Source organism: Phreatobacter sp. (assembly GCF_052440005.1).
GTDB lineage: Bacteria > Pseudomonadota > Alphaproteobacteria > Rhizobiales > Phreatobacteraceae > Phreatobacter.
This window is the reverse complement of the sequence record NZ_JBQVQL010000031.1, coordinates 1-44,016: the sequence shown is the minus strand read 5'-3', so window position 1 is coordinate 44,016 and position 44,016 is coordinate 1. Positions and strand designations below refer to the sequence as shown.

Annotated in this window: 40 protein-coding genes and 3 pseudogenes; 18 read left to right on the top strand and 25 right to left on the bottom strand. The window is 69.3% G+C overall.

The genetic code is table 11. The annotated features are described in order from the left end of the window. Positions 1–2,615, bottom strand: a pseudogene (locus ACT6XY_RS09990) (translocation/assembly module TamB domain-containing protein); the annotation flags it as partial. Further along, complete coding sequence (locus tag ACT6XY_RS09985) at positions 2,615–4,549, bottom strand: autotransporter assembly complex protein TamA (protein ID WP_444748184.1); 1,935 nt, start codon at positions 4,547–4,549, stop codon at positions 2,615–2,617. The pseudogene ACT6XY_RS09990 and the gene ACT6XY_RS09985, both read right to left, overlap by 1 nt. A 243-nt stretch (positions 4,550–4,792) precedes the next feature. Here ACT6XY_RS09985 and ACT6XY_RS09980 point away from each other — a divergent pair, with 243 nt between their 5' ends. Then, on the top strand, positions 4,793–5,716 hold the full coding sequence (locus tag ACT6XY_RS09980; RefSeq protein WP_444748183.1) for an ABC transporter ATP-binding protein: 924 nt from the start codon (positions 4,793–4,795) through the stop codon (positions 5,714–5,716). Further along, on the top strand, positions 5,713–6,474 hold the full coding sequence (locus ACT6XY_RS09975) for an ABC transporter permease (protein WP_444748182.1): 762 nt from the start codon (positions 5,713–5,715) through the stop codon (positions 6,472–6,474). Before ACT6XY_RS09980 ends, ACT6XY_RS09975 begins: the two co-directional genes overlap by 4 nt. A gap of 12 nt (positions 6,475–6,486) precedes the next feature. Here the strand turns inward: ACT6XY_RS09975 and ACT6XY_RS09970 are convergent, their stop codons facing one another. Next, positions 6,487–7,227, bottom strand: a complete 741-nt coding sequence (locus ACT6XY_RS09970) for a helix-turn-helix domain-containing protein (RefSeq protein ID WP_444748181.1) — start codon at positions 7,225–7,227, stop codon at positions 6,487–6,489. 147 nt (positions 7,228–7,374) lie between these two features. On the opposite strand from ACT6XY_RS09970, the gene ACT6XY_RS09965 reads away from it, so the two are divergent. Then, on the top strand, positions 7,375–7,845 hold the full coding sequence (locus ACT6XY_RS09965) for a hypothetical protein (protein ID WP_444748180.1): 471 nt from the start codon (positions 7,375–7,377) through the stop codon (positions 7,843–7,845). A gap of 17 nt (positions 7,846–7,862) precedes the next feature. On the opposite strand, the pseudogene ccoS reads toward ACT6XY_RS09965, so the two are convergent. From ccoS to ccoN, 8 genes and pseudogenes are all read right to left on the bottom strand, one after another. Next, a pseudogene (gene ccoS / locus ACT6XY_RS09960) lies at positions 7,863–8,015 on the bottom strand (cbb3-type cytochrome oxidase assembly protein CcoS); the annotation flags it as partial. Between the two features lie 11 nt (positions 8,016–8,026). Then, positions 8,027–10,147 (bottom strand): heavy metal translocating P-type ATPase, encoded by a 2,121-nt coding sequence (locus tag ACT6XY_RS09955; RefSeq protein WP_444748186.1) that lies wholly within the window; start codon positions 10,145–10,147, stop codon positions 8,027–8,029. 127 nt (positions 10,148–10,274) lie between these two features. After that, positions 10,275–10,787 carry a FixH family protein gene (locus tag ACT6XY_RS09950; protein ID WP_444748179.1) on the bottom strand — a complete coding sequence of 171 codons (513 nt, stop codon included), beginning with the start codon at positions 10,785–10,787 and terminating at the stop codon, positions 10,275–10,277. Between the two features lie 16 nt (positions 10,788–10,803). Beyond that, positions 10,804–12,294, bottom strand: a complete 1,491-nt coding sequence (ccoG, locus tag ACT6XY_RS09945; protein WP_444748178.1) for a cytochrome c oxidase accessory protein CcoG — start codon at positions 12,292–12,294, stop codon at positions 10,804–10,806. A 166-nt stretch (positions 12,295–12,460) separates the two neighbouring features. Beyond that, entirely contained in the window at positions 12,461–13,336 is an 876-nt protein-coding gene (ccoP, locus tag ACT6XY_RS09940; protein ID WP_444748177.1) for a cytochrome-c oxidase, cbb3-type subunit III, read from the bottom strand. A gap of 3 nt (positions 13,337–13,339) precedes the next feature. Next, positions 13,340–13,492: a cbb3-type cytochrome c oxidase subunit 3 gene (locus ACT6XY_RS09935; protein ID WP_444748176.1), complete on the bottom strand. Its 153-nt coding sequence runs from the start codon at positions 13,490–13,492 to the stop codon at positions 13,340–13,342. Between the two features lie 14 nt (positions 13,493–13,506). Beyond that, the gene (gene ccoO, locus ACT6XY_RS09930) at positions 13,507–14,256 is read right to left on the bottom strand and encodes a cytochrome-c oxidase, cbb3-type subunit II (protein ID WP_444748175.1); all 750 of its coding nucleotides are present in this window, start codon (positions 14,254–14,256) and stop codon (positions 13,507–13,509) included. A gap of 11 nt (positions 14,257–14,267) precedes the next feature. Next, the gene (gene ccoN, locus ACT6XY_RS09925; protein WP_444748174.1) at positions 14,268–15,917 is read right to left on the bottom strand and encodes a cytochrome-c oxidase, cbb3-type subunit I; all 1,650 of its coding nucleotides are present in this window, start codon (positions 15,915–15,917) and stop codon (positions 14,268–14,270) included. Positions 15,918–16,147: 230 nt separating this feature from the next. On the opposite strand from ccoN, the gene hemN reads away from it, so the two are divergent. From hemN to ACT6XY_RS09910, 3 genes are all read left to right on the top strand, one after another. Then, positions 16,148–17,560, top strand: coding sequence for an oxygen-independent coproporphyrinogen III oxidase (gene hemN, locus ACT6XY_RS09920; RefSeq protein WP_444748173.1), 1,413 nt, complete (start codon positions 16,148–16,150; stop codon positions 17,558–17,560). A gap of 14 nt (positions 17,561–17,574) precedes the next feature. Beyond that, entirely contained in the window at positions 17,575–18,282 is a 708-nt protein-coding gene (locus ACT6XY_RS09915) for a sulfite exporter TauE/SafE family protein (RefSeq protein WP_444748172.1), read from the top strand. A 61-nt stretch (positions 18,283–18,343) separates the two neighbouring features. Further along, the gene (locus ACT6XY_RS09910) at positions 18,344–20,131 is read left to right on the top strand and encodes a metallophosphoesterase family protein (protein ID WP_444748171.1); all 1,788 of its coding nucleotides are present in this window, start codon (positions 18,344–18,346) and stop codon (positions 20,129–20,131) included. Between the two features lie 11 nt (positions 20,132–20,142). Here the strand turns inward: ACT6XY_RS09910 and ACT6XY_RS09905 are convergent, their stop codons facing one another. From ACT6XY_RS09905 to ACT6XY_RS09895, 3 genes are read right to left on the bottom strand one after another with little or no spacing between them, the layout of a single operon-like run. Beyond that, positions 20,143–20,925, bottom strand: a complete 783-nt coding sequence (locus tag ACT6XY_RS09905) for a 2-oxo-hepta-3-ene-1,7-dioate hydratase (protein ID WP_444748170.1) — start codon at positions 20,923–20,925, stop codon at positions 20,143–20,145. A gap of 33 nt (positions 20,926–20,958) precedes the next feature. Continuing rightward, entirely contained in the window at positions 20,959–21,348 is a 390-nt protein-coding gene (locus tag ACT6XY_RS09900) for a carboxymuconolactone decarboxylase family protein (RefSeq protein WP_444748169.1), read from the bottom strand. Positions 21,349–21,386: 38 nt separating this feature from the next. Beyond that, positions 21,387–22,355: a Bug family tripartite tricarboxylate transporter substrate binding protein gene (locus ACT6XY_RS09895; RefSeq protein WP_444748168.1), complete on the bottom strand. Its 969-nt coding sequence runs from the start codon at positions 22,353–22,355 to the stop codon at positions 21,387–21,389. A 138-nt stretch (positions 22,356–22,493) separates the two neighbouring features. Between ACT6XY_RS09895 and ACT6XY_RS09890 the strand changes: the two genes are divergently transcribed. Both ACT6XY_RS09890 and ACT6XY_RS09885 read left to right on the top strand, forming a co-directional pair. Beyond that, entirely contained in the window at positions 22,494–23,399 is a 906-nt protein-coding gene (locus ACT6XY_RS09890; RefSeq protein WP_444748167.1) for an amidohydrolase family protein, read from the top strand. A 12-nt stretch (positions 23,400–23,411) separates the two neighbouring features. Beyond that, positions 23,412–24,095, top strand: a complete 684-nt coding sequence (locus ACT6XY_RS09885) for a GntR family transcriptional regulator (RefSeq protein ID WP_444748166.1) — start codon at positions 23,412–23,414, stop codon at positions 24,093–24,095. A 6-nt stretch (positions 24,096–24,101) separates the two neighbouring features. Here ACT6XY_RS09885 and ACT6XY_RS09880 read toward each other — a convergent pair whose 3' ends face one another. The 7 genes from ACT6XY_RS09880 to ACT6XY_RS09850 all read right to left on the bottom strand — a co-directional run bounded on the left by ACT6XY_RS09880 (position 24,102) and on the right by ACT6XY_RS09850 (position 31,888). Then, positions 24,102–24,965 carry a dioxygenase family protein gene (locus tag ACT6XY_RS09880; RefSeq protein ID WP_444748165.1) on the bottom strand — a complete coding sequence of 288 codons (864 nt, stop codon included), beginning with the start codon at positions 24,963–24,965 and terminating at the stop codon, positions 24,102–24,104. Positions 24,966–24,969: 4 nt separating this feature from the next. Then, positions 24,970–26,289 carry a TRAP transporter large permease gene (locus ACT6XY_RS09875; protein WP_444748164.1) on the bottom strand — a complete coding sequence of 440 codons (1,320 nt, stop codon included), beginning with the start codon at positions 26,287–26,289 and terminating at the stop codon, positions 24,970–24,972. A 6-nt stretch (positions 26,290–26,295) separates the two neighbouring features. After that, positions 26,296–26,853 carry a TRAP transporter small permease subunit gene (locus ACT6XY_RS09870; RefSeq protein WP_444748163.1) on the bottom strand — a complete coding sequence of 186 codons (558 nt, stop codon included), beginning with the start codon at positions 26,851–26,853 and terminating at the stop codon, positions 26,296–26,298. A gap of 78 nt (positions 26,854–26,931) precedes the next feature. After that, the gene (locus ACT6XY_RS09865; RefSeq protein ID WP_444748162.1) at positions 26,932–28,011 is read right to left on the bottom strand and encodes a C4-dicarboxylate TRAP transporter substrate-binding protein; all 1,080 of its coding nucleotides are present in this window, start codon (positions 28,009–28,011) and stop codon (positions 26,932–26,934) included. A 117-nt stretch (positions 28,012–28,128) separates the two neighbouring features. Continuing rightward, positions 28,129–30,528 (bottom strand): xanthine dehydrogenase family protein molybdopterin-binding subunit, encoded by a 2,400-nt coding sequence (locus ACT6XY_RS09860; protein ID WP_444748161.1) that lies wholly within the window; start codon positions 30,526–30,528, stop codon positions 28,129–28,131. Further along, positions 30,525–31,016, bottom strand: coding sequence for a (2Fe-2S)-binding protein (locus tag ACT6XY_RS09855; RefSeq protein ID WP_444748160.1), 492 nt, complete (start codon positions 31,014–31,016; stop codon positions 30,525–30,527). The genes ACT6XY_RS09860 and ACT6XY_RS09855 overlap by 4 nt, the downstream gene beginning before the upstream one ends. Next, positions 31,013–31,888, bottom strand: a complete 876-nt coding sequence (locus tag ACT6XY_RS09850) for an FAD binding domain-containing protein (protein ID WP_444748159.1) — start codon at positions 31,886–31,888, stop codon at positions 31,013–31,015. The genes ACT6XY_RS09855 and ACT6XY_RS09850 overlap by 4 nt, the downstream gene beginning before the upstream one ends. A gap of 137 nt (positions 31,889–32,025) precedes the next feature. Here ACT6XY_RS09850 and ACT6XY_RS09845 point away from each other — a divergent pair, with 137 nt between their 5' ends. Next, positions 32,026–32,649 carry a TetR/AcrR family transcriptional regulator gene (locus tag ACT6XY_RS09845; RefSeq protein WP_444748158.1) on the top strand — a complete coding sequence of 208 codons (624 nt, stop codon included), beginning with the start codon at positions 32,026–32,028 and terminating at the stop codon, positions 32,647–32,649. A 13-nt stretch (positions 32,650–32,662) separates the two neighbouring features. After that, positions 32,663–32,956, top strand: a complete 294-nt coding sequence (locus ACT6XY_RS09840) for a YciI family protein (RefSeq protein WP_444748157.1) — start codon at positions 32,663–32,665, stop codon at positions 32,954–32,956. Between the two features lie 13 nt (positions 32,957–32,969). On the opposite strand, the gene ACT6XY_RS09835 is transcribed toward ACT6XY_RS09840, so the two are convergent. Together ACT6XY_RS09835 and ACT6XY_RS09830 are read right to left on the bottom strand one after the other, a co-directional pair. Then, entirely contained in the window at positions 32,970–34,592 is a 1,623-nt protein-coding gene (locus ACT6XY_RS09835) for an alpha-D-glucose phosphate-specific phosphoglucomutase (protein ID WP_444748156.1), read from the bottom strand. Positions 34,593–34,771: 179 nt separating this feature from the next. Further along, a complete protein-coding gene (locus tag ACT6XY_RS09830) occupies positions 34,772–35,491 on the bottom strand; it encodes a spermidine synthase (protein ID WP_444748155.1) in 720 nt (239 codons plus the stop codon). Between the two features lie 155 nt (positions 35,492–35,646). Between ACT6XY_RS09830 and ACT6XY_RS09825 the strand changes: the two genes are divergently transcribed. Beyond that, complete coding sequence (locus ACT6XY_RS09825) at positions 35,647–36,015, top strand: YciI family protein (RefSeq protein WP_444748154.1); 369 nt, start codon at positions 35,647–35,649, stop codon at positions 36,013–36,015. Between the two features lie 44 nt (positions 36,016–36,059). On the opposite strand, the gene ACT6XY_RS09820 is transcribed toward ACT6XY_RS09825, so the two are convergent. Continuing rightward, a complete protein-coding gene (locus ACT6XY_RS09820; protein ID WP_444748153.1) occupies positions 36,060–37,058 on the bottom strand; it encodes a TerC family protein in 999 nt (332 codons plus the stop codon). A gap of 197 nt (positions 37,059–37,255) precedes the next feature. Next, on the bottom strand, positions 37,256–38,116 hold the full coding sequence (locus ACT6XY_RS09815) for a universal stress protein (RefSeq protein ID WP_444748152.1): 861 nt from the start codon (positions 38,114–38,116) through the stop codon (positions 37,256–37,258). A gap of 141 nt (positions 38,117–38,257) precedes the next feature. On the opposite strand from ACT6XY_RS09815, the gene nhaR reads away from it, so the two are divergent. From nhaR to ACT6XY_RS09780, 7 genes and pseudogenes are all read left to right on the top strand, one after another. Then, on the top strand, positions 38,258–39,151 hold the full coding sequence (gene nhaR / locus ACT6XY_RS09810) for a transcriptional activator NhaR (protein ID WP_444748151.1): 894 nt from the start codon (positions 38,258–38,260) through the stop codon (positions 39,149–39,151). A gap of 235 nt (positions 39,152–39,386) precedes the next feature. Beyond that, positions 39,387–40,037, top strand: coding sequence for an RNA polymerase sigma factor (locus tag ACT6XY_RS09805; RefSeq protein ID WP_444748150.1), 651 nt, complete (start codon positions 39,387–39,389; stop codon positions 40,035–40,037). Positions 40,038–40,175: 138 nt separating this feature from the next. Further along, positions 40,176–40,700 (top strand): annotated as a pseudogene (locus ACT6XY_RS09800) (flagellin N-terminal helical domain-containing protein); the annotation flags it as partial. A 93-nt stretch (positions 40,701–40,793) separates the two neighbouring features. Further along, positions 40,794–41,351: a flagellin gene (locus tag ACT6XY_RS09795; protein WP_444748185.1), complete on the top strand. Its 558-nt coding sequence runs from the start codon at positions 40,794–40,796 to the stop codon at positions 41,349–41,351. Between the two features lie 77 nt (positions 41,352–41,428). Further along, positions 41,429–43,180 carry a flagellar filament capping protein FliD gene (gene fliD, locus ACT6XY_RS09790; protein WP_444748149.1) on the top strand — a complete coding sequence of 584 codons (1,752 nt, stop codon included), beginning with the start codon at positions 41,429–41,431 and terminating at the stop codon, positions 43,178–43,180. After that, complete coding sequence (locus ACT6XY_RS09785) at positions 43,180–43,611, top strand: flagellar export chaperone FliS (RefSeq protein ID WP_444748148.1); 432 nt, start codon at positions 43,180–43,182, stop codon at positions 43,609–43,611. Before fliD ends, ACT6XY_RS09785 begins: the two co-directional genes overlap by 1 nt. A gap of 150 nt (positions 43,612–43,761) precedes the next feature. Continuing rightward, positions 43,762–44,016 (top strand): hypothetical protein (locus tag ACT6XY_RS09780; RefSeq protein ID WP_444748147.1); only part of this gene is annotated, 255 nt, incomplete at its 3' end.

Genomic DNA, 44,016 nt, shown 5'->3' with positions numbered 1-44,016 from the left:
ACGGTGAGGCGCTCGGTGCGCACCTGGGCACCCTCGAAGGTCAGCGTCGCCGGACGGGCGAGGGCGATGCGCGCGCCGGCCCGGGTGGCGGTGAAGGAGGCGAGGTCGAGGCGGTTCGGCGGGCCGGGCACGAGGCGGCCGGCGCTGGCGAGCGCGAAGCCACGGGCGCGGGCGGCGAGGGTGATGGCGGTCGCCTCGGGGGAGCCGTCGGCCTTCAGCTCGATGCGCTCGACGGTCTCGCCAGCGGCGACGAGGCGGTCCACCGTCGCTTCGCCGTCAAGCCGCGGCCGGCCGAAGAGATCCTCGGCGCGCAGGTCGGCGCGCAGGATGTTGAGGCTGGCGGCGCCGAAGACCATGCGCTGCCCGTCGCCTTGCACGGTGACCGACTGCCGGCCGCCGGTGGCATCGGCCGTCAGCGTGGCGCGCAGGCTGCCCGAGAGGCGGGTCAGCACCAGGGGCGAGAGGTCGTCGAGATTGCCCGCCGTGACCGCGAGACGGCCGCTGACGAGCCGGTCCTCGGAGAGCCGGCCCTGGCCCTCGGCAGAGACCGAGCCCAGCCGGGCGTTCAGCCGATCGAGAACCCAGGCGCTGCCCTGCTCCCGCGCGACGATGTCGGCGTTCAGCGGCTTGCCGTCGACGTCTCCGCCGGCGGTCACGGTGAAGGCGGGGGCCGAGCCGAGGGTCCGGCCGTCCACCACCAGGCGGAGGTCGCGGACCGGCCGGTTCATGGCGCGGACGCTGGGCGCCGCGACGGTGAGAGCCACCGAGGGGTCGAGCATCTCGCCGCTGACGCGGGCATCGGCGCGGGCTGTGCCGGCGAGCTGCCGGTCGACCTGCGAGAGGTCGGGAAGGGCGAGGGCCGCGCGCAGGTCGATGCGCCCGTCGCCGAGCGTTCCGTCGAGGCCGGCGGTGAGGTGGCGGCCGGAGAGCGTCACGCCTTCGAGCGTCATCACCTCGCGGCGGCGGATGATGGTGCCTGCGAGGGTCGCCTCGCGGCCGATCAGGCGGTCGGCGGTGGGATCGCCGAGGGCGAGGCCGGTCGCCCGGCCGTTCAGCACGGCGCGGGTGAGGGCCTGCGAGGGGTCGCCGGAGAGCGTCGCCGCCACATAGCCCTGGCCCGCGAGCGGGCGGCCGGCAAGGCGCGAGAAGGCGGCGAGCCGCAGGATGTCGCCCTGGATCTGGCCGTCCAGCAGCCGCGCGCCGGTACGGCCGGTGAAGGCGAGGCGCAGGTTCGGCGAGGTGACCGAGAGGTTCGAGACTTCGGTGACGGCCTCCTCGTTGACGATGGCGCGCAGGGTCAGGACGGCGCGTTGACCGATCGCCTCGGAGACGCCCCGGTCGGCGAGGGTGAGGCCGTCCACCTCGCCGTCCATGATGATGCGGTAGCGGGCCGAGCCCGGGCTCTCCGGCTCGGCGGATAGCATGGCGGTGAGGCTGGCGACGGAGGCCGCGGGACCCTCGAGCCCTCTGACGTCCAGCTTGCCCTCGACGCGCGGCGCGTTGAGGGCGCCCATGGCGCTGGCGTCGAAGACGAGGCGGGCGATGCGCGCGCCGCCGCGGGCCGTGGCGCCCTCGGTGTTGGGCAGGGCGCGGGCGCGGGCGGTGACGTTCAGTTCGTTGCGGGCGGTGAGGTAGCCCTGCGCCGTCAGCTCCGCGAGCTGGGAGGCGAGGCGGAAGGCCTCGATGGCGTATCCGCCGTCGTCGCCGAAGACGATGCGGCCCTGGAGGCGCGTGTCGCCGGCGAAGACGGCCGAGACGGCGGCCGGCAGCAGGCTCTCGATCCGTGCGTCAAGGTTGAGGCCGAGGCGGCGGATCTGGTCGTCGCGCGTCAGCACGGCATCGCCGCGGGCGTTGACGTCCGGTCCCGCGTCGAAGCCGATGCGGCCGCGCCAGTTGTCGAGGTGCCCGGCGCCAGCGACGTCGAGCTTGACCGGCGGCAGTCCCGGCAGGTTCGCGAGGCGGGCAGCGATGCCTCCCGCCGGCTCGTCGTGCTGCAGCGAGAGGTCGAGCTGCTGGGTGGCGGGCACGAAGGTGAGCTTCAGGGCCGAGAGGCCCTGGGCGTCCAGCCTGCGGATCTCGAGCGCGGCGTTGAGTCCTTCGGCCGGCGGGCCGAGGGTGGCGTTGCCCGAGGCCGTGAAGCGGGCGGCGACACCGAGCACCGGCTCGCCGAGGCGGAACTCACCGACGGCGAACTTGCCGATCTCGACCTTGAGCGGGAGCTCGGGGAGGAGCGGCCCGTCGGCCGCACGGGGCGCGTTGGGATCGGGGACGGGCCGGCGCAGGAGTTCCACCGTGCCGATCTCGAGGTTCTGGATTTCGAGGCGGCGCGACAGCAGCGCCACGCGCCGCCAGATCAGGCGGATCGTGTCGATCCTGAGATAGACGCCCTGGGCGTCGGCGATGGTGACGTTGCGGATCATCGCGTCGGAGGACAGGGGCCCCTCGACGGCGCCGATGGTGACGGTGGAGCCCGGCGAGGAGAGGGTGCGCGAGATGAAGCCGGCGAGGACGCCCTGGTCCTCCTGGGCCTGCGGCCGGGTCGGGGCCAGCATGACGCCCGCGACGACGAGGATGGCGAGGAGGCAGAAGGCGGCGAGGGTGCGGGCGCGCGTCATCAGAAGGCCTGCCCGATGCTGACGTAGAAGGCATAGGGCCTCTCGCCCTGACGGCGGGCGAGCGGCACGGCGACGTCGAAGCGGATGGGGCCGACGGCGGTGTAGTAGCGCAGCCCGAGGCCGGCGGCATAGCGCATGGGCGCCGAGCCGTCGGGGAAGGAGCCGGCATAGGCCTGGCCCATGTCGAAGAAGGGCACGATGCCGATGGTGTCGGTGAGCTTCACCCGCGCCTCGACCGAGGCCTCGAACAGGCTCATGCCGCCGGTGACGATGCCGCCGACCGTGCGGGGTCCGAGGCTCTTGTATTCGAAGCCGCGCACCGAGCCGCCGCCGCCGGCATAGAAGCGGCGGGAGGCCGGGATGGCGCCGAGCGTCCCGCCGAGGATCGAGCCGAAGGCGACGCGGCCGGCGAGGATGGTGCGGGCGGCATCGTCCAGCGCGTAATAGGTCGAGGCCTGGATGCGGCTGATGACGAAGGCGTCGGGCGCGTCGCCGAAGCCGAGATAGGGCGTCACGGTCGCCGTGACACGCACCCCGCGGGTCGGGTCGAGCGGCTTGTCCGTGGTGTCGTAGGAAGCGGCCAGCGGCACGCCGAGGAGGCCGTAGTCGAAGCGGCCCAGCACGTCCGTCGAGCGGCCGATCTCGCCCTCGACGCCGACGCGGACGTTGAAGCTGTCGGTGAAGCGGTGGCGGATCGCCGCCGTGCCGTTGACGACGTTGCTGGTGTAGAGCTCGGTCAGCTCGCGCTGGACGAAGGCGTCGACGAGCAGGTCGTTGCGCGTGCCCCAGAGCGCCGGCTTGAGGAAGGAGGCGGACAGGCGCCCGCCGATGTCGTCGGTGTTGAAGCCGCTGCGGTTTGAGCCGCCCGGCCAGTTCTGCGGGCCGGTGAAATAGAAGAGGTCGCCGTCGATGCGCAGGCGTTCGGCGCCGCCGAAGAGGTTGCGGTGGGCCCAGTAGGCCTTCAGCGCCGGCCCGTCGATGGTGGAATAGCGCACCGAGCCGCCGATGACGCGCAGCGGGCGCTCGGTGACCTCGACGTCCACGGGCAGCTGGCCGTTGGCGTCGAGGGCCGTGCCCTCGCGCACGCGCACGCCCCCGATCGCCTCGATGCGGGCCACCGAGCGGCGGATGTCGGCCATGGCGCGGCGGGAATAGGGATCGCCGCGCTCGGCATAGATGAAGGATCGCACCACGGCGGGGTCGACCTGCTTCGTGCCGGAGACTCCGATGCCGCCGATGCCGGCGCGGGCGCCGGGATCGACGACGAGGGTCAGGTCGACGGTGCGGGTGCCGTGGTCGATGACCGGCACGCGGCGGCCGACCTTGACGAAGGGGTGGCTCCGGTCGCGGAAATGGTCGGAGAGGGCGGCGGCCGCCTGGAGCACGTCGGCGGTGCGTGCGGGATCGCCGGGGGCGATGGTGACGACGCGCTGCGGCAGCTCGGCCGGGTCGAAGGGCAGGTCGCTGCGCTGGTCGAGCACGGCCACCCGGTCGAAGCGGTAGAGCGGCCCCGGCTCGATCATCACCGCCACGGGGACGAGGGCGCGGCCGCGCAGGCTGTCGATCGTGGCGCGCACGGAGCCGGAGGCCGGCCTGTCGAGGGCGATCACCTGGCCGCCGACGACGATCGAGACGCGAGCGGCGTAGTGACCCGAGCCCCAGAGGGCGTCGACGATGCGCGGGATATCGGCCTCGGCGCGGCGCATCAGTTCGTCGCCGGTCTGCGGGGGCTCCTGGCGGAGGCGATAGAGGATGGAGACGTCGCGGACGGCGGTGAGCACGGCGGCATCGCCGCCCAGCCCCTGGATCTGCAGGTCGTAGGCGACGGCATTGGCCGTGACGGCGGGCTTGTCCTCGCCGAACAGGCCGAAGGGATTGAAGGCGCGCGCAACCGGCGGCTGCGCCACGAGGGCGGCACCGACGAGAAGACCCATACCGATGCGGGATCGCTTCGTCCCGTCAGCCACCATTTCCGACCTTTCGGACGCGATACAAAACGAAATTCCGGAAGAACGAAGGTCAGGTTCCCACCGGCGTTGCGCCCGGAGAGACCTTAACCGGTCCGGGTGGTGCAAGTCGACCTTACGGACATGCCGTCGTGTGCGGTGGAACCGCACGTCGGACTGCTGCCATTCTCCCCCTCCCGCGAGCAGGCGGCAGCCCCTATGTTCCGCGCCATGAATAACATCATCAAGGTTGCCAATCTCTCAAAGCGCTACTCTTCCGGCTTCGAGGCGCTGAAGGGGATCGATCTCACCATCCGCAAGGGCGAGATCTTCGCGCTCCTCGGACCCAACGGCGCCGGCAAGACGACGCTGATCTCCACCATCTGCGGCATCGTCAGGCCGTCGGAGGGGACGGTGACGGTGGGAGGCCACGACATTGCCGCCGACTACCGCGCCGCCCGCAGCATGATCGGCCTGGTGCCGCAGGAACTGACCACCGATTCCTTCGAATCGGTCTGGGCGACCGTCACCTTCTCGCGCGGCCTGTTCGGCAAGCCCGCCGACCCCGGCCTGATCGAGCAGATCCTCCGGGACCTGTCCCTCTGGGAGAAGAAGGACGCGAAGATCATGACGCTCTCCGGCGGCATGAAGCGGCGCGTGATGATCGCCAAGGCGCTGTCGCACGAGCCCGACGTGCTCTTCCTCGACGAGCCGACGGCAGGCGTCGACGTCGAGCTCCTGCGCGACATGTGGCAACTCGTCGGAAGGCTGCGCGAGCGCGGCGCGACCATCATCCTCACCACCCACTACATCGAGGAGGCCGAGGAGATGGCCGACCGGGTCGGCGTCATCTCGAAAGGTCAGATCATCCTGGTCGAGGAGAAGGCCGCGCTGATGGCCAAGCTCGGCAAGAAGCAGCTGACGATCGAGCTGCAAAGCCGGATCGACGACCTTCCCCCGGCTCTCGCGCCCTTCAACCTCGGTCTCGCCGAGGGCGGCAATGCCCTCGTCTACACCTACGACACCCAGGCCGAACGCACCGGCATCACCGCCCTCCTGCAGGCGTTGGCGGAAGCGGGCCTCCGGCTGAAGGACCTCCACACGCGGCAGAGTTCGCTCGAGGAGATCTTCGTCAACCTTGTGAGCGACCGATGAACCTCCATGCGATCAAGGCCATCTACCTGTTCGAGATGGCGCGGACCTGGCGCACGATCTGGCAGAGCATCGTCTCGCCGGTCATCTCGACGTCGCTCTATTTCGTCGTCTTCGGCGCGGCCATCGGCTCGCGCATGCAGGAGATCGACGGCGTCGCCTACGGCGCCTTCATCGTGCCGGGGCTGATCATGCTCTCGCTGCTGACGCAGAGCATCTCCAACGCCTCGTTCGGCATCTACTTCCCGAAATTCACCGGCACGATCTACGAGGTGCTGTCGGCGCCGATCTCCACCTTCGAGATCGTCGCCGGCTATGTCGGCGCGGCGGCGACGAAGTCGGTGATCCTCGGGCTCATCATCCTGGCGACGGCTGCCTTCTTCGTGCCGCTGCGCATCGAGCATCCCCTGTGGATGCTCGCCTTCCTGGTGCTGACCGCGGTGACCTTCAGCCTGTTCGGCTTCATCACCGGCGGCTGGGCCGAGGGCTTCGAGCAGCTGCAGTTCGTGCCGATGCTGGTGGTGACGCCGCTGACCTTCCTCGGCGGGAGCTTCTACTCCATCGACATGCTGCCGCCGCTGTGGCGGACCATCAGCCTGTTCAACCCGGTCGTCTATCTGGTGAGCGGCTTCCGCTGGAGCTTCTTCGGCACGGCCGACGTCCATATCGGCGTCAGCGTGGCGATGACGCTGGTGTTCCTCTTGCTCTGCCTCGCGGGCATCGCCTGGATCTTCAGGACGGGCTACCGGCTCAAGGCCTGACCCCCCGGGGGATCAGGCGCGGGCGATGGCGGCGAGCTTCTTCTCGTCGAGGACCCGCACCGCCTCCGGCACGATCAGGATGATGCCGTCGCGTGCGAGTTTGGTCAGCGTCCGGCTCACCGTCTCGATGGTCAGGCCGAGATAGTCGGCCATGTCGATGCGCTGCATGGGCAGCTGGATGGTCACCGAGGGACCCTTGATCCGGGCCCAGCGCTCGCGCATGGCGACGAGGAAGGCTGCGACGCGCTCCTCGGCCGAGCGGCGGCCGATCAGCGTCATCTGCTCCTGGGCGATCACCAGCTCGTGGGTGGCGAATTCGTGCAGCCGGCGCAGGAAGTGCGGCTTGGCGGTGACGAGGTTGTCGAACTCGCGCCGGTCGAAGCGGCAGAGAGAGACATTGTCCACCGCGTCGGCGGAGAAGCCGTAGCGGTTGTGGAGCGCCAGCCCGAGGAAGTCGCCCGGCATGGCGAAGCCGATGATCTGGCGGCGGCCGTCGGACAGGAGCTTGTAAAGCCTGACGACGCCATCGGTGACGGAGAAGACCGACTCGGCCGTCTCGCCCTGGTGGATGAAGGTGGTCTTCCCGTCGGCATGGGTGTGATGGACGATGTCGTCCAGCTCGCCCAGCTCATCGGCGCCGAGCGCCGCGCAGACGGCGAGAGATCGCACCTTGCAGCTGTCGCAATAGTTGTCGCCGGGCTGACGCCCGCAGGCGTGAACCCGCGGCGGGAGCAGTTCGATCGATTCGGTCATGGCAGTGACCCTATGTGGGGGAACAAAGGCACTATGGCTCTTACATATTCACAAACTCATACACCTGTATTGATCCAGCGCAAGGACGTGATCCCGGGGGCTCGGCATGCTGTCGGATAAGCGTGCATTCTGGGAGCCTGCGCCTCGATGTTCAAAGGCCGCATCATCGACGCGAACGAGGCGATGACCGTCTTTGGCCTGGTGCGCCTGTGCTACCCCGACATCGGGATCGACGCCTGGCGGCAGCATCTGCAAGGGCTGGGCACCGGCAAACGCCGGCGTTCGGGCTGCGTGGTGGTCAACGACCAGCGCGGCTATGTGCACGCCGCCTGCCTCTATCGTGTGGCGCCGGACCCGCGCTCCGGGCGAAGGCTGGAACTGTCCTACCTGTCGAAGGCCGAACTTCCGGCCAGCACCGCACCGGACACGCTGTTCGACTTCGTCGACGAACTGGCGCGGGGCGAGGGTTGCTCCAGCATCCTCATCGAGGACACCGCCAGCGGAGCCACGCATGACCGGCTGGCGTCATGGACCGGCATCGACCAGGCGCTCGCCGCTCACAACTTCCGGCCAGGCTCCGTCGGGTTCATCAAGACGGTAGACCCCGTCCCGTCCTGACCCGGGACCACGCGCGCCGCCTCCGGAATCACGTCGTCGTCCATGATGGCCCGCCAGGCGGCGCCGTCGAGATCGTCGTACTGCCCCGTCCTGAGGGACCAGAGGAATGCGGCGAGGCCGAGCCCTCCCAGGCCCAGGGCGAGCGGCACCAGATAGACCAGCACGTCCATCGTTCATCTCCTCACAGCCGGCCGCGCCGCGCCCGGAGGGCATTGGCGGTGACGATCACCGACGAGCCCGACATGGCGAGTGCGGCAATCAGCGGGGTGACCCATCCGGCGATGGCGATGGGCACCGCGACCGCATTGTAGACCACGGCGATCCACAGGTTCTCCTTCATCAGCCGCAGGGCCGTGCGCGACACGGCGAGGGCGTGCGCGACGGGCGCCAGCCTGTCGCCGAGAAAGACCGCATCGGCCGCCGCCTGGGTAAGGTGGACGGCGGTGATCGGCGACATGGAGACATGGGCGCGGGCGAGGGCGGGAGCATCGTTCAGGCCGTCGCCGACCATCAGCACGCGGCGGCCCTCGGCCTTCAGGGCGTCGAGGCGGGCGATCTTGTCGGCGGGCCTCATGCCCCCGGCGGCGGCGATGCCGAGGGCGGCCGCGACGGTGGCGACGGCTTCGGGCCGATCGCCGGAGAGGATCTCCATGGCGAGCCCCGCCTTGCGAAGGGCGGCGACAACCGCCGCCGCATCCGGGCGAAGCACCTGGCGGACGGCGAACACGTGAGCGAGGTCGCCGTGGCGGAAGGCGATGAGGGAGGCGTCGGGATGAGCTGCGGCGACAGCCGCGCCTTCGGCAACCGCGTCGCAGAAGGCGAGGCTGCCGAGGCGGATCTCGACGCCGTCGACCACGGCGCGGACGCCCCGGCCGGCCTCCTCCGTCGCCTCTTCGAGCGGCCTGCCGCCCGGCACGGCCGCCGCGAGGGCACGGGCCAGCGGATGGTGGGAGGACAGGGCGAGCCGGCCGGCGAGGGCGAAGGCCTCGTCGGAGAGGCCGGCGGGCCGGTCGAGTGCCGGATCTGGCAGGGTGAGCGTGCCGGTCTTGTCGAAGACGACGGTGTCGACCGCGGCGAGCCGCTCCAGCGCGTCGCCCGACTGCAGCAGGACATGGGCCTTGAACAGGGCTCCGGAGGCGACGACCTGGACGGCGGGAATGGCGAGGCCGAGGGCGCAGGGGCAGGTGATGATGAGCACCGTGATGGCGATGATCAGGGCCGGCTGCCAGGCGAGGCCGGCGATGATCCACCCCGCCAGCGTGGCGATGGCGGTGACGTGAACCACCGGCGAGTAGAGCGCGGCTGCGCGGTCGGCGAGGCGGCGATAGGAGGAGCGGGCCTCGAGCGCGGTCTCGAGGAGGCGGCCGACCTCGTCGAGGAGGGTGCCGCGGGCGGCGGCCCGCACCTCGACGGTAAGGCTGCCCGCAGTGTTGAGCGTGCCGGCATAGACGGCGTCGCCCGGACCCACCTCCTGCGGCAGGGTCTCGCCGGTGACGAGGCTCTGGTCGAGGGCGGAACGGCCAGCGACGATCACGCCGTCGACGGCGACGCGCTCGCCGGGGCGGACCAACACCCGTTCGCCCGCCGCGATGGCGGCGATGGGCACCTGGCGCAGCGTGCCGTCCGGCAGGATCCTGACGGCGGTCTCGGCCCTGAGGGCCGCGATGTTGGCCGCGACACTGCGGGTCTTGCGCCGCATCAGCTGCTCGAAATAACGGCCGATGAGCAGGAAGAAGAGCAGCATCACCGCGCTGTCGAAATAGGCATGGGTGGCGTGGTGGGCGGTCTCCACCAGGGACATGCCGACGGCGAGGAGCACGCCGAGGGAGATCGGCACGTCCATGTTGAGCTGGCGGGCGGCGATGGCCATGCGCGCCGAGCGGAAGAAGGGCCGGCCGGCGTAGGCGACGGCCGGCACGGCGATGAGAGCCGAGAGCCAGTGGAAGAAGTCGCGCTGCTCCTGGGTGATGTCGCTGACGTTGCCCGACCAGACCGACACCGACAGCAGCATGATGTTCATCATGGCGAAGCCGGCGACGCCGAGGCACTGGAGCAGGAAGCGCGCCTCGCGCGCCTCCTCGCCCTCGACCGCCTTGGGGTCGAAGGGGAAGGCGCGGAAGCCCATGGCGGCGAGGCGCTGGACGATGGCCTGCGGCGTGGTGGCGGCCTCGCGCCATTCGACGGTGAGGCGGCGGTGGGTGAGATTGATGCGCGCGGTCTCGACGCCGGGCTCGTGGGCGAGGCCCTGCTCGATGACCGGCATGCAGGCGGCGCAGGTGATGCCGTCGACGGCGAAGTCCATGCGGGCGCGGCCGTCGCCGAGGGGCTCGACGAAGAGCGAGAGGTCGGTCCCCGCGACGGGTGGCGGGGCCGGCGCCGCCACATCGAGGCGCGGCGGGTCGGCCGTGAGGGCGGTGCTCATGGCGGCCTCAGGGCAGCATGACGCGGTTGCGCGAGCGGTAGAGCGTCTCGCCGTCGCGCTCGACCTCGATGACGAGGTCGTGGGCGCCGGCGACGAGGCCCTCGGCCGTGCCCACATAGAGGCCCGGCCCGCTGCGCGTCACGTCGAAGCTGCGGTCGTTGGCGCGGCGGGCCGCGTGCTGCACCTGCGCCTTGACGGTGATGCGCTCGACCGGCGCGCCCTGCGGCTCCCGCACCGAGACGGTGACGGCGCCGACGCCGCCGGCGTCGCGGTCGACGCCGGCCTCGACCTTCCAGGCGCGGGCGTCGCGCAGGCGCGCGTCGGCGAGGTCGCGGTTGAAGCGTTGGCTCGCGCGGTAGGAGCTGTCGGTGGTCAGGCCGGGCATGGTGTCGAGGGCGACCGACAGCATGATCGCGTTGACGGTGAAGACCACGCCGAAGAAGGCGACGAAACCGAAGAAGACCGCACGGCCGGTGAGGCGGCGTTCGCGGGGGAGGGCAGGGGCGGCGGATCCGGACATCGGGGGGTCCTTCGGGTCAGCGTGAGATGAAGTGGTCCGAGACGCTCACCTTCTCGCCCGAGCCGAGCTCGGTGATGCGGAAGGTGACGCGGGTCGAGGCGGGGAGGTCGGCCGGCTTGGCGGCGGTGACGTGGACGATGACCTCGCGGGTGGAGTCGGGACCGATGTCGATGACCGGCCAGTCGCCGGAGGTCATGGTCACGCCGACGGCGGTGAGCCTGGCCAGCGGCAGGTCGTCGACGGCGAGCACGAAGATGCGGTGCAGCGGCCGCTTGTTGAGGATGCGCACGGTGTAGCTGTTGCGCACGGACCCGTCGGAGAGCTGGACGAAGAGCGGGTTGCGGTCGTGCAGCACGGAGAGATCGGTGAAGGAGCGGGTCATCAGGCCGTAGAGCATGACGAGGCCGACCGCCCCGATCATGGCGGCATAGAGGACCGTGCGGGTGCGGACGATGGGATAGACCTCGTCGAGCCCCTGCCGCCGCCGGTCGATATTGACGTCGTTGTCGTAGGCGATGAGGCCGAGGGGCCGGTTCACCTTGGTCATGACCGTGTTGCAGGCGTCGATGCAGAGGCCGCACTGGATGCAGCCGAGCTGGGCGCCGTCGCGGATGTCGACGCCGGTCGGGCAGACGACCACGCACTGGCGGCAGTCGATGCAGTCGCCGGCCGGCTGTTCCGCCTCGCGCGCCTTCACGGCGGCCTTCATCGACATGCGCGGCTCGCCGCGGTCGTAGCGGTAGGTGACGTTGAGGGCGTACTGGTCGGTCAGCGCCGCCTGGATACGCGGCCAGGGGCACATGTAGAGGCAGACCTGCTCCTTCATCAGCCCGGCCAGGGCATAGGTCGTGAAGGTGAGGATGCCGATCCAGATATAGGCGATCGCGGGTGCCTGGAAGGTGGCGAGGTCCTTCACCAGGGTCGGCGCGTCGGCGAAATAGAGAACCCACGCGCCGCCGGTCCACCAGGCGATCATCAGCCAGAGGACATGCTTGAGCACCTTGCGGCCGGCCTTGGCCGCCGACATCGGCTGGCTGTCGGCAATCATCCGTTCGCGCCGGTCGCCCTCGACCCAGCGCTCCACGGTGGTGAAGAGGTCGGTCCAGACCGTCTGCGGGCAGAGATAGCCGCACCAGACGCGGCCGGCGACGGCGTTCATCAGGAACAGGATGAGCGCGGCCATCACCAGGAGGCCGGTGAAATAGTAGATTTCCTGCGGCCATATCTCGATGAAGAAGAAGTAGAAGCGGTTGTTGGCGATATCCACCAGCACCGCCTGGTCGGGCTGGTTGGGGCCGCGATACCAGCGCAGGAAGGGCAGGAAGTAGTAGACGCCGAGGCAGATGAAGAGGACCGCCCACTTGATGGTGCGCAGCCGCCCCTTGACGCTCTGCTGGTAGATCTCGCGCCGGCTCTCGTAGAGAGGTTCGTCCTCGGCCACGACGACGTGGGGCTCCTCCGCTTGGGCAGCGGACTTGCGGGCGGCGGGGCTGAGAAGGTCCGACATGGGGCGTCCCGGGGGGAAGGCATGCCACGCATGGCGGCATGGCGGGACCATCTGCCAATTGCGCCGGCGGGGCCTTGACCTGCCTCAACAGCACCCTGTGAAAAGAAGAAGGTGCGCGCCGCTGCCACGGCGCGCACCCCCTATCCGCGCTGGAGAACGATCGGGCTTACTGCCCGCCACCCAGCGCGTGGACGTAGACGGCGAGGGACTTCACCGTCGTCTCGTCGAGGCGGGTCACCCAGCCGGGCATGACGCCGCCGCGGCCCTGGTTGATCGTCTCGATGATGGTCTTCTCGTCGGAGCCGTAGAGATAGTTGCGGCTCGTGAGGTTCGGGGCGCCGAGCTCGCGGTTGCCGCGGCCGTCCTCGCCGTGGCACGCGGCGCAGTTGGCGGTGAACAGCTCCTTGCCCTTGGCGAGATCGGCGTTCGGCCGGGTGGACTGGCCGGACAGCGACCGCACGAAGTTCGCCACGGTGATCACCTCGTCGGGCTTCAGCACGCCGTTGGGGCCGCCGAGGGGCGGCATCACGCCCTGGCGGGCCCGATCGTCGCCGTTGCGGATGCCGAAGGCGATGGTCTGGTGGATGTCGGCGATGCCGCCGCCCCAGAGCCAGGTGTCGTCGCGCAGGTTCGGGAAGCTGCGCGATCCCGTGGCCGAGAGGCCGTGGCAGGGGGCGCAGTTGTCGCCGAAGGCCGCCTTGCCCTGGGCGAGGGCGAAGGTGAGGAGGGTCGGATCCTTGGCGATGTCCTCCAGCGGCGTGCGGGCGAGGGCGGAGGCCCGCTCGGCCCTCAGGGCCTTCAGGGCGTCGAGCTCGCGCGTCACGTCTTGGCGGGAGGCGTAGCCGAAGACGCCCTTGGTGTAGTTCGTCACCAGCGGCCAGGACGGATAGACGACCCAGTAGCCGATGGACCAGACGATGGTGGCGTAGAAGATGTAGAGCCACCATTTCGGCAGGGGCGAGTTCAACTCCTTGATGCCGTCCCACTCGTGGCCGGTGGTGGTGCGGCCCGTGGCGTGGTCGATTTCAGGTTGGACGGCCATGATTCACTCCTCCCTCAACGGGATCTGGGCGGCCTCGTCGAAGCGCGTCTTGTTGCGGGGCCAGAAGGCGTAGACGGCGATCGCCAGGAACATGCCGACGAAGTAGAGAAGCCCGACCGTCTGGGCGAAGCTGGCAAGCGTGGAATAGGTGCTCATGAGATCCTCGCGGCTCAGCGGATGTTGGCGCTGGCGTCGTAGGTGCGGAAATTCACCATCGTGCCGAGCACCTGCAGGTAGGCGACGAGCGCATCCATCTCGGTGACCGTGCCGGCGGCGGCGGCGGTCGGGTTGCCGCCGAAGGCGCGCACCGTGGCGCCGGGATAGCGGGTCTGGAGCGCCTGCACGTTGGGGCTGTCCGGATTGACCTGCGTCCTCATGTCGACGAGGGCGTTGGCGATCTGGTCGGACGAGTAGGGGACGCCGCCGAGGCGGTTGGTGGCGAGGTGCCCGGCGACCTGCTCGGGCCGGATCTCGGCCTGGGCGAGGAAGGCGTAGCCCGGCATGATCGACTGCGGCACGATCGAGCGGGGATTGGCGAGGTGGGCGACGTGCCACTCGTCGGAATATTTGCCGCCGACGCGGGCGAGATCCGGGCCGGTCCGCTTGGAGCCCCACTGGAAGGGCTTGTCGTACATGCTCTCGGCCGCCAGCGAGTAGTGGCCGTAGCGCTCCACCTCGTCGCGCAGCGGGCGGATCATCTGGCTGTGGCAGTTGTAGCAGCCCTCGCGGACGTAGATGGAGCGGCCGGCCAGTTCGAGCGGTGTGTAGGGACGCACGCCCTCCACCTTCTCGATGGTGCTCCTCAGATAGAAGAGCGGGGCGATCTCGACGAGGCCGCCGATGGCGACCACCACCAGGATGCCGACGGTGAGGATGATCGAGTTCTTCTCGAAGATGGCGTGCTTGTTCCAGAGCGACATGGTCTCTCTCCTCACTCGGCCGGCACGAGGGCGGGGGTGGCTTCAGGCTCTGCAGCCTCGCCCGCGCGCACCGTCATGATCAGGTTGTAGGCCATGATCAGCGAGCCGATGACGAACAGGGCGCCACCGAAAGCACGGATCACGTAGTAGGGGTGCATGGCGTCGACCGTCTCGATGAAGGAGTATTCGAGGAAGCCGAGGGCGGTGTAGGCGCGCCACATCAGACCCTGCATGATGCCGGCGACCCACATGGCCGAGATGTAGAAGACGATCCCGAGGGTCGAGACCCAGAAGTGCCATTCGACCAGCCGGTTCGAATAGAGCTGCTTCCTGTTCCACAGCCACGGCACGAGGCAGTAGACGGCGCCGAAGGAGATGTAGGCGACCCAGCCGAGCGCGCCGGAATGGACGTGGCCGATGGTCCAGTCGGTGTAGTGCGACAGGGAGTTCACCGCCTTGATGGACATGAGCGGACCCTCGAAGGTCGACATGCCGTAGAAGGCGAGCGAGACCACCATCATGCGCAGCACGGGGTCGGTGCGCAGCTTGTCCCAGGCGCCCGAGAGCGTCATCAGGCCGTTGATCATGCCACCCCACGAGGGCATCCACAGCATCACGGAGAAGGTCATGCCGAGGGTCTGCGCCCAGTCGGGCAGGGCGGTGTAGTGGAGGTGATGCGGGCCGGCCCAGATGTAGAGGAAGATCAGGGCCCAGAAGTGCACGATGGACAGGCGGTAGGAGTAGATCGGCCGCTCGGCGCGCTTCGGCACGAAGTAGTACATGATGGCGAGGAAGCCGGCGGTCAGGAAGAAGCCGACCGCGTTGTGGCCGTACCACCACTGGAACATTGCGTCCTGGACACCGGACCAGACGATGTAGCTCTTCGGCGAGAAGATGGAGACCGGGATCGCCGCGTTGTTGCCGAGATGGAGGACGGCGATCGTGACGATGAAGGCGAGGTAGAACCAGTTCGCCACGAAGATGTGGGGTTCCTTGCGCTTCCAGAGGGTCGCGAGGAAGACGAGGAGATAGACGACCCAGACGACGGTGAGGAACAGGTCAGCGTACCACTCGGGCTCGGCGTATTCCTTGCCCTGGGTGATGCCCAGCAGGTAGCCCGTGCCGGCGATGACGATGAAGAAGTTGTAGCCGAGGATGACGAACCAGGGCGCGATCTCGCCGGCGAGGCGGGCGCGGCAGGTCTTCTGGACCACGTAGAAGGAGGTCGCGAGCAGCACGTTGCCGCCGAAGGCGAAGATCACCGCAGAGGTGTGCAGCGGGCGGAGCCGGCCGAAATTGATCCAGGGCAGGTCGAAGTTCAGTGCCGGCCAGGCGAGCTGGCTGGCGATGATGAGGCCCACGGTGAAGCCGGCGATGCCCCAGAATACTGCGGCCACGACGGCGAACTGGACGGGCGCCATGTTGTAGTTCGGCTTGCCGTCGATCTCCTGCGGGATGGAGGCCGAGCGCCCCATGTAGCGGTTGCCGAGGGCGAAGATGGCGCCGATCGACCCTGCGGCGAAGAGATAGACGTGGAAGGAATAGGCCGGATCGACCGAGCCTGACGCAATGTACAGGCACAGGAGAGCGGTGGCGGCGAAGGCCACCATGCTGGTGACCTCCGGTACTGACAATGTCTTGTGGGCTTGACCCTGGCTCATCTCGTGCCCCTCGTCCGGCATGGCGGCAGGTCCGCCGCAACAGGCGATCCCGCATTGCACAGCACCAATGGCAGGCGCAGCGGGGCGGACATTGATGTGCATCAAGATGGGCCGTCGGCCGGAGCGGACGTTCCGGGGGCGTTGATTTCGATCAACGCGCGGGCGCGGATGCCGGTGAAAATCCCGATCGTGGGCGGATATGTCGCCGCCTCGCCCGGAGGTCCGCCCCCATGACGTCCCTGTCGCCCGCCGTGCCTGCCAGCTGCGACTCGTCCCGCCCGGCGGACGGCATCCACCCGGCGTCGCTGGGCAACATCGCCCTCGCCGAAAAGGCGGTGCCGCGCTACACTTCCTACCCGACGGCGCCGCATTTCACTCCGGCCGTGACCGCCGACACCTACCGCGCGTGGCTCGGCGAGCTGTCGCCCTGCACCAGCCTGTCGCTCTACCTCCACGTGCCCTTCTGCGCGGCCATGTGCGCCTATTGCGGCTGCCACACCAAGGTCACGCGCCGCAGCGAGCCGGTGACGGCCTATCGCGATCACCTGCTCGCCGAGATCGACCTCGTGGCCCGGCTGACCCCGGCCCGCCAGGTGCGCCATCTGCACTGGGGCGGCGGTACGCCCTCCATGCTGGGCGAGGCAGGGCTGACGGCGATCGCCGAACGGCTCGCGCAGCGGTTCCGAATCGGTCCCGGCGCCGAGCACGCCATCGAACTCGACCCGCGCCAGCTCGACCGCGGCCTCGCCGCGGCGCTGAAGCGGGTGGGCGTGACGCGGGCGAGCCTCGGGGTCCAGGACCTCAACCCCCACGTCCAGGAAGCCATCGGCCGCATCCAGCCGCTCGCGGTCGTCGCGGCCGCGGTCGAGGCGCTGCATGCCGCCGGCATCGACGCGCTCAGCTTCGACCTCATGTACGGCCTGCCGCACCAGAGCATGGCCGATCTCATGCGCACCATCGACCTCGCCACGGCCATGCGGCCGAGCCGCATCTCGCTCTTCGGCTATGCGCATGTGCCCTGGTTCAAGACCCATCAGCGCCTCATCGACGAGCAGGCCCTGCCAGACGCGGTGGAGCGCTTCCGCCAGCAGACGGCGGCGCGCGAGGCGCTGCAGGCGCGCGGCTACGAGGCCGTCGGCCTCGACCACTTCGCCCGCCCCGAAGACGCCATGGCGGTGGCGGCGCGCGACCAGCGGCTGAAACGCAACTTCCAGGGCTACACCACCGACGACGCGGAGGCGCTGATCGGCTTCGGCGCCTCGGCCATCGGCCGCCTGCCTCGGGGTTTCGTGCAGAACGCGCCGGACATCGGCGGCTACCAGCGGGCGGTCGCGGCCGGCGCCCCGGCGACGGTGCGCGGCCTCGCCCTGTCGCTGGAGGACCGGGTGCGGGCCGACGCCATCGAGCGGCTGATGTGCGACTTCTCCGCCGATCTCGAGGCGGTCGCCCGGCGCCACGGCGTCGCGGGCGACTTCTTCGACAGCGACCTCGCCGGCCTCGTGCCGCTGGAGAGCCAGGGCCTCGTCTCGCGCTCGGACCGGACCGTGGTGGTGAGCGAGGCGGGCCGGCCCCTGGTGCGCGTCGTCGCCTCGCTGTTCGACGCCCATCTCGCCAAGGCGGGCCGCCATTCCAGCGCCGTCTGAGCCGGCGGTCCCCCATGTCCCCCGCGTCCCTGACCTTCTTCGCCGGCATCCTGATGGGGCTCGCCTCGAGCCTGCATTGCGCCGGCATGTGCGGCAGCATCGGCTCGGCGCTCATGCTCACCGTCCATCCGACCGGCGATGCCGGCCAGAGGGCGCGCACCCTCCTCCTGACGCAGTTCGGCCGGGTGCTCGCCTATGCGATGGCGGGCGGCATCCTCGGCACCTTCGGTTCCGGGATCGCCGGCGCCTTCGACCAGACGGCCGCGTACCGGGTGCTGCAATGGGCGAGCGCCGTCACCCTCGGCTGGATCGGCCTGTCGACGGCCGGCCTCATTCCCTCGCTCGTCGCCTTCGACAGGTTGGCGGCGCCCGTCGGCAACACCTTGATGACGCTGACCTCACGCCATCCGGGGATCGGCGTCGGCGGCCCGGTGGCGCTCGGCGTCGTCTGGGGCTTCATGCCCTGCGCCATGGTCTATGGCGCGCTCTTCACGGCGATGCTCGCCGGCAGCGGCCTCGGCGGCGCCGGCCTGATGCTTGGCTTCGGCCTCGGGACCATTCCCGCCGTCATGGCCAGCGCCATGGGGGTGGCGACCCTCAAGGGCCTCGGCCGCAATCCCGCGGCGTCCATGGCCGTCGGCCTCGCCATCACGACTTTCGCCGTCGCCTCGGTGCTGATCGGGCCGGAGGGCGGCGTGCTCTGCCTGCCGGCGCTGCGCTAGGCGCCGGACTGCTTCACTTCGCCGGTTTGCGCCGCCGCCGCCGATAGCCGACACTGCCGGCATGGAGCCGCCTGTCGACCCCCGCCGCGGTGATGCCGAAGACGACGCGTCGAGCCCGGCCACCCGGTCCCTGATCAAGCTTGCCGGCTGGCTCTTCACCGAGATCAGCCTGCCGAAGCTGATCTTCGCGTGGACCAGCCTCATGCTGGTGCCGGCCCTCCTCCTCGGCGCGGCGCCGCTGGTCGTCACCGGCTGGGTCGACACGCTGTCGGGGCGAATCACGGCGCTCGCCGGGTTCAGCTCGGTGCTGCTGCTCCTGCTGGTGGCCGTCGTCGGCTTCTTCGGTTGGCGGCCGCTGTTCCGCTCGGCCGAGCGCAGCTTCTGGTCCCTCAACGCCCTCGCCATCCAGCCCGGCTATGCCACGAGCCGGGAAGCGCTGCGCCATGTCGTCGAGCGCTTCTCCTCGCGCGCCAGCGAGCCCGGACGCCGCGCGCGCCTGCGCTCGCTCTCCGCGATCGGTGCTGCCGCGCTGCTGGCCGTCGCCGCCATCGGCGTGATCCTCCTCGTCTGGCCCTCGACCCGCTGGACCGCCGACTTCATCGACTTCGCGCGCCCCAACCGGCTGGTGCGGCCGGCGCTCGCCAATGCCGTCGTCCTCGTCGCCCTCTACATGGCGGTCGCCTCGATCAGCTGGGGCTATGCCGACGCGACCATGGCGACGCCGGAGGACATCGGCGCCTTCGACATGCCCTCGCACGGCGGTCCCTCCTGGCGGGTGGTCCATCTCTCCGACCTCCACGTCGTCGGCGAGCGCTACGGCTTCCGCGTCGAGAGCGGACGGCGCGGCCCGCGCGGCAACGGGCGGCTCGAGCGGATAGTCGAGAGGCTCGCGGCGCTCCATGCGGAGGAGCCACTGGACCTCATCATGGTGACCGGCGACGTGACCGATGCCGGGCGCTCGGCGGAATGGGCCGAGTTCCTCGACCTCGTCTGGCGCTATCCGCAGCTCGCCGAGCGCATGCTGCTGCTGCCGGGCAACCACGACCTCAACATCGTCGACAGGGCCAATCCCGCCCGGCTCGACGTGCCGTTCAGTCCGGTCAAGCAGCTCAGGCGTCTGCGCACCCTCTCCGCCATGGTGACGATCCAGGGCGAGCGGGTGCGCCTCGTCGATCGTGACCGGGGCGTCCTCGGCCATACGCTCGCCGCCGCAGCCGCCCGCAAGCAGCGCCTGATCCGCTCGCTGGCGGATACGGGCAAGCTCGGCGCGGGGGTGCAGTTCGCGACCTTCTGGGACAATCTCTTCCCGCTGGTCATGCCGCCGAAGAACGACGAAGGGCTCGGCGTCATCCTGCTCAACTCCAACGCCGAGACGCATTTCTCCTTCACCAACGCGCTGGGCCTGGTCTCGCACGAGCAGGAGGCGGCGCTGGCCGCGGCCGTCCGCCAGTATCCGCGGGCGTCGTGGATCGTCGCGTTGCACCACCACGTCATCGAATATCCGCGGCCGGTGCGGGCCTTCTTCGAGCGGGTGGGAACGGCCCTCGTCAACGGCAGCTGGTTCGTCCGTCAGCTCGAACCCCTGGGCGACCGGATCGTGGTCATGCACGGCCACCGCCACGTCGACTGGATCGGCCGGTGCGGCAGCGTCAGGATCGTCTCGGCGCCGTCGCCCGTCATGATCGCGGACGAGACGGCGCCGAGCGTGTTCTACCTGCACAGGCTCTCGTCCGGCGCCGGCGTTCGCCTGAGGCTCGCCGAGCCGGAGAAGATCACCGCGGCGCCGGAGGCTCCGGCGCTCGCGCCGCTGAGGCAGGAGACCGTGCCGCGGCGGGTGAGCCTGCTCTAGGGCTAACGGCGTCAGACGAACTGCACCGAGACGCTGCCCAGCGGCCCGAAGTCGGCGTGCAGGGTGTCGCCCTTCGCCGCCCAGACCGGACGGGTGAAGGAGCCGGAGAGCATGAGGTGGCCGGGCTCCAGCACGGTTCCGAAGCGGCCCACCTTGTTGGCGAGCCAGGCGATGGCCATGGCGGGGTGGCCGAGGACGCCGGCGGCGATGCCCGTCTCCTCGATCTCCGCGTTGCGGTAGAAGATGGCCCCCACCCAGCGCAGGTCCACCGCATCCGGGCGCACCGGGCGACCGCCGAGGATGATGCCGGCGGCGGCGCCGTTGTCGGCGACGGTGTCCTGGATCTTGCGCGGGTTCTGAACGCGCGCGTCGATGATCTCGATGGAGGGCACCACCCATTCGGTGGCGCGCAGCACGTCGACGAGGCCGATGCCCGGGCCCTTCAGCGGCTCCTTGAGGATGAAGGTCAGCTCCGGCTCGACGCGCGGGACGCAATAGTCCTCGAAGCGGACCTTGGCGCCGTCGTTCAGCAGCATCGACTCGAGGAGATGCCCGTAGTCCGGTTCGTCGATCTGCGAGGAGGCCTGCATGGCCTTGGAGGTCAGGCCGATCTTGTGGCCGATCAGCCGGTCGCCGCGGGCGATCTTGGTCTCCGTCACCAGCGAGGAGATGGCGTAGGAATCCTCGATCTGGATGTCGGGCCAGGTCTTGGTGAGCTGCAGCGCCGGGGTGCGGGAGTCCTCGGCGGCAAGCAGGATTTCGGCCGCCTTGCGGCGATCGGCATCGGAAAGCATGGGTCGATCCTTCGGGTGGTCGGGCGGGAGCCGTCAGGCCTTCTCGGGGAAGAGGCCGGTGAGGACCTCGCCCGCGAGATTGAAGGCGGCGACGCCGCGGAAGAGGGCCGCAACGGCCGCGGCCGCGTGGAGCTCGTCGAGCGTCGCGCCGGCCTTGATGGCCGCCTTGGCGTGGTTGGTTGCCGCTTCCGATGTCTGGGTCAGCAGGATGGCGAAGGCCATGAGCTGGACCGTCTTCTGGTCCAGCGCCTCGGGGGTCAGCGCCGTGATGCGCCAGTCCTCGATGGCGGCGACGACCTCGGGAGCGACGGCCATGCCGAGCTTCAGCCGCTTGGCGATGCGCGGGGGCGTGAAGCCGATCATGTCCTCGTAGCGCTTCTCGAGCTCGGCGAGGGTCGGAAGGTCGTCGCGGGTCTCGGCCATGGGGTCTCTCGCTGGGGAGGGGAAGCGGCGTCCTGCCGTCACTGGGGGGTGAGGCCGGCGGCCTTGATGATGGCCGACCACTTCTCGGTCTCGCTCTTCAGGTAGCGGCCGAAATCGTCGCCGAAGACGGTGCCCGGCTCGGCGCCCAGTTCGGCGAACTTGGCGATGATGGCGGGCTCCTTGAGGACGGCGGCGGTGGTCTCCACCAGCACCTTCATGACGGCGGGCGGCGTGCCGGCGGGGGCGACGAGGCCGAACCAGGACGAGGCCTCGAACCCGGCGACGCCGGCTTCCGCCATGGTCGGCAGTTCCGGATAGAGCGAGGAGCGGGTGGCGCCGGCCACCGCGATCGCACGGATCTTGCCGCCGGCGACCTGCGGGCGCACTGCCGGCATGTTGTCGAACATGAAGGGGATGTGCCCGGCGACGAGGTCGTTCATGGCCGGGGCGGCGCCGCGATAGGGCACGTGCTGGATGTTGATGCCGGCCAGCGACTTGAAGAGCTCGCCCGCCAGGTGGTTCGTCGAGCCGGCGCCCGAGGAGCCGAAATGCAGCTTGCCCGGCTCGGCCTTGGCGAGGGCGATCAACTCGGCGACCGTGTTGGCGCGCACCTGCGGGTGGACCGCGAGGACGATCGGCACCGAGGCGGTGAGCGCAATCGGAGCGAAGTCCTTCAGCGGATCGTAATTCATGCGCTGGAAGAGGGAGGGGTTGATGGCGAGCGGGCCGGGGGCGGCGAGCAGGAGCGAGTAGCCATCGGCATCGGCGCGGGCGATGGCCTCGCCGCCGATATTGCCGCCGGCGCCGCCGCGGTTCTCGATGACGACGGGCTGCTTCCAGATCTCCGAGAGGCGCTGGCCGATGATGCGGGCGATGACGTCGTTCGAGCCGCCGGCCGGGAAGGGGACGACGATGCGAACGGCGCGGTCGGGGAAGGCGGCCGCAGGCAGGGCGCCGAGGGTGAGGGCGAAAAGCCCGGCCATGAGGGAAGCAAGCCAGCGGGTCATTGAGATCTCCGGTGCAGGAATATCGATTATTATTAGATCATCGATTTTTATGGTACACCATGGGCTGGCCGGGTCAATGCCGTGGGCCCGGGCTCAGGGAAGGGCGGTTATCGCTCTGTAAATGACGTGAGGTGATGCATGGCTGCCCCATCTGCCGGCGCGATGGTGCCGAAACCCTGCCCCGGGCCTGACCGGAATCCCCGCCGGCCGGCCTTCGCCATGCCGCGCGGCGCCTGCGACACCCATGTCCACGTCTTCGGCCCCGCGGCGCAGTTCCCCTTTAGCCCGGCGCGCAGCTACACGCCGGAGGACTGCACGGTGGAGGATCTCTTCGCTCTTCACGCAGTGCTCGGCATCGACCGTGTCGTCATCGTCCACGGCGGCGCCCACGGCACCGACAACCGGGCGACCCTCGCGGCCCTCGACCGCGCGCCGGACCGCATGCGCGGCGTCGCCGTCATGCCCTCTGGCCTGCCACAGGCGGAGATCGAGGACATGCACCGGCGCGGCATGCGCGGCTGCCGCATGTCGACGGTGGTCAGCGGTGGCGCCTCGTTCGACCATCTGCCGCGGCTCGCGGCGGAGACGCGAGACTTCGGCTGGCACCTCGTCCTCCACTTCCACCGCGCCGAAGAGCTGCTTGACGTCGAGGCGGAGCTCACCGCCTGCGGCAGTCCCTTCGTGCTCGACCACCTGGCGCGGATCACGGCCGCCGAGGGTGTCGAGTCCGCGCCCTTCGCCGCGGTCCTGCGCCTCCTCGACACCGGGCGCTGCTGGGTGAAGCTCGCGAGCCTCTACCGCCTGTCGTCGGATCCCTATCCGCACCGGGACATGCTGCCGCTGATCCACCGGGTCGTCGCCCACCGGCCGGACCGCATCCTGTGGGGCAGCAACTGGCCCCATCCGATCTGCCCCGTGCCCATGCCCAACGACGGGGACCTCGTCGACCTGGTGCCGCTCTGGATTCCCGATGCGGATCACCGCAAGCTTGCGCTGGTCGACAATCCCGCGGCGCTCTATGGCTTTGCGCCCACCGATGACTGAAGGGCCGGCCCGATGAGCCTTCGCGACGTGACGCCCTCCTCTCCGGCGACCCTGACGACGACGCTCGCCGGGCAACTGCGCGGCGCCATCATGCGCGGTGATTTCGAGCCCGGCTCCAAGCTCGTGCTGGATCGCATCCGGGCGCGCTATGGCGTCAGCCTCAGCCCGCTGCGCGAGGCGCTTTGCCGGCTGGAGAGCGAGGGGCTGGTGGAGGCCGAGGACCAGCGCGGCTATCGCGTCTCGCCGGTCTCCGCTGACAACCTCACCGAAGTGATCCGCCTCCGGGTCGAACTCGAGGGCATGGCGGCGCGGGAGGCCATCCTCCACGGCGACGCAGCCTGGGAGGGGCGGATCCTCTCCGCGCTGCACCAGCTCGGCCGCTGCAAGCGCGGGGCGCGTACGGGCGAGGAGCAGGAGGAGTGGGAGGCCCGGCACCGGGCCTTCCATGCCGAGCTGATCTCGGCCTGCCGCATGCCCCTGCTGCAGCAGTTCTGCGAAACCCTGCACGACCAGTCGGACCGCTACCGCCGCATCTTCCTGAAGGACCACGCGCCGGACCGCGACGTTCCGGCGGAGCATGCCGCCATCGCCGAGGCGATGATCGAGCGGCGGGCCGACGACGCGACGACGCTGCTGCGCGAGCATGTGGAGCGCACCGGCCGCAACATCCAGGCGGCGCTGCGCACACGCGCCTGAACCGCGTCAGGCGTTGACGGGCTTCAGGCCGAAGCCGTGCCGGAGCAACTGCCAGCTCGGCGGGGCAGGCGAGCCGTCCGGATAGGCGCCGCCGGCCCGGCCGTCGAGGGTCGCGACCAGGCTCTCCTTGACCCCGAAGACCGCGTCGCTCTCCAGCCAGGGATCGCCCGGCATGAAGAGATGCGTCACCAGCGTCTCGTGGCCCGGCGCGGCGATGCGGAAATGGATGTGGGCGGGGCGCATCGGGTGGCGCTTCGTCGCCTCCAGGAGTTGCCCGACGGGACCGTCGTGGGGGATCGGATAGCTCGACGGCACGATGGTGCGGAAGCCGAAGCGCCCCTCGGCATCGGTGATGAAGCGGGCGCGGAGCGAGGGCTCCTCGGTGCCCTTCTGGGCGTCGTAGAAGCCCTCGTCGTCGGAGTGCCAGATGTCGACGGCGGCCCCGGCGATGGGTGCGCCGGCGGGCGAGGACACGGTGCCTTCGACGAAGAGGCGTTCGCCCGGCTCGTTTGCGGCGATGTCGGCGCCGTAGGGCGTGACCCGGTGCTCGCCGAGATAGAAGGGGCCGAGCACCGTGGTCTCGGTGGCGCCGTCGGGCATGCGGTGGTTGATGGCGTCCACCAGCATGGAGATGCCGAGCACGTCGGAGAGCAGGATGAACTCCTGCCGCTTGTCGTCGCACATGTGGCCCGTGCGGGTCAGGAAGCCGATGGCGGCGATCCATTCCGCCTCGGTCAGTTCCACCTCCTTCACGAAGGCATGGGCGTGGCGGACCAGCGCCTGGACGACCTGCTTCAGCCGGGGATCGGGACATTCGGCGAAGCGCTTCACCACCTCGTCGGTCAGGTTGTGTTCGTCGAAGCTCAGCATGGCGTCACTTCACCAGGGCGGTGGCGAGGAAGGGGAAGAAGGCGATCAGCACGAGGCCGATCCCCATGACGGCGAGATAGGGGATGGTGCCGGCGAAGATGGTCTCGATGCCGACCTTCGGATCGCCGAGCGTCGCCTTCACCGTGAAGACCGAGATGCCGAAAGGCGGCGTCAGCAGGCCCATTTCCACGGCGATGATCGTGACGATGCCGAAATGGATGAGGTCGAAGCCCATGGCGGCTGCGATGGGCGCGCCGATCGGCACCATGATCAGCAGGATCGACGTCGAATCCAGGATCATGCCCATCAGCAGGACGACGATGACGAAGGCGAAGAGGAAGCCGTAGGCGCCGAGCCCGAGGTGCTGGACGAAGTCGCCGATGGCATTCGGCACTCCGGCCATGGAGAGCATGCGGGAATAGAGGCTGGCGGCGATGAGCAGGAAGAGGATCGAGGCGGAGACGAGGCCTGCCTCCTTCAGCACGCGCCAGAACTTCGGCCAGTCGAGACGGCGGCGGACCAGGGCGATGACCAGGGCGCCGGCAGCGCCCACCGCACCCGCCTCGGTCGGCGTGAAGAAGCCGGTATAGAGGCCGCCGAGGATGAGGACGACCAGGCAGGCAATGGGCACCGACTTTGCCAGCATCTCGCCGACCGGCATGGCCGCATCCTCGTCGGCCGCGGAATGGGCGGGATCGACGAAGATCTGTCCCGGACGGAAGCTCGCATAGAGCCAGATCATCACGGTGAAGCCGAAGGCGATGATGAGGCCGGGAATGACGCCGGCGAGGAACAAGCGGCCGATGGAGACCTCGGCGAGCACGCCGTAGACGATCATCAGGAGGCTCGGCGGGATGAGCATGCCGAGGATGGAGGACCCGGCCACCGTGCCGGTCGCAAAGCGCATGGTGTAGCCATGGCGCACCATTTCCGGCACCGCCACCTTGGTGAAGACGGCCGCCGACGCGATGGACACGCCCGTCACCGCGGCGAAGACGGCATTGGCCGCGACGGTGGCCATGCCGAGCCCGCCGCTGATGCGACGCAGCAGCGCCTGGGCGACCTGGAACGTGTCCTTGCCGACGTCGGAGATGGAGACCAGAAGCCCCATCAGCACGAAGAGGGGGATGGTGGCGAAGAGATAGTCCTGGATGCCCGAATAGGTTGCGAGCGCGGTGAAGCGGAAGGCGAGATCGACGTTGTCGCGGATCAGCCAGACGCCGATGGCGCCGGTGCTGATCAGCGACAGGCCGATGGGCAGGCCGAGCAGGATCAGCGCCACCATGGCGCCAATCAGCAGAAAGCCGAGGGTGATGTCTTCCATGGTCGGTCAGCCTTCGGCCGGTTGGCGCCGGCCGGCAATTTCGGCGACGAACAGCATGCAATAGGCGAGGGCGCCTGCCGCCCCGCCGAGAATGATGAGGGCCCGGAAGGGCCAGGTCGGCACCGTGAACAGGCCCTGGACGCCGAAGAATTCGCGGGAGGCGAGGGATGTCCACATGCCCGGCCAGGCGGCCCAGGCGAGGAAGGCCATGACGGCGGCGCCGATGAGCAGGAACAGCGCCTCCACGGCGCGCCCGAGGGCAGGATGGCGGTGCAGGACGCCCTCTATGAGGAAGTCGGCCCGCGTCATGCGGCGCGCATAGATGGTGGCGCCGATCTGCAGGAAGACGATGCCGACGATGGAATGGGCGGCGATCTCCGACACGCCGGTGATCGGCATGGAGAGGAAGGAGCGGCCGATCACGTCGGCGCAGATGAGCAGCATCAGCCCGAAGGTCCAGACCGTGCCGATGGCGGCCAGGGCGTCGAGCAGCATCCGGACGGGATCGAAGGGTTGGGGTGCCGCCTCGCGCTCGAGCGCCGCGACGTCGATGTCGTCGGCCATGGTCGGTCTCCGGATGGCTGCTGGTGAAATGCGTGCGGGCGCCGGAGCAGGTCCGGCGCCCGGTATCGGTGTGTGGGATCAGGCGGTGGCTTCGCGGTCCCAGTCGCGGCCCGGCGTCTGGCCGGCGGCGCGGATGGCGGCGAAATAGGCCTTCAGCACGTCGCGGGAGGCCGGGCCCGAGGTGTCGGCCCAGGTCTTGGCGATGTTCGGCAGGCCGGTGATCCAGCGCTTGCGTTCGGCGTCCGCCATGGTGGTGATGATCGAACCCTTGTCGACCATCTCCTTTTCAGCCGCGGCGATGCGCGAGGAGACGTCCTCGACGTGCTTCTGCGTGGTGATCTTGCCGGCCTCGGCGACCGCCTTCTGGAAGGCGGCCGGCCAGCGGTCGTGGCGCTGCTTGTTGGCGGCGATGCCGCCGACATACATGGCGCCGACGTCGCACTTGGTGACGTATTTCGCCACCTCGTAGACGCGGGTCGGCAGGATGCCGACGAAGAAGGACAGCGCGCCTTCCGACACGCCGGTCTGGATGTCGGTGTAGTAGGTGGTCAGCGCGCCGTCGACCGGGGTGGCGCCGGTGCCGGTGAGCCAGTTGGCGGAGGTGCCGGGCGCCGAGATCTTGCGGTTGCGGAGGTCGTCGAGGGTGCGGACCGGGAAGGTCGACCAGATGTGGTAGGTGTCGGTGATGAACGAGGAGAGCGGCACCATGTTGAGGCCGTTCCAGTTCTGCTTGATGGCCGGAACCGTCGCGTTCAGCTGGTCGAAGGTGCGGGCGATGAGGCCGTGGTCGCCGGTCGTGAAGGGCGTGAAATAGCTCACGTTCTGGAGCGGCATGGTGGAGCCTTCCCAGAGCGTGCCGACGTAGCCGATGTCGGTGATGTTGTCGCGCACCGCCTCCATCGTGTCCTGGAACTTGTAGAGCGTGCCGCCATAGGATTCGCGCCAGTTGACGCGGACCTGGTTGCCGTTGTCGCGCAGGTGCTTCTCGACCTCCGGCTGGAACACGTTCTTCATCATCGAGACCCAGAAGTTCTGGACCGGGTGGCTCGCTGCGATGGTGACGTTGAGGCTCTGCTGGGCCGAGGCCCTGATGTTGAAGACGGGCAGGGTGGCCGCGCCGGCGGCGCCGGCCATGAATGTACGCCTGGTGGTCGTCATCGTCGTTCCTTCCTTGAGGCGGGGATCACGGGGGTCCCCTGTTTCCGTGGCTGTTCTTGGCGGCCGGTTGGCCCGGCCTTTCACGTCGGGGAGTAGGCTAGCACCGCTTCCCCATGCTCATGCAATGGTTCCGAGCGCCCTCAGGATGCGGTCGGGAGTGAAGGGCTGGGCGAGGACCTTCGCGCCGAGGGGCGCGAGGGCGTCGTTGATGGCGTTCATGACGGCTGCCGGAGCGCCGGCGGTGCCGGCCTCGCCCGCACCTTTCGCGCCGAGGAGCGATTCCTTCGTCGGCGTCTCGACGTGGCCGACATGCATGTCGGGCATCTCGGCCGCCATGGGCACGAGGTAGTCGGCAAGGGTGGTGGTGAGGAGCTGGCCGTCCTCGTTGTAGACGCAGTGCTCGTAGAGCGCGCCGCCGATGCCCTGGACGATGCCGCCGCGCACCTGCTCGTCGACCAGCATGGGGTTGATGACCCGGCCGCAATCCTCGACGCACCAGTGTTCCAGCAGCTTGACCATGCCGGTCTCGACATCGACCTCCAGCCAGCTCGCCTGGATGCCGTTGGTGAAGGCGAAGGGGTATTCCTTGGTGATGAAGTGGCGCGTCTGGACGAGCTCGCGGGCGAGGTCCTTCGGCAGCGTGTCGCCGCGGTAGTAGACAATGCGGCCGAGCTCGGCGAGCGGCATACGTGCCTGTCCGGTCGCCTTGTCCACCACCTCGCCCATGACGACGTCGAGGCTCGCCGCTTGCGCCTGCAGCATGGCGCCGGCGACCTCGAGGATCTGCTCCTTGAGGGCAATGGCCGACTGCAGAGCCGCCTCGCCGCCGATGCCGGCACCGCGGCAGGCCCAGGTGCCGCCGCCATAGGGCACGGTGCGGGTGTCGCCGGTGACGATCTTCACCTTCGAGACCGGAACGCCGACGCCGTGGGCGACGATCTGGGCGAGGATCGCCTCGGTGCCCTGGCCCTGCTCGGTGACGCCGGACATCGCGACGACGGAGCCGTCGGGGTCCATGCGCACGGTGCAGCCGTCCTGCGCCGAAATCTTCGCGCCACCGATGCCGTACATGAAGGGCGAGGGGTTGGTGAGCTCGATGAAGCTGGCGAAGCCGAGGCCGCGATAGACGCCCCGTTTGCGCTGCTCGGCCTGATCGGCGCGGATCTTGTCGACCGGCACCATCTCAAGCAGCTTGTCGAGGGAGGCGTGGTGCGACAGGCCCTCGAACCGCATGCCCGCCGGCGAGGTGCAGGGATAGGCGTCGTCGGCAATCAGGTTCTTCCGGCGGATGGCGACCTTGTCCATGCCGAGCGCCTCGGCCGCGAGATCGACCAGGCCCTCGGTCACCGTGGTCGCGATGGGGTGGCCGACGGCGCGGTACTGGCAGGTCGGCGCCTTGTTCTGCAACACGACGGTGGTGGTGCAGCGGTAGTTGGCGAAGGCATAGGGCCCGCCGCAGAGGTTGACGACCTGGTTGCCCTCGACCGCGCTGGTGCGCGGATAGACCGAATAGGGGCCGATGCCCGTGAGGTCGTCGATGTCGAAGGCGAGGAAGCGCCCCTCCGCATCCACCGCCAGGCGACCCTTGATGCGATGGTCGCGGGCGTGGATGTCGCTGCCGAAGGCCTCGAAGCGGTCGGCGATGAACTTCACCGGCCGTCCCATGATCCGTGACATGCAGGCGACCGCCATCTCGTCGGGATAGACGTGGACCTTGATGCCGTAGGAGCCGCCGACGTCCTTGCAGATGACCCGCACGTCGCTCTCCGCCATGCGCAGCTGCGTGGCGAAGACGTTCTGCATCATATGCGGCGCCTGCGTCGAATGATGGACGGTGAGCGTGCCGTCGGCGCGGTTGTAATCGGCGATGATGGAGCGCGGCTCCAGCGTCACGCCGGTGTGTCGGCCGGTGTGGAAGGTGGCTTCCACCACCTTGTGGGCGGCCGCGAAGGCGGCCGCGACGTCACCGGTCTCGGCGGTGCGGGTGAAGACGAGATTGTCGCCGAGCTCGGGATGGATGATGACCGCGCCGGGGGCGAGCGCCGTCTCCATGTCGACCTGGGCGGGGAGCGGATCGAACTCCACCGCGAGCGCCGCGACGCCGTCCTCGGCCGCCGCACGGGTATCGGCGACGACGGCGACGACGGCCTCGCCCTGCCAGGTCGCGCGCTCCAGCGGCAGCGGATATTGCGGCGCCGACTTCATGCCCTTCAGGTGGGCCAGCACGGCCACCCAGGGATCGCAGATCTTGGCGAGGTCGGCGCCGGTGAAGACGCGCACCACGCCCGGCACGGCCAGCGCGGCGCTGGTGTCGATCGAGACGATGCGCGCATGGGCATGGGGCGAGCGCAGGAAGGCGGCATGGACCAGCCGCGGCAGGGTGACGTCGTCGGTATAGGTGGCGCGGCCCTCGACCAGCTTGCGGACGTTGGGGCGCGGCACGGCGCGGCCGATATAGGAGTTCGGCAGGTCCTCGCGCGACAGGCCGAGGGATTTCGGCGTGACGATCTCGTTCATCGGACGGCCTCGCGGGTGCGGCGCGCCTTGAGGGTGTCCTCGACGGCGTCGACGATGGCCTGGTAGCCGGTGCAGCGGCAGTAATTGCCGGAGATGTGTTCGCGGATCTCCTCGCGCGAGGCATTCGGCGCCTGGGTGAGGATATCGGCGGCGGTGACCAGCATGCCCGGCGTGCAATAGCCGCACTGGGCGGCGTTGCGGGCGACGAAGGCCTCCTGCAGGTCGCGGATCTCGCCGCTGTCGGAGAGGCCCTCGATGGTCTCGACCGCAGCGCCGTCGAGGCTCGCGGCGAGCACCAGGCAGCCGCGCACCGCGTCGCCGTCGACGCGGACGGTGCAGGCGCCGCAGACGCCGTGCTCGCAGGCGGTGTGGGCGCCGGTCAGGCCGAGTTCGCCCCGCAGGAAGTCGATGAGATGGATGCGCGTGTCGACGCTGCGGGAGACCCGCTCGCCGTTGACCGTCAGCGTGATGTCGATGCGGCGGTTCATGCGGCCTGCTCCGCCGGCGTGAGGAAGGACGAGAGCGCGCGGCCGGTGAGTACGCGGGCGAGGTGGCGCTTCAGGTCGGGGCCGCCATGGAGGTCCCCCGGCGGATCGAGGTCGTCGGTGAGGGCGGCCTGGGCCGCGGCGATGGAGGCCTCTCCCAACGGACCGCCGACGAGGGCGGTGGAGGCGCCGCGCGCGATCTCTGCGCCGGAGCCGACGCCGAAATAGACGAGACGCGCCGTCTCGACGGAACCGTCCGGCCGCATGGACAGCACGGCGGCGAGGCCGGCCATGGCGTAGTCGCCCGAGCGGCGGGTGACCTCGACGATGGCCTGGCGGCTGGCGGGTGTCGCCACCGGCACCTCGACGGCGGCGATGATCTCGCCGGGGCTGAGGTCGGTGGAGAACAGGCCCTGGAAGAAGTCGGCGGCGGGCACCCGGCGCTCGCCACCCTGCGAGGCGATCACGATGGTGGCATCGAGCGCCACGACGCAGGCCGGCAGCTCGGCGGCCGGATCGGCGAGCGCGAGGCTGCCGCCGATCGTTCCGCGGTTGCGGATGGCCGGATGGGCGATGAGGGGAGCAGCCTTGGCCAGCAACGGCGCGTGGGCGGCGACGAGCGGGTCGCGACCGAGTTCGGCATGGCGGGTCAGCGCGCCGATGCGCAGCGTCGAGCCGGCCATCGAGACGCCGCGCAGCGCGGCGATGCGGGTAATGTCGACGAGGCCGGAGGGCTCCGACAGACGGAACGACAGCGTTGCGAGCAGGCTCTGGCCGCCCGCGAGGATCTGCGCCTCGGGTCCGGCGGCGTCGAGCGCGCGCCAGAGCTCGTCGAGACTATCGACGCGGGCATAGCCCATCGCCGGCCACTTCATGATACGTCTCCTCGCGTCGGGATGCCTTGCCCACCTTGCCGGCGGCGGCCCCGTTCTGTTTAATTGGTCAAATGATCAACTACGGCGTACGGCAGAGTCAAGGGGCTTGCCGCTCTGCCGAAGGGAGGTTCAGGGGAATGTCCGACGGGCCGGACGCGATGGTCAGGCGGCGGCGCCTCGCGCCGGAGGCGCGGCGTGAGCAGATCGTCGACGCGGCCGTCTGCTATTTCGCCGAGGTGGGGCTCTCCGGCACCACCCGCGACCTCGCCAAGCGCGCCGGCATCACCCAGGCGCTGCTCTACCAGTATTTCCGCAGCAAGGCGGACCTGCTCGAGGCCGTGTTCGCGCGCGTCTATCTCGACCGGATGTCGCCGCATTGGCCCGGGCTGATCACGGACCGCAGCCGCCCGCTGCGCGAGCGCATGCTGACCTTCTACGCGGAATATTCAGGGGCCATCTTCTCCTACGAATGGCTGCGCATCTTCATGGCGGCGGGCCTTGCCGGTGAGGCGCTGAACCGCCGCTATCTCGATCATGTGCGCGACCTGTTGCTGGTGCCGCTCCTGGAGGAGATTCGCTTCGCTGCGCGGCACAATGCCCAACCGGAGATGGAGGACCTGTGGAACCTCCATGGCGGGATCATCTATCTCGGCATCCGCCGGCACATCTACCACCTGCCGACTCCGGACGACGTGATGCCGGTGATCGAGCGGGCGATCGACCGTTTCCTCGCCGGGTTCGCCATCGGCGACAGAGCATGAGAGACAGATCCCGATGACCACGCTCTTCGCCATCCACGCCCTGGACAGGACCGACGCCCTGCCGGTGCGGCTCGCGCACTACGACGCGCACAAGGCGTTTCTCGCGGACACATCGGCGCACGGCGTCAGGATCGTCATGTCCGGGCCGCTGATGAGCGACGACGGCGAGCGGATGATCGGCAGCCTGTTCCTCGTCGAGGCCGCAGATCGTGCCACGGTCGAGGCGTTCAATCGCGCCGATCCCTTCCACGCGGCGGGGATCTGGCAGGCGGTGACGATCACCCGCTTCCTGCGCCGCCAGGGCTGAAGGCGCGCCGCCCTCAGCTGACGACGGAGGGGCTGGTGCGGCCGGTGAAGCGCGTGACATCCGCCACCTGCATGGCGATTTCCTGCACCTCGGCGAGGGCCTCGGCGGCGAGCAGCCCATGGTCGGCGCCGCGCGGCGCGAAACGCTCCAGATAGACGCGAAGCGTCGCGCCACGCGTGCCGGTTCCCGACAGGCGGAAGACGATGCGGGCCTCGTCGGCGACGATCTGCACGCCCTGCTTCGTCGCCACCGAGCCGTCCACCGGGTCGGTATAGGCGAAGTCGTTGGCGTCGGTGACGGTGAGGCGGCCGGCGAGTTCGCCGGCGAGTGCGGGGAGCCGGCGGCGCAGCGTCGCCATGAGCTCCTCGGCGCCGGCCGTCTCCACCTCCTCGAAGTCGAGGCGCTGGTAGTAGTCGCGGCCATAGGCCTGCCAGTGGTCGCGCAGGATCTGGCCGACCGACAGGCGCCGCTCGGCCAGGATGTTCAGCCACATCATCACCGCCCAGAGGCCGTCCTTCTCGCGCACGTGGTTGGAGCCCGTGCCGGCGCTCTCCTCGCCGCAGATGGTGATGAGCCCGGCTTCCAGCAGGTTGGCGAAGAACTTCCAGCCCGTCGGCGTGACATGGCAGGGGACGCCGAGGGCGGCGGCGACGCGGTCGACGGCGCGGCTGGTCGGCATGGAACGGGCGACGCCCGTCAGGCCGCCGCGATAGCCGGGCACAAGATGGGCGTTGGCGGCGATGACGGCGAGGCTGTCGCTCGGCGAGACGACGAGGCCGCGGCCGATGATGAGGTTGCGGTCGCCGTCGCCGTCGGAGGCGGCGCCGAAATCGGCCTCGGAGCGCCCGGCCACCATGTCCACCAGGGCGGCGGCGTGGTGCGGGTTCGGATCGGGATGCAGGCCGCCGAAATCGGGCAGCGGCACCCGGTTCATGAGGTGCGCTTCCGGCAGGCCGAGGCGGCGGTGGAAGAGTTCCGTGGCATAGGGGCCGGTCACCGCGTTCATGGCGTCGAAGCGCATGGTGAAGCCGGAGCGGAAGAGCCCGGCGATACGGTCGAAGTCGAAGAGGCTCTCCATGAGGTCGACATAGTCGGCGACGCTGTCGACGACCTCGATGAGGCAGCCCTCGATCGTGTGGCGGCCGACCTGGTCGAGCGGCAGGTCGGGGGTGTCGGCGATGGCGTAGCGCGCGCAGGTGCGCGTGCGCGCATGGATGGCGTCGGAGACCGCCAGCGGGATCGGCCCGCCGTGGGCGGCGTTGATCTTGATGCCGGAATCGCCGTCGGGACCGCCGGGGTTGTGGCTCGCCGACAGGATGATGCCGGCCCGCGCCTTGCGCTTGCGGATCATGGCGGAGGCGGCCGGCGTGGAGAGGAGGCCGCCCCGGCCGACCACCACATGGCCGACCTTATGGGCCACGGCCATCTTCAGGATGGTCTGGATGGCGCTGTCGTTGAAGAAGCGTCCGTCCCCGCCCACCACCAGCGTCACGCCAGCGACGTCCAGTTCCTCGAAGGCGGACTGGATGAAGAGCGCGACGTAATGGGGCTGCATCATGTGCCCGGTCGGCTTGCGCAGGCCCGACGTGCCGAGGGTCTGGTCGAGATAGGGGCGGGCGTCCACGGACAGGATCACATGCGTCTCCAGGGGTATCTGCAAACCGGGCGACAGGTGCCATGACACCGCGCCGGTCCGGCGCCATATCATTTCAAGCGGGATGAACCCTAGCTGAAGCCGGGACACCGACGACAGAAACGAGAGCGACCGGTATCCTGTTCCAAGCCTCTCAGGGCCGCCGCTTCGGGCCGCCTCGGTCAGGCCGTCTTGCGCGCGAGATAGACGGTCTGGGTGTAGCTGCTGTCCAGCAGCGGATTGTGGAAGGTCACCGGCGCCGACCAGGCCTCGGCGAAGACGCCGGACAGGCGGGTGATGAAGGCCGGATCGGCCACCGCATCGGACCACAGGCCGAAGATGCCGCCCGGCCGGATATGGCGGCCGACGGCGGCGAGGCCCTGCGGCGTGTAGAAGCCCGTGCTGCGTGCGTCGAGAAGGTCGTCGGGGGCGTGATCGATATCGACGAGGACAGCATCGAAGAGGCGCCCGGGCGCCGCCGGGTCGAGCCCTGCGGCGCTCGCCGCCAGGGCGAAGAAGTCGCCGGCGACGAGGCGACAGCGCGGGTCGGCCGCGAGCGCCTTGCCCATCGGCAGCAGGCCGGCCCGGTGCCAGCCGATCACCGGCTCCAGCATCTCGACGACGACGAGGGAGGCGACGGCCTCATGGTCGAGGACCGCCTTGGCGGTGTAGCCGAGGCCGAGGCCGGCGACGGCCACGTCGACGGACCGCCCGGCGAGGGCCTTCAGGCCGAGATCGGCAAGGGCGACCTCGGAGGCGGTGAAGAGGCTGGACATCAGGAACTCGTCGCCCAGCTTGATCTCGTAGACGTCGACGTCGAGCCTGTGCTCGCGTCGCCGCCGCAGGCTGAGCGGGCCGATGGGCGTTTCCTGGTAGTCCAGTTCCTGGAAGAAGAGGCTCAAGGCCGTATGTCCCGCGATGCTGCCGCTTTCTGGCGACGGCCGGGAGCCTAGTCGCAAAGCCGGCGCAGCGATACCGCAGCCGCGGAGCGTACACGCAGGTGCGGCGTTGCTCAGTCGGCGACGACGACGTTCAGCCGGATGCAAGGAGCGAGGCGATGCGCGTGATGGTGCTGGTGAAGGCGACGGAGGACAGCGAGAGGGGCTTCGACCCCTCGCCCTCGTCGCTCGCGATGATGGCGGCGATGGGCCGTTTCAACGAGGAGCTTCGCGCCGCCGGGGTGCTGATCGCGGGCGACGGTCTCAAACCCTCCTCGGAAGGACGGCGGGTCGCCTTCGACGGGGCCGGCCGCACCGTCACGGAAGGGCCCTTCGCGCCCGCCGGCGAGCTCGTCGCCGGGTTCTGGCTGTGGAACGTCGCCGACATGGAGGAGGCGGTCGCCTGGGTGAAGCGCTGCCCCAATCCGATGCCGGGCCCCAGCGTGATTGAAATCCGCCCGCTCTACGAGATGGCGGATTTCGCCTGAGGCGCGAAGGGCCGGGGAGGCCGGCCCTTCGCTCGAGAGGGTGGTCAGCCGTGGCCGGGCGAGCCCGAGGGCGCGTGACCGCGGGTCTTCCAGAGCGAGAAGACCACGCCGCCGGCGATGAGCGAGAGCGTCACACCCAGCGATATCGCGGGGTCGAGCTTGCCGACGATCTGGTTCCAGAAGATCTTCGCGCCGATGAAGACGAGCACGATGGCGAGTGCGTACTTCAGGTACTCGAAGCGGTGCACCATGGCGGCGAGGGCGAAGTAGAGCGCCCGCAGGCCGAGGATGGCCATGATGTTGGCGGTGAAGACGATGTAGGTGTCGGTGGTGATGGCGAAGATCGCCGGCACCGAGTCCACCGCGAAGACGAGGTCGGCGATGTTGATGACGACCAGCGCCAGGAACAGCGGCGTCGCAAAGCGCGCCATCTTGCCCGTCACCGGGTCGGGCTTGGTGACGAAGAAGTTCGCACCGTGCAGTTCCGGGGTCATGCGCATGCGCTTCGACAGGAAGCGCACGACGGGGTTGGCGGAGACGTCCTGCTCGCTCTCGCCCATCAGCAGCATCTTGATGCCGGTGGCGATGAGGAAGGCGCCGAAGATGTAGAGCACCCACTCGTACTGCTGCACGAGCGCCGCGCCCAGCGCGATCATGATGCCGCGCAGCACCAGCACGGCGAGGATGCCCCAGAGCAGGGCGCGGTACTGGTATTTCGCGGGGATGGCGAAATAGCCGAAGATGATCGAGATGACGAAGACGTTGTCGATCGACAGCGCCTTTTCCAGCGCGTAGCCGGTGAAGTACTCGATGCCCGAGGTCGGGCCCATGGACCACCAGATCCAGACGCCGAAGACCACCGCGATGGCGATGTAGAAGGCCGAGAGGACGAGGCTTTCGGTGACGCCGAGCTCCTTGTCCTCCTTGTGCAGCACGCCGAGGTCGAAGACGAGCAGCGCGCCGACGAGGGCGAGGAAGATCAGCCAGAGCCAGGCGGGCTTGCCGAGAAAGTCGCCGGTCAGGAATGAGACGAGCAGTTCCATGGTCAACCTTTGGGTGGGGGAACCTGCGACCCGTCGGGGGCAGCAGGGTCGACGTCGATGTCTGCCGATGCGGTTCTCGCCCGAGGCTCCGGGCGCGTCCGCGCCGGGGTCCGGCCGAACGATGGGTCACGCGGAGGGCGATGCCCGCCGTGGTCCCCCGTCCGTTGCATGCCTGCTGGAACCGCCGCTGCCTCGCCTCAGTGGGAGAGGAGGACGGGAAGCGGCGGCTGCGACACGATGGTCCGCGTCGCGCCGCCGAGGATGAAGTCGCGCATGCGAGAATGGCCGTAGGCGCCCATGACGAGCAGCCCCAGGCCGTGGGTGGCGGCGTAGTCGCCGAGGGCCTGGCCGACGGGGCGGCCTGACGCGGGCTCCTCGTCGACCGTCGCCTCGATGCCGTGGCAGGCGAGGTGCCGCACCAGGTCCGCCACCGCCCGGCGGGTGGGGATGGTCTTTTCCTGGGTGACGGTGACGATGCGCACCGTGCCGGCCCGGGTCAGGATCGGCAGGGCGTCGGCGACGGCCCGTGCGGCCGGCCGGCTGAAATCCCAGGCGATGCCGACGGCGCCGAAGGGGTTGCCGGTTCCCGTGCGCTGCTCGGGGAAGACCAGTGTCGGGCGGCCGGAGCCGAAGATGACGCTCTCGGCGATCTGCTGCGCTCCGGTCTCTTCCCCGATGGCGATCAGGGTGAGGTCGTGGGTCCGCGCCTGCTCGGTGACGAGGGCGCCGAGCTGCGAACGCTGGCAGGCATCAGTGACGTGATGGCTCGTCACGGCCCGGTCCTTCGCCGCGCCCGCGAAGGCCGCGATGGCGGCGCGGGACCCCGCCTCGCTCTTTTCACGCTCCGCCGCGACCATGCCCGGCAGGTCGAGGAGGCTGTTGGCCAGCACGTTGCCGACATGCGGCAGCTCCACATGGACGGCGTGCACCGTGACCGACGCGCCGAGCGCGACGGCGAAGTCGAGCGCCTGATCGATGGCCGAAGCCGGGGTCGGCTCGGGGTAGCTGTTCAGGGGGAACAGCAGATCCTTGAAACCCATTGCGAAGTCCTCGCTCACGCCGGGCATCCCGGAAGGGGAGCCAGGCCGCCGCCGGACACCGCCGGAAGCGAGCGGAATATGGGCTTGATCGATCATCGGAAAAAGCAGATTGTTTGCACGATTATCATCGAAAAAATCTGCGTGTTAAGGACGGCGCCCGTGCTCAACTACAAGCAGCTCCACTATTTCTGGCGGGTCGCCAAGGCGGGCAGCATCGCCCGTGCCGCGTCGCAGCTCCGCCTCGCGCCGCAAACGATCAGCGCGCAGATCGGCACGCTGGAGGAGCAGCTCGGCGCCAAGCTGTTCCGGCGGGTGGGTCGCGGTCTCGAACTGACGCCGGCGGGCGACCTGACGCTGTCCTATGCCGACGAGATCTTCCAGATCGGCCGCGAGCTGGAAGCGAACCTGAGGAACCAGGCGGACAGCAAGGACATCCTGTTCCGCGTGGGGGTAGCCGACGTGGTGCCGAAGTCCATCGCCTACCGGCTGCTGGCGCCGGCGCTCGCCGGCGGCGCGCGGGTGCGTCTCATCTGCCGCGAGGACAAGCTGGACAGGCTGTTCGCCGAGATCGCCACCCACAAGGTGGATCTCGTTATCGCCGACCGGCCGCTGCCCCATGCCCTCGGCGTGAAGGGCCACAGCCATTCGCTGGGCCGCACGGCGCTCGCCTTCTTCGCCACACCCGATCTCGCCGCGCGCTACCAGCCCGGCTTCCCGCGCTCGCTGCACGGCGCGCCGATGCTCATCCCCGGCGACAGTTCCACCATGCAGATGGGACTGACGCGGTGGTTCAGCGACCAGCAGATCGAGCCCAGGATCGTCGGCGAGTTCGACGACAGCGCCCTGATGAAGGCCTTCGGCAAGGCGGGCACGGGCATCTTCCCGGCGCCCGCCATTCTCGCCGAGGAGATCGAGGAGCAGTTCGGCGCGACCATGATCGGCCGGGCCGAGGGCATCTGGACGCGCTATTACGCCATCTCGGTGGAGCGCAAGCTCAGCCACCCGGCCGTACTCGCCATCAGCGAGGCCGCCCGGGCCGAGGGGGCACACTGAACCGGGCAAGCGAATCAGCCGTCGGAAGAGGCTGGAGCACCGGGCAAAAATTGCCGGCCAATAGGCAGAAAATACCCATATAAATATTTGAAAAAAAAGAGCTTTTGACGAAATTTCCGCGCCTGGTTTCGCGCCCCCGCCCGTTTCAGTATCAGGTGACACCCACGATCCGGGCGTCGCCGTTGGCCAGGGTGGGAGAAGCGTCGTGTCTCTTGGGGCGGCATCTGTGGGTCTGATGACCATCGGGGCACCGGTCATGACGGACGGTGACAGCGAGGACCGAAAGGCCGGCGTCCAGGCGATGCCGGCTTTCGTGCGTCCGGCCGACGCCGACGACCTTCTGCTGCGGCGGATCGGCTGCGGCGAGGAGGCAGCCTTCCGCGCCCTGGTGGAGCGTCACATCGACCGCGCCTACGCGCTCGCGCTGCGCATCCTGCAGAACGGTGCCGATGCCGAAGACGTGGTGCAGGAGACCCTGCTGAAGATCTGGAACGGGCGGGGATCGTGGGAGGAGGGCCGCGCCCGGTTCTCCACCTGGCTCTACCGGGTGGTCACCAACCGCTGCCTCGACATCCGGCGCCAGCCCCGGATGGAGGAGATGGAGGCGGCGCCCGAAGTGGCGGACGGCCAGCCCGACGCGCTCACCTCGCTCCATCGTCACGAGGTCAGCGACCTCCTGCAGAAGGCCATGGACCGCCTTCCCGACCAGCAGCGCGTGGCGATCATCCTGTCCTATTTCGACGATCTCGGGAACGCCGAGATCGCCGAGGTCATGGAGACGACGGTCTCCGCCGTGGAGTCGCTGCTCAAGCGGGGGCGCCAGGCCCTGCGCAAGTTGTTGAACCGGGCCGAACGCGACATCCGCCAGTCGTTTACCGACGATTAACCATAAATCGACTGCGCCCCCCAAATGCTCCGCCTGAATTGGCGTGGGCTATCCGTTGAAGCTTCAGACGCGGACGGCCGCGTTGCAGCGCCTCGATGACGTGAGGCGTCGTGTAAGCCTTGCGAGGAGTACGACCTCATGCCCGTCATTTCGACGAACATCGCCGCCAACTCGGCCGTGCGCTACCTGAACGTGAATTCCGCCGACCAGACCTCGTCGCTGTCGAAGCTCGCCAGCGGCTCGCGCATCTCCCAGGCCTCCGACGATGCCGCCGGCCTCGCCATCTCGACGCGCATCACCTCCGACGTGACGACGCTGACCCAGGCCGCCACCAACGCCTCCCACGGCATCTCGGTGCTGCAGACCGCCGACGGCGGCGCGGCCAACATCAGCGACATCCTGCAGCGCATGAAGGCACTGGCCTCGCAGTCCGCCTCCGGCACCGTCACCGACAACGAGCGCGCCTATATCGACGCGGAGTTCTCGCAGCTGACGGAGGAAATCAACGGCATTTCCGAGTCCACCCGCTACAACGGCCAGAGCCTCCTCGACGGCTCCAGCGCCTTCGCCGAGGGCATCGCCGTCATGGTCGGCTCGGACGCCTCCGACACCATCACCGTCTCCATCGCGACCCTCAACGCCGAGGCCCTCGGCATCACCGCCGATGCGGACGAGGCTCCGGCGGCTCTCGTCGGCGGTTCGACCGGCTTCGACGCCAGCGGCGGCGACGTCTCCTTCAAGGTCAACGGCACCACCGTGACGCTCACGGATGACGGCGGTTCGGGTACGGACGGCGTCTATTCCGCCGCCGACATCGCCACCGCCATCAACACCGCCCTCGGCGGGGGCAGCACGGTTGCCGCCGGGGTCGATTCCACCACCGGCGCCCTGACCCTGACGAACACCGCGACGGGCTCGTCCGCCGAGATCGAGCTCTCCGACTTCACCGGCCTGACGGCGACCGACCTCGGTTTCACGACGACGTCCAGCACCGGCCGCGACGAAGGCGACACGCTGTCGGTGGCGACCCAGGACGGCGCCAACGCCGCCCTCGAGGCGCTGGACGAGGCGATCAACCTCGTCTCCAAGGCGCGCGCGGACATCGGCGCGACGGAATCGCGCTTCGCGTTCCGCTCGGAATCGATCGCCACCAGCATCGAGAACCTGAGCGCCGCCAATTCGGCCCTGCAGGACGTCGACGTCGCCTCGGAATCCGCCAAGCTCGCCTCGGCGAAGGTGAAGACCCAGGCCGCCGTCGCCGCCGCCTCGCAGGCCAGCCAGATGCCTCAGGACCTCCTGAAGCTGTTGCAGTGACCACTGACACTTTTCACTGACGACGAGACCGGGAATCGGGGCGCAGCTCCGGTTCCCACCCTTGCGGAGGGGGCATCATGGCCAGCGTTTCGAGTTCGACGTCCAGCCTCCTCTCCTCGGCCTACACGAGCTCGACCACCACCACGACCGCGTCGAGCAGCACCACCTCGTCCGGCACCACGTCCTCTTCGAGCAGCACCAGCAGCACCGACAGTTCGGACATCGACTGGGACGCGCTCATCGAGGCGGCGGTACAGGCCAAGCTCACCCGCGCCGACACGATCGACGTCAAGATCACCGACAACGAGACGAAGATCGCGGCCTACGAGAGCCTGCAGTCGCTCCTGACCGACATCTCGACCGCTGCCCAGGCCCTGCGCGCGCCATCCGGCGTGGTCGACGCACAGGACGACGCCTTCCTCAACCGGGCCGCCTATCTTACCGCCAACGGCGACGTCGACGCCTCCGCCTCGGTGTCCGTCTCGGTGGACAGCGGAACCGAGGTGGGCTCCTACGACCTCGAGATCCAGCAACTCGCCAAGGCGCACAAGGTGGCGGGATCGGCGATGGCGAGCAGCAGCGAGAACCTCGGCCTGTCCGGGGTGATGACGCTCGGCGTGGAGGACGGCGAGGGCGTCGCGATCACCATCGCGGAGGACATGACCCTCGCCGAGATCGCCGAGGCGATCAACGCGACGAGCGACGAGAGCGGCGTCAGCGCGACCATCCTGAAGGTCTCGGCCGAGGCCTACCGGCTGGTGCTGTCGAGCGTCGAGACGGGCCAGACCATCACCGCGAGCGACGGCACCGGCGGCGTGCTCGCATCGCTCGGCATCGTCGACGAGGAGGGCGCCTTCGCCGACGAACTGCAGGCCGGCCAGCAGGCGATCCTGGTGCTCGACGGGGTCGAGATCACGCGGTCGTCCAACGACGTGGACGACCTGATCGACGGCATGACCTTCCGTCTCTACCAGACGACGCCCGCGGGCACGTCGATCACCGTGGAGGTCGGCGCCGACGTCAGCGAGGTGAAGGAAGCCGTCCAGGCGCTGGTGGACGCCTACAACGCCTTCCGCGAATTCGCGGTGAGCCAGCAGACGCTGACCAGCAGCGGCACGGCGTCGGAAGAGTCGATCCTGTTCGGAGACGGCACGCTGCGTTCGGCGACACTCGCCGTCTACGACGCGCTGAACCAGACGATCGATGACACCGCCATGTCGCTGCTCGGCCTGACCTTCGACGAGAACAACTACCTGGAACTGGACGAGACCGCCCTGGACGAGGCGCTGCTCAGCAATCTCGACGAGGTCCAGTCGCTGCTCTCCTTCCAGATGGACGCCTCGTCGGCGGATCTGATGCTGCTCTCCCGCGGCACGTCGGCGCCGGCGGACTTCACGCTCGACGTCACGACCGATGCCGACGGGGCCCTCGTCTCGGCCTCGGTCAACGGCAATGCCTCGCTGTTCACCGTGTCGGGAACGCGCATCATCGGGGCGGAGGGCACGGCCTACGAGGGCTTCACCTTCGTCTTCGCCGGCCAGAAGAGCCAGTCGATCGACGTCTCCTTCAGCACCGGCATCGCCGAGCTGCTCTACAACGCGACCGAGGACCTGGTCGACGGTTCGGCGGGGACCCTCCAGACGCTCATCGATAACCTCGAGAGCACCAACGACACCCTCCAGTCCAAGAGCGACACGATCCGCTCGTCGGCCGAGACCTACCGGACCAACCTGACCAATCGCTACGCCGAGTATCAGGCCGCCATCTCCGAGGCGGAATCGACCCAGGACTACCTGACCGCCCTGCTCGACCAGTGGAACAGCTCGTGATGACCCAGACCATGACCCGCGCCATCAGCGCCTATCGCTCGACCTCGGCCAGCGTGCATCCGCTGGTCGCGGTGGTCAGGCTATTCGACGAGATGCTCGTGCAGATCCGCCGCGGCATCCAGGCCACCGAGGCGCGCCGTCACGAGGACAGCTTCATCGCCATCGCCAAGGCCGGGCTCATCCTCCAGGGCCTCAGCCACAACCTGCGCTTCGACAAGGGAGGCGACGTCGCCGAGACGCTGCTCGCGACCTACACGAAGAACTGCATCGCCCTGCATGCGGCCTATGGCCGGCCGGATGCCGTGGCTCGCTACCGTGCCATCGCGGCCGGGCTCGCCGAGCTGCGCGACGCCTGGGCCGCCGCGGCCGGCATGCGGTCCCTCGCCGAGGAGGCGCAGGCGGTGTCGTCCGCCGGCCGCCGCCCGTCCTGACCGGCTGAACTTGCCTCTCGCCAAATCAGCTTTGTTTCGCGTAACAATCCGACACGAGCCGTTGCATGTCGTCACAGCCTGAAACGGCGGCATACAGGGCTGCGCCCCCCCGGCGCGGCGGCAAGCGAAGGTCGGACACGGGCGGATCCCATGCAGCGCTTGGATTTCCAGGATGCCCTCGATCGCTTCGGCGCTGATCTCGGCCGCTGGCCGGCCGCCGAACGGGCCCTCGCGCAGGCGCTGTTGCGCGAGGATCCCTCCCTCGGCGAACTCGTCGCCGAGGCGCGACGGCTGAAGTCCCTCGTCGCCTCCACGGCCCCCGTGCGCGCCCCGGCCGGGCTCGCGGACAGGATCGTCTCCCTCGCCGCCGCCTCCACGCCGCCGCTTCCGCGCGTGGCCTCGCCG

Coding starts and splice junctions, on each gene's coding strand:
- ACT6XY_RS09985 (WP_444748184.1), bottom strand. CDS start 4,549: ATGGGTCTTCTCGTCGGTGCCGCCCTCGTGGCGCAGCCGCCGGTTGCG.
- ACT6XY_RS09980 (WP_444748183.1), top strand. CDS start 4,793: ATGAATAACATCATCAAGGTTGCCAATCTCTCAAAGCGCTACTCTTCC.
- ACT6XY_RS09975 (WP_444748182.1), top strand. CDS start 5,713: ATGAACCTCCATGCGATCAAGGCCATCTACCTGTTCGAGATGGCGCGG.
- ACT6XY_RS09970 (WP_444748181.1), bottom strand. CDS start 7,227: ATGACCGAATCGATCGAACTGCTCCCGCCGCGGGTTCACGCCTGCGGG.
- ACT6XY_RS09965 (WP_444748180.1), top strand. CDS start 7,375: ATGTTCAAAGGCCGCATCATCGACGCGAACGAGGCGATGACCGTCTTT.
- ACT6XY_RS09955 (WP_444748186.1), bottom strand. CDS start 10,147: ATGGACTTCGCCGTCGACGGCATCACCTGCGCCGCCTGCATGCCGGTC.
- ACT6XY_RS09950 (WP_444748179.1), bottom strand. CDS start 10,787: ATGTCCGGATCCGCCGCCCCTGCCCTCCCCCGCGAACGCCGCCTCACC.
- ccoG (WP_444748178.1), bottom strand. CDS start 12,294: ATGTCGGACCTTCTCAGCCCCGCCGCCCGCAAGTCCGCTGCCCAAGCG.
- ccoP (WP_444748177.1), bottom strand. CDS start 13,336: ATGGCCGTCCAACCTGAAATCGACCACGCCACGGGCCGCACCACCACC.
- ACT6XY_RS09935 (WP_444748176.1), bottom strand. CDS start 13,492: ATGAGCACCTATTCCACGCTTGCCAGCTTCGCCCAGACGGTCGGGCTT.
- ccoO (WP_444748175.1), bottom strand. CDS start 14,256: ATGTCGCTCTGGAACAAGCACGCCATCTTCGAGAAGAACTCGATCATC.
- ccoN (WP_444748174.1), bottom strand. CDS start 15,917: ATGAGCCAGGGTCAAGCCCACAAGACATTGTCAGTACCGGAGGTCACC.
- hemN (WP_444748173.1), top strand. CDS start 16,148: ATGACGTCCCTGTCGCCCGCCGTGCCTGCCAGCTGCGACTCGTCCCGC.
- ACT6XY_RS09915 (WP_444748172.1), top strand. CDS start 17,575: ATGTCCCCCGCGTCCCTGACCTTCTTCGCCGGCATCCTGATGGGGCTC.
- ACT6XY_RS09910 (WP_444748171.1), top strand. CDS start 18,344: ATGGAGCCGCCTGTCGACCCCCGCCGCGGTGATGCCGAAGACGACGCG.
- ACT6XY_RS09905 (WP_444748170.1), bottom strand. CDS start 20,925: ATGCTTTCCGATGCCGATCGCCGCAAGGCGGCCGAAATCCTGCTTGCC.
- ACT6XY_RS09900 (WP_444748169.1), bottom strand. CDS start 21,348: ATGGCCGAGACCCGCGACGACCTTCCGACCCTCGCCGAGCTCGAGAAG.
- ACT6XY_RS09895 (WP_444748168.1), bottom strand. CDS start 22,355: ATGACCCGCTGGCTTGCTTCCCTCATGGCCGGGCTTTTCGCCCTCACC.
- ACT6XY_RS09890 (WP_444748167.1), top strand. CDS start 22,494: ATGGCTGCCCCATCTGCCGGCGCGATGGTGCCGAAACCCTGCCCCGGG.
- ACT6XY_RS09885 (WP_444748166.1), top strand. CDS start 23,412: ATGAGCCTTCGCGACGTGACGCCCTCCTCTCCGGCGACCCTGACGACG.
- ACT6XY_RS09880 (WP_444748165.1), bottom strand. CDS start 24,965: ATGCTGAGCTTCGACGAACACAACCTGACCGACGAGGTGGTGAAGCGC.
- ACT6XY_RS09875 (WP_444748164.1), bottom strand. CDS start 26,289: ATGGAAGACATCACCCTCGGCTTTCTGCTGATTGGCGCCATGGTGGCG.
- ACT6XY_RS09870 (WP_444748163.1), bottom strand. CDS start 26,853: ATGGCCGACGACATCGACGTCGCGGCGCTCGAGCGCGAGGCGGCACCC.
- ACT6XY_RS09865 (WP_444748162.1), bottom strand. CDS start 28,011: ATGACGACCACCAGGCGTACATTCATGGCCGGCGCCGCCGGCGCGGCC.
- ACT6XY_RS09860 (WP_444748161.1), bottom strand. CDS start 30,528: ATGAACGAGATCGTCACGCCGAAATCCCTCGGCCTGTCGCGCGAGGAC.
- ACT6XY_RS09855 (WP_444748160.1), bottom strand. CDS start 31,016: ATGAACCGCCGCATCGACATCACGCTGACGGTCAACGGCGAGCGGGTC.
- ACT6XY_RS09850 (WP_444748159.1), bottom strand. CDS start 31,888: ATGAAGTGGCCGGCGATGGGCTATGCCCGCGTCGATAGTCTCGACGAG.
- ACT6XY_RS09845 (WP_444748158.1), top strand. CDS start 32,026: ATGTCCGACGGGCCGGACGCGATGGTCAGGCGGCGGCGCCTCGCGCCG.
- ACT6XY_RS09840 (WP_444748157.1), top strand. CDS start 32,663: ATGACCACGCTCTTCGCCATCCACGCCCTGGACAGGACCGACGCCCTG.
- ACT6XY_RS09825 (WP_444748154.1), top strand. CDS start 35,647: ATGCGCGTGATGGTGCTGGTGAAGGCGACGGAGGACAGCGAGAGGGGC.
- ACT6XY_RS09820 (WP_444748153.1), bottom strand. CDS start 37,058: ATGGAACTGCTCGTCTCATTCCTGACCGGCGACTTTCTCGGCAAGCCC.
- ACT6XY_RS09805 (WP_444748150.1), top strand. CDS start 39,387: ATGACCATCGGGGCACCGGTCATGACGGACGGTGACAGCGAGGACCGA.
- fliD (WP_444748149.1), top strand. CDS start 41,429: ATGGCCAGCGTTTCGAGTTCGACGTCCAGCCTCCTCTCCTCGGCCTAC.
- ACT6XY_RS09785 (WP_444748148.1), top strand. CDS start 43,180: ATGACCCAGACCATGACCCGCGCCATCAGCGCCTATCGCTCGACCTCG.